At 67.1% G+C, this 57,671-nt stretch carries 49 protein-coding genes (1 of these 49 running past the window's edge); 20 read left to right on the top strand and 29 right to left on the bottom strand.

The features are described from left to right. On the bottom strand, positions 1–464 hold the start of the coding sequence (locus AC1DKD_RS03755; RefSeq protein ID WP_441636145.1) for an AMP-binding protein. The gene continues 1,081 nt to the left of window position 1, outside the view; 464 of the gene's 1,545 nt are visible here — the first part of the coding sequence; the start codon lies at positions 462–464; the stop codon falls past the left edge of the window. Between the two features lie 268 nt (positions 465–732). Here AC1DKD_RS03755 and AC1DKD_RS03750 point away from each other — a divergent pair, with 268 nt between their 5' ends. Together AC1DKD_RS03750 and AC1DKD_RS03745 are read left to right on the top strand one after the other, a co-directional pair. Beyond that, positions 733–1,878, top strand: a complete 1,146-nt coding sequence (locus AC1DKD_RS03750) for an acyl-CoA dehydrogenase family protein (protein ID WP_477142950.1) — start codon at positions 733–735, stop codon at positions 1,876–1,878. Between the two features lie 46 nt (positions 1,879–1,924). Beyond that, positions 1,925–3,160 (top strand): acyl-CoA dehydrogenase family protein, encoded by a 1,236-nt coding sequence (locus AC1DKD_RS03745; RefSeq protein WP_441636141.1) that lies wholly within the window; start codon positions 1,925–1,927, stop codon positions 3,158–3,160. A 385-nt stretch (positions 3,161–3,545) separates the two neighbouring features. Here the strand turns inward: AC1DKD_RS03745 and AC1DKD_RS03740 are convergent, their stop codons facing one another. The 4 genes from AC1DKD_RS03740 to AC1DKD_RS03725 all read right to left on the bottom strand — a co-directional run bounded on the left by AC1DKD_RS03740 (position 3,546) and on the right by AC1DKD_RS03725 (position 6,967). Then, positions 3,546–5,123, bottom strand: coding sequence for a fatty acid--CoA ligase (locus AC1DKD_RS03740; protein WP_441636158.1), 1,578 nt, complete (start codon positions 5,121–5,123; stop codon positions 3,546–3,548). 59 nt (positions 5,124–5,182) lie between these two features. Beyond that, positions 5,183–5,965 carry an SDR family NAD(P)-dependent oxidoreductase gene (locus AC1DKD_RS03735; RefSeq protein WP_045235399.1) on the bottom strand — a complete coding sequence of 261 codons (783 nt, stop codon included), beginning with the start codon at positions 5,963–5,965 and terminating at the stop codon, positions 5,183–5,185. 321 nt (positions 5,966–6,286) lie between these two features. Continuing rightward, complete coding sequence (locus tag AC1DKD_RS03730) at positions 6,287–6,532, bottom strand: GlsB/YeaQ/YmgE family stress response membrane protein (protein ID WP_441636139.1); 246 nt, start codon at positions 6,530–6,532, stop codon at positions 6,287–6,289. Positions 6,533–6,562: 30 nt separating this feature from the next. After that, positions 6,563–6,967 (bottom strand): hypothetical protein, encoded by a 405-nt coding sequence (locus AC1DKD_RS03725; protein ID WP_447431580.1) that lies wholly within the window; start codon positions 6,965–6,967, stop codon positions 6,563–6,565. 325 nt (positions 6,968–7,292) lie between these two features. On the opposite strand from AC1DKD_RS03725, the gene AC1DKD_RS03720 reads away from it, so the two are divergent. Together AC1DKD_RS03720 and AC1DKD_RS03715 are read left to right on the top strand one after the other, a co-directional pair. Then, positions 7,293–9,602, top strand: coding sequence for a mechanosensitive ion channel family protein (locus AC1DKD_RS03720; protein ID WP_477111153.1), 2,310 nt, complete (start codon positions 7,293–7,295; stop codon positions 9,600–9,602). A gap of 327 nt (positions 9,603–9,929) precedes the next feature. After that, positions 9,930–11,090, top strand: a complete 1,161-nt coding sequence (locus AC1DKD_RS03715) for a helix-turn-helix transcriptional regulator (protein WP_441636867.1) — start codon at positions 9,930–9,932, stop codon at positions 11,088–11,090. Between the two features lie 19 nt (positions 11,091–11,109). Here AC1DKD_RS03715 and AC1DKD_RS03710 read toward each other — a convergent pair whose 3' ends face one another. Further along, positions 11,110–12,000, bottom strand: coding sequence for a LysR family transcriptional regulator (locus tag AC1DKD_RS03710; protein WP_441636865.1), 891 nt, complete (start codon positions 11,998–12,000; stop codon positions 11,110–11,112). 146 nt (positions 12,001–12,146) lie between these two features. Between AC1DKD_RS03710 and AC1DKD_RS03705 the strand changes: the two genes are divergently transcribed. The 5 genes from AC1DKD_RS03705 (at position 12,147) to AC1DKD_RS03685 (ending at position 17,192) form a co-directional block, all read left to right on the top strand. Next, positions 12,147–13,355 (top strand): CaiB/BaiF CoA transferase family protein, encoded by a 1,209-nt coding sequence (locus AC1DKD_RS03705; RefSeq protein WP_477142949.1) that lies wholly within the window; start codon positions 12,147–12,149, stop codon positions 13,353–13,355. A 70-nt stretch (positions 13,356–13,425) separates the two neighbouring features. Beyond that, positions 13,426–13,887, top strand: a complete 462-nt coding sequence (locus tag AC1DKD_RS03700) for a MaoC family dehydratase (protein ID WP_035863165.1) — start codon at positions 13,426–13,428, stop codon at positions 13,885–13,887. 53 nt (positions 13,888–13,940) lie between these two features. Next, complete coding sequence (locus tag AC1DKD_RS03695) at positions 13,941–14,978, top strand: Bug family tripartite tricarboxylate transporter substrate binding protein (protein ID WP_441636861.1); 1,038 nt, start codon at positions 13,941–13,943, stop codon at positions 14,976–14,978. A gap of 46 nt (positions 14,979–15,024) precedes the next feature. Beyond that, complete coding sequence (locus tag AC1DKD_RS03690) at positions 15,025–16,185, top strand: acyl-CoA dehydrogenase family protein (protein ID WP_477142948.1); 1,161 nt, start codon at positions 15,025–15,027, stop codon at positions 16,183–16,185. A gap of 14 nt (positions 16,186–16,199) precedes the next feature. Beyond that, positions 16,200–17,192: an acyl-CoA dehydrogenase family protein gene (locus tag AC1DKD_RS03685; RefSeq protein WP_477142947.1), complete on the top strand. Its 993-nt coding sequence runs from the start codon at positions 16,200–16,202 to the stop codon at positions 17,190–17,192. A gap of 23 nt (positions 17,193–17,215) precedes the next feature. On the opposite strand, the gene AC1DKD_RS03680 is transcribed toward AC1DKD_RS03685, so the two are convergent. Continuing rightward, positions 17,216–17,890: a TetR/AcrR family transcriptional regulator gene (locus AC1DKD_RS03680; RefSeq protein WP_441636856.1), complete on the bottom strand. Its 675-nt coding sequence runs from the start codon at positions 17,888–17,890 to the stop codon at positions 17,216–17,218. A gap of 101 nt (positions 17,891–17,991) precedes the next feature. Here AC1DKD_RS03680 and AC1DKD_RS03675 point away from each other — a divergent pair, with 101 nt between their 5' ends. After that, positions 17,992–19,422 carry a protoporphyrinogen/coproporphyrinogen oxidase gene (locus AC1DKD_RS03675; protein WP_477142946.1) on the top strand — a complete coding sequence of 477 codons (1,431 nt, stop codon included), beginning with the start codon at positions 17,992–17,994 and terminating at the stop codon, positions 19,420–19,422. 49 nt (positions 19,423–19,471) lie between these two features. Here the strand turns inward: AC1DKD_RS03675 and AC1DKD_RS03670 are convergent, their stop codons facing one another. The 8 genes from AC1DKD_RS03670 to AC1DKD_RS03635 form a co-directional block, all read right to left on the bottom strand. Then, the gene (locus AC1DKD_RS03670) at positions 19,472–20,998 is read right to left on the bottom strand and encodes a SpoVR family protein (RefSeq protein ID WP_477142945.1); all 1,527 of its coding nucleotides are present in this window, start codon (positions 20,996–20,998) and stop codon (positions 19,472–19,474) included. 187 nt (positions 20,999–21,185) lie between these two features. Continuing rightward, the gene (locus AC1DKD_RS03665) at positions 21,186–22,463 is read right to left on the bottom strand and encodes a YeaH/YhbH family protein (protein WP_441630952.1); all 1,278 of its coding nucleotides are present in this window, start codon (positions 22,461–22,463) and stop codon (positions 21,186–21,188) included. Positions 22,464–22,500: 37 nt separating this feature from the next. After that, a complete protein-coding gene (locus tag AC1DKD_RS03660) occupies positions 22,501–24,423 on the bottom strand; it encodes a PrkA family serine protein kinase (protein WP_477142944.1) in 1,923 nt (640 codons plus the stop codon). 426 nt (positions 24,424–24,849) lie between these two features. Continuing rightward, entirely contained in the window at positions 24,850–26,010 is a 1,161-nt protein-coding gene (locus AC1DKD_RS03655; RefSeq protein ID WP_441630970.1) for an acyl-CoA dehydrogenase family protein, read from the bottom strand. A 194-nt stretch (positions 26,011–26,204) separates the two neighbouring features. Next, on the bottom strand, positions 26,205–27,191 hold the full coding sequence (locus AC1DKD_RS03650; protein ID WP_441630949.1) for a Bug family tripartite tricarboxylate transporter substrate binding protein: 987 nt from the start codon (positions 27,189–27,191) through the stop codon (positions 26,205–26,207). Positions 27,192–27,211: 20 nt separating this feature from the next. Then, positions 27,212–28,966: a long-chain fatty acid--CoA ligase gene (locus tag AC1DKD_RS03645; RefSeq protein ID WP_441630947.1), complete on the bottom strand. Its 1,755-nt coding sequence runs from the start codon at positions 28,964–28,966 to the stop codon at positions 27,212–27,214. Positions 28,967–29,011: 45 nt separating this feature from the next. Then, positions 29,012–30,004: a tripartite tricarboxylate transporter substrate binding protein gene (locus AC1DKD_RS03640; RefSeq protein ID WP_477142943.1), complete on the bottom strand. Its 993-nt coding sequence runs from the start codon at positions 30,002–30,004 to the stop codon at positions 29,012–29,014. A 50-nt stretch (positions 30,005–30,054) separates the two neighbouring features. Continuing rightward, positions 30,055–31,059: a tripartite tricarboxylate transporter substrate binding protein gene (locus AC1DKD_RS03635; RefSeq protein WP_477142942.1), complete on the bottom strand. Its 1,005-nt coding sequence runs from the start codon at positions 31,057–31,059 to the stop codon at positions 30,055–30,057. Between the two features lie 324 nt (positions 31,060–31,383). On the opposite strand from AC1DKD_RS03635, the gene AC1DKD_RS03630 reads away from it, so the two are divergent. Next, a complete protein-coding gene (locus AC1DKD_RS03630) occupies positions 31,384–32,547 on the top strand; it encodes an AraC family transcriptional regulator (protein ID WP_477142954.1) in 1,164 nt (387 codons plus the stop codon). Between the two features lie 185 nt (positions 32,548–32,732). Here AC1DKD_RS03630 and AC1DKD_RS03625 read toward each other — a convergent pair whose 3' ends face one another. The 7 genes from AC1DKD_RS03625 to AC1DKD_RS03595 all read right to left on the bottom strand — a co-directional run bounded on the left by AC1DKD_RS03625 (position 32,733) and on the right by AC1DKD_RS03595 (position 38,704). After that, positions 32,733–33,167 carry a universal stress protein gene (locus tag AC1DKD_RS03625; protein WP_045235416.1) on the bottom strand — a complete coding sequence of 145 codons (435 nt, stop codon included), beginning with the start codon at positions 33,165–33,167 and terminating at the stop codon, positions 32,733–32,735. A 35-nt stretch (positions 33,168–33,202) separates the two neighbouring features. Continuing rightward, positions 33,203–33,421: an HP1242/YdcH family protein gene (locus AC1DKD_RS03620; protein WP_441630966.1), complete on the bottom strand. Its 219-nt coding sequence runs from the start codon at positions 33,419–33,421 to the stop codon at positions 33,203–33,205. Between the two features lie 133 nt (positions 33,422–33,554). Continuing rightward, positions 33,555–34,799, bottom strand: coding sequence for a CaiB/BaiF CoA transferase family protein (locus AC1DKD_RS03615; protein WP_477142941.1), 1,245 nt, complete (start codon positions 34,797–34,799; stop codon positions 33,555–33,557). After that, on the bottom strand, positions 34,796–35,659 hold the full coding sequence (locus tag AC1DKD_RS03610) for a MaoC/PaaZ C-terminal domain-containing protein (protein ID WP_477111150.1): 864 nt from the start codon (positions 35,657–35,659) through the stop codon (positions 34,796–34,798). Before AC1DKD_RS03610 ends, AC1DKD_RS03615 begins: the two co-directional genes overlap by 4 nt. 4 nt (positions 35,660–35,663) lie before the next feature. Then, positions 35,664–36,578 carry an SDR family NAD(P)-dependent oxidoreductase gene (locus AC1DKD_RS03605; RefSeq protein WP_035863195.1) on the bottom strand — a complete coding sequence of 305 codons (915 nt, stop codon included), beginning with the start codon at positions 36,576–36,578 and terminating at the stop codon, positions 35,664–35,666. An 82-nt stretch (positions 36,579–36,660) separates the two neighbouring features. Then, positions 36,661–37,617 carry a tripartite tricarboxylate transporter substrate binding protein gene (locus AC1DKD_RS03600; protein WP_477142940.1) on the bottom strand — a complete coding sequence of 319 codons (957 nt, stop codon included), beginning with the start codon at positions 37,615–37,617 and terminating at the stop codon, positions 36,661–36,663. Between the two features lie 100 nt (positions 37,618–37,717). Beyond that, the gene (locus AC1DKD_RS03595; RefSeq protein ID WP_441630934.1) at positions 37,718–38,704 is read right to left on the bottom strand and encodes a Bug family tripartite tricarboxylate transporter substrate binding protein; all 987 of its coding nucleotides are present in this window, start codon (positions 38,702–38,704) and stop codon (positions 37,718–37,720) included. Between the two features lie 192 nt (positions 38,705–38,896). On the opposite strand from AC1DKD_RS03595, the gene AC1DKD_RS03590 reads away from it, so the two are divergent. Next, positions 38,897–39,799 (top strand): LysR family transcriptional regulator, encoded by a 903-nt coding sequence (locus AC1DKD_RS03590; protein ID WP_035863199.1) that lies wholly within the window; start codon positions 38,897–38,899, stop codon positions 39,797–39,799. Positions 39,800–39,854: 55 nt separating this feature from the next. Here AC1DKD_RS03590 and dinD read toward each other — a convergent pair whose 3' ends face one another. The 4 genes from dinD to AC1DKD_RS03570 all read right to left on the bottom strand — a co-directional run bounded on the left by dinD (position 39,855) and on the right by AC1DKD_RS03570 (position 44,542). Beyond that, on the bottom strand, positions 39,855–40,409 hold the full coding sequence (gene dinD, locus AC1DKD_RS03585; RefSeq protein WP_441630964.1) for a DNA damage-inducible protein D: 555 nt from the start codon (positions 40,407–40,409) through the stop codon (positions 39,855–39,857). Positions 40,410–40,613: 204 nt separating this feature from the next. After that, positions 40,614–41,942, bottom strand: coding sequence for a TldD/PmbA family protein (locus tag AC1DKD_RS03580; RefSeq protein WP_441630962.1), 1,329 nt, complete (start codon positions 41,940–41,942; stop codon positions 40,614–40,616). Continuing rightward, positions 41,942–43,375, bottom strand: a complete 1,434-nt coding sequence (locus AC1DKD_RS03575) for a TldD/PmbA family protein (protein WP_441630932.1) — start codon at positions 43,373–43,375, stop codon at positions 41,942–41,944. The genes AC1DKD_RS03580 and AC1DKD_RS03575 overlap by 1 nt, the downstream gene beginning before the upstream one ends. A gap of 195 nt (positions 43,376–43,570) precedes the next feature. Continuing rightward, on the bottom strand, positions 43,571–44,542 hold the full coding sequence (locus AC1DKD_RS03570) for a tripartite tricarboxylate transporter substrate-binding protein (protein ID WP_477142953.1): 972 nt from the start codon (positions 44,540–44,542) through the stop codon (positions 43,571–43,573). Between the two features lie 534 nt (positions 44,543–45,076). On the opposite strand from AC1DKD_RS03570, the gene AC1DKD_RS03565 reads away from it, so the two are divergent. The 7 genes from AC1DKD_RS03565 to AC1DKD_RS03535 all read left to right on the top strand — a co-directional run bounded on the left by AC1DKD_RS03565 (position 45,077) and on the right by AC1DKD_RS03535 (position 52,382). Next, complete coding sequence (locus AC1DKD_RS03565; protein WP_447432739.1) at positions 45,077–46,246, top strand: acyl-CoA dehydrogenase family protein; 1,170 nt, start codon at positions 45,077–45,079, stop codon at positions 46,244–46,246. A gap of 11 nt (positions 46,247–46,257) precedes the next feature. Next, a complete protein-coding gene (locus AC1DKD_RS03560) occupies positions 46,258–47,457 on the top strand; it encodes a CaiB/BaiF CoA transferase family protein (RefSeq protein ID WP_441630928.1) in 1,200 nt (399 codons plus the stop codon). A gap of 128 nt (positions 47,458–47,585) precedes the next feature. After that, on the top strand, positions 47,586–48,968 hold the full coding sequence (locus tag AC1DKD_RS03555; protein WP_441630926.1) for an MmgE/PrpD family protein: 1,383 nt from the start codon (positions 47,586–47,588) through the stop codon (positions 48,966–48,968). Between the two features lie 26 nt (positions 48,969–48,994). Beyond that, complete coding sequence (locus AC1DKD_RS03550) at positions 48,995–49,843, top strand: HpcH/HpaI aldolase/citrate lyase family protein (protein WP_441630924.1); 849 nt, start codon at positions 48,995–48,997, stop codon at positions 49,841–49,843. Then, positions 49,840–50,694 carry an HTD2 family dehydratase gene (locus AC1DKD_RS03545; RefSeq protein ID WP_441630922.1) on the top strand — a complete coding sequence of 285 codons (855 nt, stop codon included), beginning with the start codon at positions 49,840–49,842 and terminating at the stop codon, positions 50,692–50,694. Before AC1DKD_RS03550 ends, AC1DKD_RS03545 begins: the two co-directional genes overlap by 4 nt. A gap of 76 nt (positions 50,695–50,770) precedes the next feature. Further along, complete coding sequence (locus tag AC1DKD_RS03540; protein ID WP_477142939.1) at positions 50,771–51,778, top strand: tripartite tricarboxylate transporter substrate binding protein; 1,008 nt, start codon at positions 50,771–50,773, stop codon at positions 51,776–51,778. 88 nt (positions 51,779–51,866) lie between these two features. Then, on the top strand, positions 51,867–52,382 hold the full coding sequence (locus AC1DKD_RS03535; RefSeq protein ID WP_441630919.1) for a MaoC family dehydratase: 516 nt from the start codon (positions 51,867–51,869) through the stop codon (positions 52,380–52,382). Positions 52,383–52,464: 82 nt separating this feature from the next. Here the strand turns inward: AC1DKD_RS03535 and AC1DKD_RS03530 are convergent, their stop codons facing one another. The 3 genes from AC1DKD_RS03530 to AC1DKD_RS03520 form a co-directional block, all read right to left on the bottom strand. Continuing rightward, the gene (locus tag AC1DKD_RS03530) at positions 52,465–53,430 is read right to left on the bottom strand and encodes a Bug family tripartite tricarboxylate transporter substrate binding protein (protein WP_477142938.1); all 966 of its coding nucleotides are present in this window, start codon (positions 53,428–53,430) and stop codon (positions 52,465–52,467) included. A gap of 110 nt (positions 53,431–53,540) precedes the next feature. Continuing rightward, complete coding sequence (locus tag AC1DKD_RS03525; protein WP_441630915.1) at positions 53,541–55,085, bottom strand: class I adenylate-forming enzyme family protein; 1,545 nt, start codon at positions 55,083–55,085, stop codon at positions 53,541–53,543. 57 nt (positions 55,086–55,142) lie between these two features. After that, positions 55,143–56,111, bottom strand: a complete 969-nt coding sequence (locus tag AC1DKD_RS03520; protein WP_477111149.1) for a tripartite tricarboxylate transporter substrate binding protein — start codon at positions 56,109–56,111, stop codon at positions 55,143–55,145. A gap of 266 nt (positions 56,112–56,377) precedes the next feature. Here AC1DKD_RS03520 and AC1DKD_RS03515 point away from each other — a divergent pair, with 266 nt between their 5' ends. After that, positions 56,378–57,586 carry an acyl-CoA dehydrogenase family protein gene (locus AC1DKD_RS03515; protein ID WP_477142937.1) on the top strand — a complete coding sequence of 403 codons (1,209 nt, stop codon included), beginning with the start codon at positions 56,378–56,380 and terminating at the stop codon, positions 57,584–57,586. Positions 57,587–57,671: the final 85 nt, after the last annotated feature.

Raw genomic sequence — 57,671 nt, 5'->3', positions numbered from 1 at the left:
TCCGTGCCCGCGCATTCGTCCTCGATGCGCCAGCCGGGGTATTGCGCCAGGGTGGTCTCATAAGCGATGAAGCCGGGCACGGCGCCGTCCATCATCAGGCGCGCGCCCAGGCCCGGCGCTTTGGCCGCCAGCCCCTGCGCCACCGCGGCCTGCGCGTGGGAGGTGACGAGCATCCTGGCGCCGCTGTCGGCCACGATGTGCGCCGCGTCGTCCACATTGAGCCGCGTGCTGATACAGACGTAGATCAGCCCCGAGCGCTGCGCGCCCCAGCACAGCTCGAACAGGCGCGGATGGTTCTCCAGCAGGAAGGCCACGCGGTCGCCGGGCTGCAAGCCGTGATCGCGGAACAAGCGCGCCACCTGGTTGGAGCGCTCGTCAAGCTCGCGGTAGGTGACGACGGTGCCGCCCGCCATGATGATGGCCGGCTTGTCCGGGGTGCGCTGCGCGTGAACATGCGGGTGCATGACTGACCCTCCTGGAAGTGGGTGTGGCAGAACTGGCTGACTGGATGGATGCCGCGGAATCCGGCATGGAATACGACGACCCACATTGTCCGGACACGCGGCCGTCCCGGGCATCGTCCGAAGCGACGAACGCGCCTTGACGCGGTGCCGCAATCGATGCGCAGGCGCGCTTGCGCGCCGGGGACGATTCGTCGCATCGGACGATGCAGCGCCGCAGCCGCTTCGCATAATGGCAGGTGCCCTAAAGCAACCGCGCCGAGGACCCACAGTGGATTTCCAATTCAGCGAAGAACAATCAATGCTGCGCGACACGCTCGCGCGCTACCTGGCCGATCACTACGACTTCGAAACGCGCCAGGCGGCGCTCCGCTCGCCGGCCGGCTGGCGGCCCGCATGCTGGAAGGCGCTGGCGCAGGAACTGGGCCTGCTCGGCGCGGCGTTCCCGGAACGCTTCGGCGGGCTGGGCGGCGGCGCCATCGAACACATGATCGTGATGGAGCAGTTTGGCCGCCACCTGGTGGTAGAGCCCTACCTGTCAACCGTAGTGCTTGGCGGCGGCGCCTTGCTGCATGGCAGCGAAACGCTGGCGGCCAACTGGCTGCCCGCCATCATCGGCGGCGAAGCCACGGTAGCCTGGGCGCACGGCGAACCGCGCAGCCGCTATTGCCTGCACGACGTCGCGACCAGCGCCACGCGTGGCGAAGGCGGCTGGCGCCTGAGCGGGCACAAGGCCGTGGCGGTGGCCGCGCCGTGGGCCACGCACCTGGTGGTCAGCGCGCGCACCGCCGGCCAGCGCCGCGACCGCGCCGGCATCAGCTTGTTCTGGATCGAACGCAACGCGCCGGGCGTGACGCTGCTGGAATACCCCACGGTGGACGGCTCGCGCGCCGCCGACATCCTGCTCGACAACGTCTTCGTGCCGGACAGCGCCCGGCTGGGCGCCGAGGGCGACGCGCTGGCGCTGATCGAGCGCCTGAGCGACGACGCCGCCGTGGCGCTGTGCGCCGAAGCCGGCGGCGCGATGAGCCGGATGCTCGCCGATACGGTCGACTACGCGCGCCAGCGCAAGCAGTTCGGCGTGCCGATCGCCACCTTCCAGGTGCTGCAGCACCGCATGGCCGACATGTATGTGCAGCTCGAACAAACCRTGGCGCTGACCCAGGTCGCCGCCATGCAGGCAGGCGCCGATCCCACACAGCGCGCGCTTGCCGCCAGCGCCGCCAAGGCGCAGGCCGGACAGGCCGGCAAGTTCGTGGGCCAGGCCGCGGTGCAGATCCACGGTGGCATGGGCGTGACCGAAGAGCTTGCCGTCGGGCATTACTTCAAGCGCGTCACCGCCATCGACCTGCAGTTTGGCTCGGCCGAACATCACCTGCGCCGCTACGCCGACCTGCTGTATCCGGCTGCCGCGTGAGCGCACGCATCCCTGCCCGCACCGACGAACATCCCGAGGCCCACCGATGAATCTCGATTTCTCCCCGCAAGAACTGCAGTTCCGCGACGAGGTCCGCGCCTGGATCACCGAGGCCTTCGACCCCGGCCTCAAGGCCCTGATGGCGCGCACCAAGAATGGCTACCTCGACAAGGAAGGCCAGGTGCGCTGGCAGAAGAAACTGTTCGAGCGCGGCTGGGCCGCGCCCAACTGGCCCGAGGAATACGGCGGCCCCGGCTGGACGCCGGCGCAGCGCTACCTGTTCCAGGCCGAGACCGCCGCCGCCGGCTGCCCGACCGTATCGCCGATGGGCCTGAAGATGGTGGCGCCGGTGATCATGAAATACGGCAGCCCCGAGCAGAAGGCGCGTTTCCTGCCGCCCATCCTGCGCTCCGACATCTGGTGGTGCCAGGGCTACTCCGAACCCAACTCCGGCTCCGACCTGGCCTCCCTGCAGATGCGCGCCGAGCGCGGGCGCGATCAGGACGGCGAGCACTATGTCCTCAACGGCTCCAAGATCTGGACCACGCACGCGCAATGGGCCGACTGGATGTTCTGCCTGGTACGCACCAGCCGCGACGCACGCCGCCAGGACGGCATCTCCTTCGTGCTGGTGGACATGCGCACGCCCGGCATCACCGTGGCGCCGCTGCCCACGCTGGACGGCCCGGTCGCGGGCCAGCAGGAAGTCAACCAGGTCTTCTTTGAAAACGTGCGCGTGCCGGTCGAAAACCGCATCGGCGAAGAAGGCCTCGGCTGGACCTACGCCAAGTACCTGCTCGAATTCGAACGCGGCGGCAGCTATGGTCCGATGCTGCGCCAGCAACTGACCAAGGTAGCGCGCATCGCGGCGAACGAACCCGGCGAAGATGGCGGCCGCCTGCTCGACGATCCCGGCTTCCGCCGCAAACTGGCCGAGCTGCATGTACGCGCCGCCGCGCTGGAAGCGAACGAGCTGCGGCTGTTCTCCAGCGTAGCGTCGGGCACCTCGATCGGCGCCGCCTCCAGCATGCTCAAGCTGGCAGGCACCGAAACCATCCAGGCCATCAGCGAACTGGCGGTGGAAGCCGCCGGACCTTACGCGCTGCCCTTCGTGCAGGACGGATGGGCGGAACAGCAGGGACGCCCCGCGGGGCCGCAGATAGGCCCCGACTACGCCGCACCGCTCGCGCCGCGCTACTTCAACTATCGCAAGGCATCGATCTACGCCGGCTCCAACGAAATCCAGCGCAACATCATCGCGAAGCTGGTGCTGGGGCTCTAAGGTTGAGAGCCTCGGCAGCAATCGCATGAACGGCGGACACGAGCCACCGGAAGCAAATCCGGTGGCCTCTCCAGCGCGACGACATAACGAGCGCCCGCCCTCTCCCCCGACCCCTCTCCCGCAGGCGGGAGAGGGGAGCGAACCGGCGGACCGATCGATATCACCACGCGAAAATTCGGTGTAGCCGTGCGGAGCGCCCCCAAGGGCGGGCCGCACCCCAGCGCGATGCGAAGCGAGCCGTGAAGGTGTACCAGGCCGTATGGGGCGCCTTGTTTGCCTACTTTCTTGGCAAGACAAGAAAGTAGGTCGCCCCCCGCAGGGGGGTGAAACCGCCTTTGACTTTAGGCTTTTAGGTTTTCAGGGCTTTTAAAGCTAACCCCCCCCCTCAATTAACCCTCCGCTCAAACCCCTCCCAATAAGGCTCCCTCAACTTCCTCCTCAACAACTTCCCCGACGGATTCCGCGGCAACGCATCCACAAACTCAATACTCTTGGGAATCTTGAACCCAGCCAACCGCTCCCGCGCCCAAGCCACAATGCCATCGCGGTCAGCAACCTGCCCCGCCTTTAGCACGACAATCGCCTTGACCGCCTCGCCCCACTTCTCGTCGGGCACCCCGATCACCGCCACGTCGGCCACCTGCGGGTGGCCATAGATGGCACTCTCCACCTCAGCCGGATAGACGTTCTCCCCCCCGCTGATGATCATGTCCTTGACCCGGTCGTGGATATAAACATAACCCTCGGCGTCGAGATAGCCCGCATCGCCGGTCCGCAACCACCCGTCCGCATCGATCGTCCGCGCAGTCTCATCAGGCTGCTTCCAGTACCCCGCCATATTCTGCGGCGACCGGATCATCAGTTCCCCGACTTCCCCGGGCGGCAACCGCCGGCCCTCCCAGTCCACCACCACTACCTCGACATCGGGCAAAGGCTTGCCCGCGGCCCGCATACGCGGCACATCCTCGGTCGTATGGTCCTCCGGTGGCAACGCCACCACCGTGCCGGTGGTTTCGGTCATCCCGTACTGTTGCGCGAAGCCGCACCCGAATACCTCGATGCCTTCACGCAGCAACGCCGCGGGAATCGGAGCAGCCCCGTACAGCAAGGTCTTCAGGCGGGAGTAATCGATGCTGCGCGCGCGCGGATCGCGCAATACGAACTGCATCGCGGCAGGCACCAGGAACAGCTTGCTGACACGCTCGCGCTCGAAGAAATCCAGCACCGCGGCAGGATCGAAATCGCGCGCGACCACGCCCTTGGCCCCCGCCAGCAAGCTGCGCAACCCCCAGCCGGACCCACCGATATGCGCGACCGGCATCGCCACCAGCGAGACATCGTCATCCGTCCAGCGCGACCAAGGGATATCCTCGCGCTCGCTCGCCTCGGTGCCGGCGGTGAGGTTGCGATGGGTCAGCATGGCGCCCTTGGGGCGGCCCGTGGTGCCGGAGGTGTAAAGCTGCAGCACCACGTCGTGCGCGGCAGGCTGGTGCGCCGGCGGCACGGGTGCATGCGCGTCGCGCCACGCGGCATAGGCGGGCCAGTCCGCCTGGCCGCCTTCCATGGCGATCACGCCGCGCACCAGCGGCAACGCCGGCAGCAGCTTGCGCACCAGTTCCACCGATTCCGGCCCGGCGAACAACAGCGCGGCATCGGAGTGGCCGACGATATAGCCGACCTCCGGGGGCGCCAGGCGCCAGCTTGCCGGCGCCATCACGGCGCCGATCTTGGCGGCGCCCAGCAGCAACTCGAAATAGTGATCGCAGTTCTTGCCGATATAGCCGATACGGTCCCCCGGCCCGATGCCCGCGGCCAGCAGCGCCTGGGCGACGCTGTCGGTGTGGCGGTCGAACTCGCGGTACGTCGTGAGCCTGCCCTCGAAGGCATAGGCCACGGCATCGGGCCGCCGCTGCGCGAAGTGACGCAACGCGTGCGGCAATGTCGTCAGGTAACTGAAATCCATCAGCGCCTCCTTCTCTCGGTCCTGCTGCATGYGCGCGTCCTTTTCCTTGGGGTGAGAGATCAGCGCGGCGCCATGCGGATGGCGCCGTCGAGCCTTACCGATTCGCCGTTGAAATAGCTGTTGCGGCACATCTCCAGCGCGAGCGAGGCAAACTCTTCCGGCGCGCCGAGCCGCTTCGGAAACGGCACCGAGGCGGCCAGCGCTGCCTTGACGTGCTCCTGCGCGCCTTGCAGCAGCGGCGTATTGAAGATGCCGGGCATGATGGTGTTGACGCGAATGCCTTCGCCGGACAGGTCGCGCGCAATGGGCAGGGTCATGCCGACCACGCCGGCCTTGGAGGCGGAGTACGCGGCCTGGCCCATCTGCCCGTCCTGCGCCGCCACCGAGGCGGTGTTGATGATGACGCCGCGATCGCCGTCGCGCGCGTCCAGTGTCAGCATGCCGGCGGCCGAACGCGCGAGGCAGCGGAAGGATCCGATCAGGTTGATCTGGATGATGCGCTCGAACGCATCCGAGGCAAAGAAGCGGATCTGGTCCGGCGCTTCCTTGGCCCGCGATGCGGTCTTGATGGCGTTGCCGGTGCCGGCGCAGTTGACCAGGATACGTTCCTGGCCCAGCGCCGCGCGTGCCTTGGCGAAGCCGGCTTCGACCTCGGCCTCCGAGGTCACGTTGACCTGGCAGAACACGCCGCCCAGTTCGCGTGCCACGGCTTCGCCCTTTTCCGCATTCATGTCGAACAGCGCGACGCGCACGCCGTGCGCCGCCAGCGCGCGCGCGGTGGCTTCGCCCAGGCCCGAGGCGCCACCCGTGATGACTGCCGTTACCGTTGCATCGAGTTCCATCTCTTCTCCACGTTTTCCCGTATCTGCTGAATCATTCCCGTCGGCGCGCGGCGATGCGCGGGCGGTGGAATGCCTGCGTCCGGCAGACCGCGAAGCGGCCCGGCCAGCGTGGTATGGAGATTCGGGGATGGCGGCGCGGCACGCATCGTCGGAAGCGACGAATGCATGAAAACACACCGGACGCCGCATGGCAGCGCCCATGCCGTCGCGCACGGGATGCTCCCGTGCGCAACGGCTTGCTGCGGCCTTGCGAATGGACGAACGGACGAATGGACGAGTTAATGAACTGACGAGCCGACGGACGCGCGTGTGCCCCGGAACCTAGCGCCTCGTCGCCAGGTGATACAGCAGCAACAGGATGACCGCGCCCACCACGGCACCGATAAAGCCGGCCGACTGTCCAGTCCGGTACCAGCCCAGCGCTTGCCCGAGGAACGTCGCGGCCAGCGAGCCGACAACGCCCAGGCCGGCGGTGAGGAAGAAGCCGCTCGGTCCGCGGCCCGGCGTTAGCATGCGCGCAACCAGCCCGGCGAGAAAGCCGATTAGAACGACCCAGATCAAGTGCATGTCATGCCCCCCGGCAGCGATGTTCGTTGCTCACTTGCATGCCTTGCCGTGATCCGCATGGAAGCCTTGCGCGGTAGCATCGGCTTCACTCATGTAGGCGCCGCTCTTGGTCTTGCCATAGTACTTCGTGCCGGGGCAGTGATAGACCTTGGAACTCTTGTTGACCCATACCTGACCGGGCCCGCCACCCGGTGCGGCGGCACCGGACGCGGCGGCAGCGGGCGCGGCCGGCTTGGCCATCGGTGCGGTGGTGGCGGGCGCGGCAGGCTTGGCCATCGGCGGGGCGGCCGCGGGAGCGGCCGGAGCCGCCGGCGCGGCCTGGGCACGCGCCAGGTGCGGGATCGAGACGAAGAGCGCGGCGGCCAGCAGCATGGGCAAGCCGACGCGCCGGCTGAACATGGCGGGCGAGACGGTGACGGCTTTCATAGCATTCATGACAGGCTCCTGCGGTAACAATGCCAATGGGACAAGGAAACGACAGGGCTGCAGACAGCCGCAACCCGACCGACACGCAATACCTCACTCAACGGCCCGCATCGCCACTGCGTTGACCGCGAGCCCGGCACCGCACGCGTGCCCCGGCTTTGGGAGGGATCGGCCACACGTACGATGTGCCTCTGAATGCCCATGACGGCAAAGCGCTGGCCGAACAGGGGTGCGGTATCCGCGATGCGCTACAGTGTCAGGCATTCCCCGGCTAGGACCGGCAGCCCTCTACGTGCATGCGATGACGCTCCTGAACAGGTCCCCGAAAACGCCAATGGCCACCACCCGCGCCAGTGGCGCCGCACTGGTTCCGCTGCTGCTTGGGCTGTGGCTCGCGCTGGCCGGCGCCTTGCTGGCGCGCCCGGCGCTCGCGGCGCCGCCCGGACTGGCCACGCTGGCGGCAGCCGTCAAGGCCGACGCCGCGCCGGCCTCGCACCCCGCCGCCAGCGAGCCGCTTGCCCAGTCGCTTGATCAGGTCATCACCACGTTGCAGAGCGACAAGGATCGCAAGGCCCTGGTGGAGCAGTTGCAGACGCTGCGCCAGGGTGTCGATGCGGCCAGCGCGGCGTCGGCGCCGCAGCCGGGCCTGCTCGGGGCGATTGCCGAGGCGGTGGACCACCTCGACGCGACACTGGGCAAGGACAAGGGGCCATGGCATTACTGGCGCTGGCGGATCGATTTCGCCGGCGAGGAGTGGCAGGCCGCGCTGACCGTCAACGGGACCCGCTCGCCGTGGCAATCGGCGCGGGAGTTCTGCACGGTGCTCTCGGCCTGGTTCCTGGCCGGATGGCTGCTGCTGGAGGTCGTCAGGCGGGTGCGCCACCGGCGCATCCGGCCGGCCGTGCGCCACGAGTTGCCGACAGTACCGTCCTGGATGGACGTCGGGCTGTACATGTTGCGCAGGGTGGCGCCGTGGGTCGCGGCCTTCGCCCTGGCGATGCTGCTCTCCAGCAGCATGTTCGAGCGCTCGCCCGCCAGCGTGGCCGGCATGGTGATCGCTTATTCGGTGGTGGCGGGAGCCGTGATGGGTGCGGTGTGCCAGGTCATCTTCGCGCTGTTCAGGTCCGCGCATCGCTCCCACGCGGTGCATGACCTGCTGCTGCACTCGCGCGGGCTGCTGTTCGCCACCGGCGTCCTGGCGGCACTGGGCGACGTCACCAACGACGCCCGGGTGATCGCCTCGCTCGGCACCAACCTCTCGGCGCTGATCTCCACCGTGGCCAATATCGCCGCGGCGCTGCTGATCGCCTGTTTCACGCTGCGCTTTCGCCGGCAGATCGGCCAGATCATCGGCAACCGGCCGCTCGCCTTCCGCCAGGAACATCCCGCCATCATGGATCTGTTGCGCCTGGTGGGCTCGACCTGGCACCTGCCGGTGCTGGCGGTGGTGGTGGCCTCGGTGGCCGGCACAGTGCTGGCCACCGGCCACGCCGACATCTTCCTGCGGCGCACGGTGGGCTCGGTAGCGTTGTTCGTCGCCGCGCTGCTGCTGACGCTCATCACCGGCCGCTCGCCCAAGGCCGCGCACCGCGCGCCACGCTTTCGCGACCGCCAGCGCTCGGCCTACCTGGCGCGTTTCGGGCGCTTCGCCGTGGCGCTGGTACGGGTGGTGATCTGGTTCGCCTACTTCGAACTGGCCAGCCGCATCTGGGGCATATCGCTGCTCTCGCTGATCGAGTCGACGCCGGTCGGCAAGCGCATCGGCGAGGCGGTGTTCAGCGTGACCAGCACGGTGCTGATGTCCTGGCTGCTGTGGCTGCTGATCGATACGGCCATCACGCAAACGCTGACGCCTGCCTATGGCCGCGGGCAGGCGCCCAGCCTGCGGGCCAAGACCATCCTGCCGCTGGTGCGCAATGCCTTGTTCGTGGCGCTGCTGGTCATCACGCTGATCGTGGTGCTGGCCAACCTCGGCGTCAATGTGACACCGCTGCTGGCCGGCGCCGGCGTGGTCGGCCTGGCGATCGGCTTCGGCGCGCAGAGCCTGGTGCAGGATCTGATCACCGGATTGTTTATCGTGGTGGAAGACTCCATCGCGATCGGCGATTCGGTGGAACTGCCCGACCATGCCGGCACGGTGGAGGCCATGACCATCCGCACCGTGAAGCTGCGCGACGGCAAGGGCGCGCTTCACGTGCTGCCGTACAGCCAGATCAAGGCCATCAAGAACATGTCGCGCGGCTATGCCTATGCCGTGTTCAACATCGGCGTGGCCTATGGCAGCGATCTCGATCGCGCCATCGAACTGATCCGCGAGACCGGCAACGAAGTAGCACGCGATTTCCGTTACGCCCGCAACCTGCTGTCCGGCCTCGATATCCTTGGCCTCGATCGCTTCGACCCCGGCGGGTCGGTGGTGCTGGCCCAGTTCAAGACCCGGCCGCTGACCCAGGCGGAAATCACGCGCGCCTTCAACCTCCGGCTCAAACGCAAGTTTGACCAGCACGGCATCAGCATGGCCACCCAACGGGTGACGGTGCAGGTCGAAGGCGGAACACTCGCCGCTGGCCAGGCAGTTCAGGCCGATGACCTGGCAGCTGGTGCCGCCGCCGCCCGCACGCCAGGCGCGCCCGCCGCCGGCTGAGCCTGCGACGGGATGCACAAGACGCACGCAGAAACGGGTACGCCTTGCCGGCCCGTGTGCCGGGCGGCGGTATTTCAGCGCTGAAATATTTTGAAATAATCGGCAAAACAACAGCTTATACAACACTGCCGTTTGCGAAGTTATGCTCGGATACGCATAATGCCGCCAGCGGTAACGCAGAGAAACGGCGCCCTGTAAAACGGGCGACCCGATCCTGTCCGGTGGCGCACGCCACATCGGAGCCGGCCATCGCGAGCCAGCCGTACCAGCTGGCCAGGAAAAAGCGCAAAGCGGAATCGGGCGAAAGCCACCGGGGAGAAAAACAATATGGGCTACCATCCATCGGCGGACGAAGACTTCCATCGTCTGATCGATTCGATCTATGAGTCGGCGCTTGATGTCACCGCCATGCCTGCCGCGCTCGGCCTCTTCTCCAGCTACACCGACACCGACAGCCCGCATTACCTGGTATGGGACAAGTTGTCCGGGCAGGCACGCCTCGGCGTCACCCCGCACGGCTGCTTCTCGGCGCAAGGCACGCATGTCCCGGAGGGCCTGCACGCGCTGGCGAACCTGCCGGCGCGCACGCTCGCCGTCGCCCACGCGGGCGAAGGCGAGGACGAAGCACCCTGGCGAGCGCCGGCGCATGGCGCCGACCTGGAGCAAGGCATCCGCCTGCTCGATACCGCCGAGGTCTGCGTGCTGATGGGCGGCACCGGCCGCGACGGCCGGCAGGGCGCCGGTTTCGGTGGCACGGACGCCTCGGCCTGCCGCAGCCGGCGTCTGGCGCGCGTGCTGCCGCACTGGGCACGCGCCGCGCGCATGCAGCAGCGCAACTTCGAACTGAGCGGCCTGGCCGCCCTTGGCCTGGCCGGGCTCGATTCGCTCGACTTCGGCGTGATGGTGCTGCAGGCCGACATGCGTGTGCGCTACGCCAATATCTGGGCCGAAGCGCTGGTGCAGGCCGACAGCCAGCTGGCGCTGGAAAGCGGCGTGCTCACCGCCCACGATCCCAACCTGCACGTCACGCTGCACAAGCTGCTGGAGCGCGCCATGCATCCCCGCAGTGGCGAGGCGGCGGCCGGCTCGTGGATGCATATCACTTCGGGCGGCCAGCCCGTGCCCATCATCGTGCTGCCGCTGGTGGCGCGCCAGCCGGTGGAAGGCCCGTGGCAACTGCCGTTCGCCATGGTGCTGATGGGCAATTCGGAATCGCGCTCGGTGCTCGACACCTCGGTGCTGACCTCGCTGTTCGGCCTGTCGCGCAAGGAAAGCATCGTCGCCATCCGCCTTGCGGCCGGCGAAACCCTCAACGAAATCGCCGAACGCGAGTTTGTTTCTCCGCATACGGTACGCGTGCATATCCGCGACATCCTGCGCAAGACCGGCACCCACCGCCAAAGCGAACTGGTGCGCCTGCTACACCTGCTGCCGGGCGTGGCGCTGGAACGCGCCGGCACGCCGCGTGGCGGCCGGGTGTCCATCTGATCCAGGCCACGAGCCCGGCCTAGCCGGCCGCGGCGCGGGCTACCTCCAGCAGGCGCTGCACCTGGCGATCGTCGCTGTCGGTGGGCGTGGCCAGCGCAATGCCGATGCGCGCGGCCGGCCGCGGACTGGTCAGCCGCAGGAAACGCACGCGTCGGTTGGTATAGCGCGCCGCCACGCTGGGCACCAGCGCCACCCCCAGGCCGCTCTCCACCAGGCTGACGATGGTCTGCACCTGCACCGCCTCTTGCGTCACACGCGGCACGAAGCCCGCTTGCTGGCAAAGCATCATGGCCACCGCCTGGAGGTTTGGCACATCCGCGATCGGATGCATGATGAAGGGCTCGCCAGCGAGTGCCTTGAGCGCGATCGCATCGCTCGCGGCAAAGCGGCTGTCGGCCGGCACCGCGGCCACGAATTCGTCGGTCTCCAGCGGCATGAGCGTATAGCCGCCACTGCTCAGGATGGGAAAGCGCACCAGCCCGGCATCGAGCTGATGGCGCTCCAGCCGGTCCAGGATCGCCGCCGAGGTGGATTCATGCAGGATCAGCTCGATGCCAGGGTGGGCCGCGCGGAACGCCGGGATCAGCCTGGGCAGCAAGGCATAGGTAGCCGATCCGACAAAGCCCACGCGCAACGCGCCGCGTTCGCCATGCGCCGCGGCCAGCGCCGCCGCACGCGCCTGGGCCACGTGGAACAGCGCGCGCCGGGCATCGTGCAGCGCGGCCTCGCCGGCCTGGGTCAGCCGCACCCCGCGCGAAGTGCGCACGAACAGCGGCGTGCCGAGCGAATCCTCCAGCTTGCGGATCGAAATGGATAGTGGCGGCTGCGCCATGTGCAGGCGCTCGGCCGCGCGATGGAAGTTCCCGGTCTCGGCCAGGGCAACGAACTGCTGAATTTGACGAAGGTCCACGTTGATATCCGCTGAATATCGGATCCTAAAAATCTAATATTAGACGCAAACCATTGCCCTGTTCTACCCTGTGACCATCGGCATTCGCACGGCCACACCCGGCCGCAAGCGGCAACCGGCACAAGAACAGACAGGAGACCCCAGGCATGTTGCCCCTCTCAGGCATCCGCGTGATCGACCTATCCACGGTCGTGATGGGCCCGTACGCCAGCCAGTGGCTGGCCGACCTCGGCGCCGAAGTGATCAAGGTGGAACCCCCCGAAGGCGATTCCACGCGGCGCACCGGCCCCGCCGCCGAAGACGGCATGTCGGCCATCTTCCTGGGCGTGAACCGCAGCAAGAAGAGCGTGGGGCTCAATCTCAAGCTGCCCGCGGCSCAGGCCGCGCTGGAGCGCCTGCTGGCGAGCGCCGATGTGTTCGTGCACAGCATGCGCCCGCAGAAGCTGGGCGGTCTGGGGCTGGAACCCGCCGCCGTGATGGCGCGCCATCCGCGCCTGGTCTACGTCAGCTTGCTGGGCTTTGCCGAGGAGGGTCCCTATGGCGGCCGCCCGGCCTACGACGACATCATCCAGGGCTTGTCCGGCAACGCCGCGCTGATGGCGGCGCAAACCGGCACTGTGCGCTATTTCCCCACCATCGCGGCCGACAAGACCAGTGGCCTGGTGGCGGCGCTGTCGATCTCGGCCGCCCTTGCCGGGCGCGAGCGCCAGGGCGGCAAGGGCACGCTGGTGGAAGTGCCGATGTTCGAGTCGATGGTGGCCTTCAACCTGGTCGAACATCTGTACGGCCAGCATTTCGAACCGCCGCGCGGGCCTGCCGGCTATCCGCGCGTGCTGGCGCCACTGCGCCGGCCGTACCAGACCGCCGACGGCCACGTCTGCATGATGCCGTACACCGATGCGCACTGGCGTGACTTCTTTACCGCCGCGGGCCGTCCCGACCTGGCGGCCGACGCGCGTTTCACCGGCATCGCCGCGCGCACGCAGCATATCGAAACGCTGTACGAACTGACCGGCGAAATCGTGCGCGCGCGCACCACCGACGCCTGGCTGGCGCTGTGCGAAACGCTGCAGATCCCGGTCGCGCGCGTCAACCAGCTCGCCGAACTGGTGGACGACCCGCACCTGCGCGCCACCGGCTTCTTCGACATGCTGGACGACCCGGCCATGGGCACGCTGCGCTTTCCCGGCGCACCGGTGCGGTTCGACGGTGAACGCGCGGCGCCGGCACTGCCGCCGCGCCTGGGGGAGCACACCCGCGGACTGCTCGGCGAGGCGGGCCTGACCACCCAGCAGATCGACGAGCTGGGACGGGACGGCGCAGCCTATTGCGCGCCCCCGGCCGCCGACGCCTAACCCCTGCCCCATTCCCGCTCCTAACATAAAGGAAGCCGGCCGCCGATGGCGGCCCTCACCAGGAGACGCCGTGCCCCATACCCAACTTCCCCGCCTCGGCCAGGGCTTTTATTGGCAGGACATCAAGGAAGGCCAGGCCTTCCAGACCTTTCGCCGCACCGTGACCGAGACCGACCTGGTCAACTTCATCTCGGTCACCGGCATGCTGGAGGCCATCTTTATCGAAGCGGGCTACGACGGCGGCGCCATTCATGGCCGGCCCGTGCCCGCCGCGCTGACCTACGCGATGATCGAGGGCTTCATCCTGCAGACCATGATCCAGGGCACCGGGCTGGCCATGCTGGAGCTGACCCAGAAAATCCTGGCCCCGGTGGTGGTAGGCGACACGATCTGGGCCACCGTCACCGTGACGGGCATCCGCCCGACCTCGCGCAACGGCCGCGCCGTGGTGGACTCGGACATCGAGGTCTTTAACCAGCGCCATGAACGCGTCATGACCTATTCCGCCCGGCGCCTGCTGGCCGGCCGCTAGCCCGTTGGCCCAGTTAGCCCGCGGCGCGAGCCGCCAACACCGGAGGAGACTGCATGCCAGGACAAGGCAAGAAGAAAAACGACAAGACGGATAAAGGGACCAGCGCGGCGATTCGCCGCCGCAGCCGCAGGCTCGCCCTGCTGGCCCCAGCGATCCTGGTGCTCGGCGCATTCGCAACCCCTGCCCGCGCCGCCGGCTATCCCGCCCACCCCGTCAAGCTGGTGGTGCCGTTTCCGCCGGGCGGGCCCACCGACCTGGTGTCGCGCGTCATCGCCAGGAAGATGTCGGAGGAACTGGGCCAGCAGGTGATCGTGGACAACCGGCCCGGCGCCAATGGCAATATCGCCGCGGAGCTGGTCGCCAAATCGCCGGCGGATGGCTACACGGTGCTCTACAACACCTCGTCGATCGCGCTAAGCCCGGCGTTGTACAAGCATCTGTCCTACGACGTGCGGCGCGACTTCGCCCCGGTGGCGATGACGGCGATGGTGCCGCTGGTGCTGGAGGTCAACGCCCAGGTACCGGCCACCAACCTGGCCGAGTTCATCCAGTACCTGAAAGCCAACCCCGGCAAGCTGACCTACGGCTCGGCCGGCAACGGCAACGTGACCCACCTCGCGGCTTTCCTGTTCCTGCAGGCCAACGGCCTGTCGGCGGTGCACGCGCCCTACAAGGGCAGCGCGCCGGCGCTGACCGACCTGGCCGGCGGCCAGGTGCAGTTCATGACCGACACCATCAACTCCTCGCTGCCGTTTATCCGCGACAAGCGCATGAAGGCGCTCGCGGTGACCAGCATCACGCGCAGCGCGCAACTGCCCGATGTGCCGACCGTGGCCGAGACCGTGATGCCTGGCTTTGAGGTGGGCGCCTGGCAAGGCATGCTGGTGCCGGCCAGGACGCCGCCCGAGATCGTGCAAAAACTCAACGCCGCCACGCTCAAGGCGCTGGCCGCGCCGGACGTGCGCGCCAGCCTGGCCGCGCAGGGCGCCGAGCCGCGCGGCAACAGCCCCGAAGCCTACGGGAAGTACCTGGCGCAGGAAATCACGCGCTGGCAAAAGGTGGTGAAGGACTCCGGCGTGACGCTGGAATGATCCGCCCCTTCCCCATCGCGCGCACCGCCTGTCACGGAGAACCGTCTTGACTTCCCTGCTGAGTACCTTCCAACTCACCGCCCTGCCACCGGCGGCTGCCGCCTTCCGGCGCGAGGTGAAAGCCTTCCTCGCCGAACATCTGCCCGAACTGCCGCCCGAGAAGCGCGCGCGCTCCTGGATGGGCTTCRACGCCGGYTTCAGCCGCGCGCTCGCGGGCCGCGGCTGGGTGGGCATCACCTTGCCCGCGCAATACGGCGGCGCCGGACTCGATCCGTTCTCGCGCTTCGTGCTGGTGGAGGAACTGCTGGCCTGCGGCGCCCCGGTTTCGGCCCACTGGATTGCCGACCGCCAAAGCGGGCCGCTGATCCTGCGCTACGGCAGCGACGAGCAGAAAGCCTTCTACCTGCCCCGCATCTGCAAGGGCGAGGCCTTCTTCTGCATCGGCATGAGCGAGCCCAACTCCGGCTCCGACCTCGCCAGCGTGGCCACCCGCGCCGTGCCCGAGCCGGACGGCGGCTGGCGCCTGAACGGCCGCAAGATCTGGACGACCAATGCCGACCGCTGCCACTACATGCTGGCGCTGGTGCGCACCTCCGGCAATGCCGAGGACCGCCAGCGCGGTTTGTCGCAGGTCATCGTCGACCTGTCCGCGCCAGGCGTCACGGTGCGCCCGATTCATGACCTGGCGGGCGATGCGCACTTCTCCGAAGTCAGCTTCGAGGACGTGATGCTGCCCGCGCAGGCACTGGTCGGCCGCGAAGGCAGCGGCTGGGAACAGGTCAACGCGGAGCTGGCCTTCGAGCGCAGCGGGCCGGAACGGCTGTATTCCAGCGTGGTGCTGCTCGATACCTGGATCCCGGCGCTGCGGCGCGTGCCGGAGGCGCGGCGCGACACCGTCACCATCGGCCGGCTGGCGGCCAGGCTGGCGGTGCTGCGCGCCATGTCGCTGGCGGTCACGGCCCGGCTCGCCGCTGGCGAAAGCCCGGTGGTGGAAGCCGCGCTGGTCAAGGACCTTGGCACGGAGTTCGAACAGTCCATCCCCGCGCTGGCCGAAGCCGCGCTGGGCGCCGACCCGCAACTCGCCGCCGATCCCGGCCTGTACCGCACCCTGGCCTATGTCAGCCAGGTCGCACCATCCTATTCGCTGCGCGGTGGCACGCGCGAGATCCTGCGCGGCATGATCGCCCGGGGCCTTGGCCTGCGCTGAACCGGAGTTCCAACATGCATAACGCTTACTCGGACGCGCTCGATACCGTGCTGCGCGACTGCTGCACGCCCGCCGCAGTCCGCGCCGTGGAACGCGGCGAAGATCACCAGCCGCTATGGCAGGCGCTGCAAGACAGCGGCTTTGCCGACTGCCTGCTGCCGGAGGACGCCGGCGGCGCCGGCCTGCCGCTGGACGACCTGGCGCCGGTGTTGTTTACGCTGGGCCGTCATGCGGTGCCCTTGCCGCTGGGCCAGACGCTGTTCGCCCGCGCGCTGCTGCATGCCGCCGGGCTGGCGGTGCCGCCCGAGCCCATCGCGCTCGCGAGCTTCGACAGCGGCGCGGATACCGCGCTGGTACCCGGGGGCGCGCAGGCGGCGTGGTTCCTGGTGCAGGAAGACACGCACTGCGTGCTGCTGCCGCGCGCCCAGGCACAGGCCAGCGCGACCGGCGTCCATGCGGACCTCGCCGTGAGCCTGCCGCGCCCCCCGCGCGATGGCTTGCCCGCCTTCACGCTGCCGGCCGGTGCCCTGCGCCAGACCGGCGCCTGCCTGCATGCCGCGCAACTGGCTGGCGCGATGTCGCATGTATTCGAGATGACGCTGCAATATGCCAACGACCGCCAGCAGTTCGGCCGCGCCATTGRCAAGTTCCAGGCCATCCAGCACCAGATCAGCATCATGGCCGAGCACGTCACCGCCGCGCGCATGGCCGCGCAGATCGCCTGCGCCGCCGGTGGCTGGCGGCCGGACCCGCTGCGCGCGGCCATCGGCAAGCTCAACGCCAGCGAGGCCGTCACGCCGGTGGCTGCCATCGCGCACGCCGTGCACGGCGCCATCGGCATCACCGAGGAATACGACCTGCAACTCTATACGCGCCGCCTGCATGCCTGGCGGCTGGCAGACGGGTCGGAAACGTACTGGGCGCGGGTGGTGGGTGAACTGGTGTGCGGCCAGGCCGGGCCAGGGGTGGTGGATACGGTGCGTGGCTGGAGTACCGACGCGGCCTGAACCGCAGAGCCGGCCAGGCCGGCCTAGCCGGCTTCCGGCTCGCGCTGCAGCAGGCCCCAGCACTGGCGAACGAGTTCGTCCTCCAGCGCAGGGCTGCCGAGCAGGGGCGAGCGCTCCAGCGAGGCCGCCCGCACCACGCCGAACAAGGCGCGGGTCAGCGCAAACATCTGGGCCGGGGCAGGCACCCGCAGCGCGCCCATGCCGAGCGCCTGCAGTTGCGCGCCAATCCGTTCGCTGGCCATGCGCAGCGCCGCCACGGCGTCTTCGTCGCGGTCGTGGCGCCAGGCCAGGCGGGCCAGCGCGCGGGTGTGGTCATCGTACCCGCCRAAACTGAGCACATAAGCCTGTACATAGGCGCGCAGCGCGGCGCGGGCGGCTTCCTTCCCGGACATGCCCGCCGTGGCCGGCACCGCCGCCATGCGCTCGGCCAGCATCGTTTCCAGCGCGATCATGGCGGCGTCGCGCTGTTGCTCGATCAAGGCCCGGAGGATGGCCGCGCGGTCGGCGAAGTACTGGTAGAGCGAGCCGACCGATACGCCCGCCAGGGCGGCGATCTGCTCGGTGGTAGGTTCGGGCTGGCCACGCATCTCGTGTTCCGCGAACAATTTCGCCGCGGCCTGCAAGATGGCTTGCACGGTATGTTGCGCGCGCTGCTGCGAGGGCTGGCGGCGCTTGGGCGGTTCGGTGGCGGCGGGCATGATGGAATCTGAGCGGAAAGCGAATTGGCCGGCATGCGGTAAGCCGCTAGATTGTCGCACGCTGCCCGTCACGCACGGGCCATCGAGACAGGTCCCAGATCATGCATGCCGCTTCCTCGCCGTCACCCGTTCCACCAACATCGACAGAGCCGGCTTACGCCCCCGGCGTGCACCGCGCGCCTACCGCGATCGTAGCCGGCGCCGGCATTGCCGGCCTGTGCGCGGCGGATGCACTCGCGCGTGCCGGCGTGCAGGTGCGCGTGTTCGAAGCCGCCCAGGAGGCTGGCGGCCGCATGCGCACTGAAACCTTCGGACGGCATGTGATCGAATGCGGCGCGCAGTTCCTGTCCACTGGCTATACGGTGCTAGCGGCACTGGCGCGGCAGCTAGGCCTGGCTGGCGGCCTGCGCGCAGCCAGCCAGGTCAACGCGGTGATACGGCAAGGCCGCCCGTGCCGCGTGCGCGCGCAGAGCATGCTGGACCCGCTGCGCAGCGGCCTGCTGGGACTGCCAGCCTGGCTGCGCCTGGGGCTGGCGCTGGGCCGTGAAGGGCGCGCACTGCGCACGCTGCCGCTCAACGACCTGGGCCAATGGGCTCGCTACGACGAGGAATCCGCCAGCGAGTGGCTTGACCGCCGTGGCTGCGGCGAAGCGCTCGCCTACGTCACGGAGCCGTTGCTGCAAGGCTTCTATTTCCTCACGCCGGAAACATCGTCCGCGGCGCTGATGCTGCTGGCCAGCGGCTTCGGCGCGCGCCGCTGCAGCACCACCTCGCTGGCCGGCGGCATGCAGAGCCTGCCGCGCGCGCTGGCGGGCCCGCTACGTGTGGAAACAGGACGGCGTGTCGATGCCATCCGCCAGCAAGACACCGGCGTGGTAGTGAGCGGTGCGGGCTTCGAAGCCCGCGCCGACTTTGTCGTGTGCGCGTTACCGGCACCATTCGCCCGGCAAGCCTGGCCGGGCGCGGACGCGCTGGAGCGCCGCCTGCTCGCCACCGGCTACAGCCGCACCATCAACCTGTCGCTGCTCGCGCGGCCTGATTTCCGTGTGCCGCGGGCCCTGGCGGGCACCTATGGCGTGCTGGTGCCGCGTGCCGAGCRCCGCCATGTGGCCGCACTGGCACTGGATGCGGGAAAGCACCACCTTGGCGACCCCGCCAACGGACACGGACAGGTGATCCAGGTCATGCTGGAAGACCGCCCCGCCGCCGACCGGCTGGGCGCAAGCGATGCGCAAATCCTCGCCGACGTGCTGCCCGAGGTCGAGCGCCACCTGCCGGGGATTTCACGTCAGATAGAGGACTGCCTGGTCACGCGCTGGGCGCAGGCGATGCCCGCCGTGCCGGTCGGCCGCGCCGCCGATGTGCGGGCGTACCGCAGCCGTCCGCCTGCACCACGGCAACGGGTCTTCCTGGCGGGGGACTATATGAACGCGCCCTTCACGGAGGCTGCCGCGGCGACCGGGCACTGGGCCGCGGAGGCCATCATGCGGACGCTTCAGGCGGCGGCACGGGCCGGCGCGCGGCCGGCGTGACGCCGCGCGCGGACAACCGACAGCAGCCGCCCGCGCGGTAACGAAGCGATCAAGCGGCCTTGCGATGCCGGCGTTCCGGCTTGCATTCGTACTTGGATTCGCGGCGGCCGTCTTCGTAGGCCACCTCCAGCCGCACCGTGAAACCCCACAGCCGCGTGACGTGGCGGATCACCTCATCGAAGTTCTGCGCCAGCGGACGGCGGTCGTTCTGCAGGTGGCGCAGCGTCAGCGAGCGGTCGCCGCCCACATCCACGTTGGTGATCTGGATATTGGGCTCCATGTTCGACAAGTCGTACTGGTTGGCCAGCAACTGCCGGATATTCCGGTAGCCCTCGTCGTCATGGATGGCGGTCACGCGCAGCTTGCCTTCGCGGTCGTCGTCGAGCACGGAGAACAGCTTGAGCTCACGGATCACGCGCGGCGACAGGAACTGCAGCAGGAAGCTCTCGTCCTTGAAGTTGCGCATGGCGAAATCGAGCGTCTTGCGCCAGTCGCTGCCGGCGAATTCCGGAGCCCAGCGATAGTCTTCCTCGGTCGGGTTCTCGCACATGCGGCGCAGGTCCTGGAACATCAGGAAACCCACGGTGTACGGGTTGAGGCCGCTGTAGTACGGGCTGTTGTACGGCGGCTGGTAAATCACGTTGGTGTGCGCCTGCAGCAATTCCATCATGAAGGCGTCGTTGACCAGGCCTTCTTCATATAGCTGGTGCAGGATGGTGTAGTGCCAGAACGTGGCCCAGCCTTCGTTCATGACCTTGGTCTGGSGCTGCGGATAGAAGTACTGCGCGATCTTGCGCACGATGCGCACGATCTCGCGCTGCCAGGGCGCGAGCTTGGGCGCATTCTTCTCGATGAAGTAGAGCAGGTTTTCCTGCGGCTCCGGCGGGAAGGGCACATCGCGCTCCAGCCCTTCATCGTCTTCGAGCGCGTGCGCGCGGTGCTTGGGCAGGGTGCGCCACAGGTCGTTGACCTGCGTCTGCAGGTAATTCTCCCGCTCGGTCTGGCGCGCCTGCTCCTCGGCAATGGATAGCTTCTTGGGGCGCTTGTAGCGATCCACGCCGTAGTTCTGCAGCGCGTGGCAGGAATCCAGCAACTGTTCCACTTCCTGCTCGCCGTAACGCTGCTCGCATTCGGCTACATAGTTCTTGGCGAACAGCAGGTAGTCGATGATGGCGTCCGCATTGGTCCAGGTGCGGAACAGGTAGTTGCCCTTGAAGAAGGAGTTGTGGCCATAGCAGGCGTGCGCGATTGTCAGCGCCTGCATTGGCATGGTGTTCTCCTCCATCAGGTAGGCAATGCAGGGATTCGAGTTGATCACGATCTCGTAGGCCAGCCCCATATGCCCGCGCTGGTAGCTGCGCTCCGACGCCAGGAAATGCTTGCCATACGACCAGTGGTTGTAGCCGACGGGCAGCCCGGACGACGCGTACGCGTCGAGCATCTGCTCGGCGGTAATGATCTCGACCTGATTGGGATAGGTGTCCAGGCCGAAATCGCCGGCAATGCGGGCGATTTCGCGGTCATAGCGCTGGATCAGCTCGAAGGTCCACTCCGAGCCGGTGGAGAGATATGCCATTTACGACCCCCGTTGCGGGTGAAGCCCATGCCCGCGTGTCAGTCTCAAAACGACCTTGGGTTGTTCCCCTCTCCCGCGAGCGGGAGAGGGGCCGGGGAAGAGGGCGGGTGCATCGACGAAGCGTCCGCGCCTGAAAACCATCCCTCTCCCCTACCTCTCCCCAGAGGGGAGAGGGGGAAAACCTGCCTCAGCGGCTCGACGGCCAGGCCGCTTTCTTCTGGAACAGGTCATGCAGCACGGGATAGATCTCGTCCGGCCCGATGATGCGCTGCATGGCGAAGTTCTCGTAGCGCTCCTTCACCGCCAGATACTCTTCCCAGAGATTCTGCGGTTCCTCCGAAGCCACCTCCACATAGGCGTAATACTGCACCAGCGGCAGGATGGACTCGCGCAGCAAGCGCCCGCACAACTCCGAATCGCCCGCCCAGTTGTCGCCGTCCGACGCCTGGGCGCAGTAGATATTCCACTGGCTGGCGGGGTAGCGGTCGTGGATCACCTCGACCATCAGCTTGAGCGCGCTGGATACAACCGTACCACCGGATTCGCGCGAATGGAAGAAATCCTCCTCGTTGACTTCCTTCGCCACCGTGTGATGGCGAATGAACACCACGTCGATGCGATCGTAGTTGCGCTTGAGGAATAGATACAGAAGCATGAAGAAGCGCTTGGCGAGATCCTTGCGGCTCTCGTCCATGGAACCCGAGACGTCCATCAGGCAGAACATCACCGCCTGCGCCTGCGGCCGCTTCTTCAGCACGCGGTTGTTGTACCGCAGGTCGAGCTTCTCGATAAAGGGCACGCGTTCCACGCAGGAGCGCAGGTGGCGCATCTCCTTCATYAGTTCCAGCGCGCGTGCCGAATAAGGGCCGTCCTGCTCCAGCACCTCGCCATATTCCTGCTCCAGCAGCACGAGTTTTTTCTGGTAGGGGCTCGACAAGGCGATGCGCCGCCCGAGCGAGCTTCGCATCGTGCGCAGGATGGACAGATTGGAAGGGGTACCGTCGATGGAGAAGCCAGCCCTGACCTTGCGGACCTCGGCGATCTTGGCGAGGTGGCGCTTGGCCATGTCCGGCAGCGCCATGTCCTCGAAAAAGAAGTTGAGGAAATCCTCGCGCGACAGGGTGAAGACGAAATCATCCTCGCCTTCGCCCGAATCGCTCGCCTTGGAGCCGCCTCCACCGCCGCCTTGCTGCTGGCGGTCGAAGCTATCCCCCCGGACAAATTTCTTGTTGCCCGGATGGATCCACTCCCGCCGGCCGCCCTGGCCGTGGTGGAAGGCAGGTTCGGAGATGTCCTTGACCGGAATGGACACCTGCCCGCTTTGCTCGATGTCCATGATCTTCCGGCCGGACACCGCCTTCGCTACCGCCTGGCGTATCTGCTCGCGGTAGCGTTTGATGAAGCGTTGCTGGTTGACGGCACTCTTGTTGCCGCCGTTCTCGCGCCGATCGATGACCGTGGCCATATGCTTGCCCTCTTGGAGAGGCCTCGTCCAGGCGCCGTTACGATGATTTTCTTACGCGCAAATACCACTCCACAAGTAAGCGGACCTGCTTCGCCGTGTAGCCTTTCTCAACCATGCGGTTGACGAAATTCGCGTGCTTGTCCTGGTCCTCGCGAGAGGACTTGGCGTTGAACGAGATCACGGGCAGCAAGTCTTCGGTGGTGGAGAACATGCGCTTCTCGATCACCATGCGCAACTTCTCGTAGCTGGTCCACGCGGGGTTCTTGCCCGCGTTGTTGGCCCGCGCCCGCAGCACGAAGTTGACGATCTCGTTGCGGAAGTCCTTGGGGTTGGATATCCCCGCGGGTTTTTCCACTTTCTCCAGCTCGTCGTTCAGCGCATTGCGGTCGAGAATCTCGCCGGTGTTCGGGTCGCGATATTCCTGGTCCTGGATCCACAGGTCGGCAAACACCACGTAGCGGTCGAAGATGTTCTGGCCGTATTCGGAGTACGACTCCAGGTAAGCAGTCTGGATCTCCTTGCCGATGAAATCCACGAACGGCGCGGTCAGATACTCCTTGATGTAAGACCGCAGCTTGGCCTCCTGTTCCGGCGGGAACTGCTCGCGCTCGATCTGTTGCTCGAGCACATAGAGCAGGTGCACCGGATTGGCGGCCACCTCGGTGTTGTCGAAATTGAAGACCTTGGACAAGACCTTGAAGGCAAAGCGCGTGGACAAGCCGTTCATGCCTTCGTCGATGCCGGCGTAGTCGCGGTACTCCTGGTACGACTTGGCCTTTGGGTCGACGTCCTTCAGGCTCTCGCCGTCATAGACGCGCATCTTGGAGAAGATGTTCGAATTCTCCGGCTCCTTGATGCGGGTGAGCACGGCGAACTGTCCCATCATCTTCAAGGTGTTGGGCGCGCAGGGCGCGGCCGACAGCGAACTGCTGCGCAGCAGCTTGTCATAGATCTTCACCTCGTCCGACACGCGCAGGCAGTACGGCACCTTGACGATGTAGATCCGGTCGAGGAAAGCCTCGTTGTTCTTGTCCGCCTTGAAGGTCGTCCACTCGGCCTCGTTCGAGTGCGCCAGGATGACGCCGTCGAAGGGGATCGCGCCGAAGCCTTCGGTACCCTTGTAGTTTCCTTCCTGGGTGGCGGTCAGCAACGGGTGCAGGACCTTGATAGGCGCCTTGAACATTTCGACGAACTCGAGCAACCCGCGGTTGGCCAGGCAGAGGCCTCCGGAGTACGAGTAAGCATCTGGATCGTCCTGCGGGAAATCTTCCAGCTTGCGGATATCGACCTTACCGACCAGCGAGGAGATGTCCTGGTTGTTTTCATCGCCGGGCTCCGTCTTCGAGATCGCGATCTGCGAGAGCACCGAGGGACGCAGCTTGACCACACGGAAGCGCGTGATGTCACCGTTGAACTCGTGCAGGCGCTTGACGGCCCATGGCGAGGCGATGGTGTTGAGATAACGCACCGGGATGCCATAGTCCTCYTCCAKRATCTTGCCGTCYTCSTCGGRMGAGAACAGCCCGAGCGGCGATTCATGGATCGGCGAGCCCTTCAATGCGTAGATGGGAACCTGCTCCATCAGCGCCTTGAGTTTTTCCGCCAGCGAGGACTTGCCACCGCCCGGAGGCCCGAGCAGGTAGAGGATCTGCTTGCGTTCCTCGAGACCCTGGGCGGCATGCTTGAAGAACGCGACGATCTGCTCGATCGTGTCTTCCATGCCGTAGAACTCGCGGAAGGCCGGATAGATCCTGATGACCTTGTTGAAGAACAGGCGGGACAGCCGAGGATCGTGGTGGGTGTCCACCAGTTCAGGCTGACCGATGGCGGCGAGCATGCGCTCGGCCGCGGTCGCATAGGCGGAAGGATCCTTCTTGCAGATATCCAGATACTCCTGGATGCTGTATTCCTCTTCCTTGCGAGCTTCGAAGCGYGTGGCGTAGTGGCCRAAAATGTCCATACCTCACTCCCGTCAGAGTCCCGTCCGAGGCGATGGTAGATCTACTACATCTACTACAACTCAAGATTCCGCGGCAGCGCTTGCGGCTCCGCCACCCCGGCTTGGCGGTGCTGCCATGTTGCGAAATCTTTACTTAATCATAGTCAAATAACGGCAGGAACTGAGACTCGGTTGACGAACTTTGCAACTGTGCAACGGATCCGCTCGACTCACCGTACCACCACCCCAGGCCCCGCTCGCGACGGGCATTTGAACCATGTCTTGTGACACACATTACACCTTTCCTGTACTCCCTGCACAGTTGGTTTTGTAACGAGAAGCACGCATCGATACCTCCAACCCTCGCTGCGCCGGGCTTTGCGGGCAGCCTACTTCCAACGTCCTACGGCATTGGCATGAGTGGCTGCCCGCATGGCCCCTCGCGCATCAAAGCGTGCGCGCCACCAGCTCCTTCATGATCTCGTTGGAGCCGCCGTAAATCTTGCTGACCCGCGCGTTCGCATACATGCGGGCGATCGGGTATTCGAGCATATAGCCGTACCCGCCATGCAGCTGCAGGCATTCGTCGATGATTTCGCAGTTCTTCTGCGAGCACCACCACTTCGCCATCGCCGCGGTGGGGGCATCGAGTTCGCCGGCGAGCAACCGCACCATGCAATCATCGACGAAGGTTGCGGCGATGGTTGCCTCGGTCTTGCACTCCGCGAGCTTGAAGCGCGTGTTTTGCATATCGATCAGCGGTTTTCCGAACACCTGCCGCTCGCGTACGTAGTCGGTCGTGAGYTCGATGGCGCGCTGCATGCTCGCCACCGCACCGAGCGCGATGATCATGCGCTCCTGCGGCAGTTGCTGCATCAATTGATAAAAACCCTGCCCCTCCACTTCGCCCAGCAGGTTATCCACCGGCACGCAGACATCGTCGAAGAACAGCTCGGCGGTGTCCTGGCCCTTCTGTCCGATTTTTTCAAGGATACGTCCACGCCTGAAGCCGGGCAGGTCCCGGGTCTCGACCATGATGAGAGAGACGCCGCGCGCGCCGGCTTCGGGATCCGTCTTGGCCACCACGCAGATCAGGTCGGCGTGGTAGCCGTTGGTGATAAAGGTTTTTGCACCGTTGATGCGATAGATGTCTCCGTTCTGGGTCTTTTCACGCACCGCTCGGGTGCGTACCGACTTCAGATCGGAGCCCGCGCCGGGCTCCGACATGGCGATGGCGGCCACCATGGCGCCTGACGCCATCTGGGGCAGCCATTTGCGCTTCTGCGCCTCGGTACCGTAGTTGAGCAAGTAATGGGCCACGATGCCACTGTGCACGCCGTTGCCCAGGCTGGTGGCGATGGCACGCGCCATTTCGATACAGATCACCGCCTCGTGCGCAAAGTTCCCACCGCCGCCGCCGTACTCTTCCGGAATGCTGGCGCACAGCAGGCCGACTTCGCCCGCGCGGTTCCAGACTTCGCGGTCGATGTAGCCGCGTTCGGCCCAGCGGGCTTCGTTCGGCACCAGCTCGCGCTCGACGAAGCGGCGCACGGTGTCCTGGAACATGCCCAGCTCTTCATTCATCCAGGGCACCTTGCGGGCTGCCATCGCCATGTTCTTGTCGGTATTTCCCATGATGTCTCCTTGATGGATATTGCGTTGCGCGGCACGAACGAGGGTCCGCGCTGCCTGTTGCCTTCCTTTCTTCAAGCCGGTACGAGCCGTGTTGCGTTGCAGTTCCGCCTGCCCGGTCTCGCGGTCAATCAGCGCATATGTGTTGAAGGCGGCATAAATCCGCTGCCTCAGTCGAGCTGGATGTGCGCGTCGCGCACGATGCGGGCCCACTTGGGGGTATCCGTCGCGACCAACGCCGCCAGCTCTTCGGAAGAGGACCCGACCGGCTGCAGCCCCATCGCCGAGAGCTTCTGCGAGACTTCGGGCAGGCGCACAATGCGGCCGATCTCGGTCGAGAGCCGATTGACCACGTCGCGCGGCGTATTGGCCGGCAGGAACACCGAGAACCAGCCGCTTGGCTCAAACCCGGCGAAACCGGCCTCCGCGAAGGTCGGCACGGCCGCCAGCGATTTGTAGCGCTGGGTGCCGGTGATGGCGAGAATCCTGAACTTCCCGCTATTCAGATGGCTGTTGGCGGAGGTCACGTCGACGAAGGCCGAATCCACCTGCCCGCCAAGCACGTCGCTCATCAGCGGCGCGGCGCCCTTGTATGGAATGTGCGTCAGCTCCAGCCCCGCCTGCATCTTCAACAGCTCGCCGTGCAGGTGCGAGGAAGTGCCGTTGCCGTAGGAGCCGTAGCTGAGCTTGCCGGATTTGGCCAGGGCGACGAACTCGGCCAATGTATTGGCCGGCACCCGGTTGGGCACCACGAACAGGTCGGAGGACCTGGCAATCAGCGAGACCGGCGCGAAATCGCGCGTCACGTCATAGGGAATGCGCTTGTACAGGCTGGGCGACTGGATCATGGCGGTAATGCCGAGCAGCACCGTGTAGCCGTCTGGTGGCGCCTTGGCCACGATGTCGTTGCCGAGCATGCCGCTGGCGCCGGGCTTGTTGTCGACCACGACCGGCTGGCCCCAGGCCTCGGTCAGGCGCTGGCCGATCATGCGCGCGATAGTGTCGGTGCCGCCGCCGGCGGGATAAGGCACCACCATGCGAATGGGCCGTGCCGGATAGTTGCCCTGCGCCAGTGCCGGCCATTGCCATCCGGCCAGCAGCACGCCGCTGCCCAGTGCTGCCGCCTGGCCCAGCCAGTTGCGTCTCGTTGCTTTCATGCTGTCTCCTCTTGTAGCGTTCAGGCCGCGCGYCCGGCGGCTTCCGGTTGCGGCGGCGGGTCCTGATCTTGTCCCTGCTCCTGCTCCTGCTCCTGCAGCGCCCGCCACTGGATCTTGCCGGTGGCGGACTTGGGCAGGGCATCGACGAAAGTGACGATGCGCGGCACCTTGTAGGCGGCCAGGCGCTCGCGGCACCACGCCATGATCTGCTCGGCGCTGGCCTCGGGCGTGCCGCGCGCGCCCGGCTTGAGCGCCACCACCGCCTTCACGGTCTCGCCCCGGCGCGCATCGCGCGCGGCGATCACGCAGGCTTCGTGGATGGCTGGATGCCCGTAGAGCAGGTTCTCCACCTCGGCCGGCCAGACCTTGAAGCCGGACGCATTGATCATGCGCTTGAGCCGGTCGCGCATGAAGAAGTAGCCTTCGGCATCCATGAAACCCAGGTCACCGGTGCGCAGGAAGCGCTTGCCATCGATCTCGACGAACGATTCGGCATCGGCCTGCGGGTTGCGCCAGTAGCCGCGCATCACCTGCGCGCCGTGGGTCACGATCTCGCCCAGTTCGCCCTGCGGCAACTCGGCCAGCGTGTGTGGGTCGATCACGCGCGCGTCCACGCCGAAGGTGGCGATGCCCAGGCATTCGCGCTTGGGCCGGTGGCGCGGGTTGGACAGCAGGAAGGCGGCGGTTTCGGTCAGGCCGTAAGCCTCCACGTAGGGCAGCCCGAAGCGCTCCTGCAGCATGGTCGCCACGGCGTCGGGCATGGCGGCGCCGCCGCCGCCCAGGTAGGCGAGGCTGGAAAGATCGCGCTCGGCGATGCCGGGCTGCGCGAAGAAGTCCACCAGCATGGCGGGTGGGGCGCCCCACGTGGAAACCTGGTAGCGCTCGATCAGGTCTGCTGCCAGCGCGCGATCCCAGCGCGGCAGCAGCACAATGGTGGCGCCCAGGTAAAGCGGTGCATGGATGCCGTTCTGCATCCCGAGCAGGTGGAACATCGGCGCGACCGACAGTGACACGCCTTCCGGGCTGGCGCCACGCCACAACTGCGAGCCCACCGCAGCGCTCATCAGCGATCCGTGCGTATGCATGCAGCCCTTCGGGTTGCCGGTGGTGCCGGATGTATAGGCCAGCATGCACAGGGTGTCGTAGCCAGCCTGGTGCTCGCGCGGGACATGGCCCGCGGCGTCGGCCTGCGTCCACTGCGCCAGCGTGGCGTTTTCCGGCACGGATGCGGGCAGCGGGGCGCGCTCGTAAAGCCAGGCGGGTATGCCGTCGGTGCCGCAGGCGCTGTCGAGCATGTCGCCGTACTGGTGCACGATCACATGCGGCAGCCTGGCGCCATGCAGCGGCGCGATGCGCGGATACAGCTCGGCCGCGACGAAGGCCGCCACCGCGCCGCTGTCCTCCACCACATGCTCCAGTTCGCCGGTCAGCCACATCGGGTTGGCAGGCACCACCACGGCCTCGGCGCGCAGGATGGCGTAGTACGCCACGATGAACTGGGGGCAGTTCTGGCTGAACAGCACCACCCGGTCGCCCGGCGCCACTCCAACTTGCTGCAGGTAGCCGGCCATGCGTTCGATCTGCGTGTGCAGGCTGGCGTAGGTGATGGGGGTATGGAGGTACTGGATCGCGGTCTTGCCGGGATAGCGCCGGGCGGCGACCTCGACGTTATAAACCAGGCTGGTGCGTGGAACGCGCACCTCGGCCGGCATGCCGGGCGGCCAGAAGGGAGAGCGGTAGGCCGGGGAGGGAGAAGCGCAAGCAACTTGATTCATGGCGAACACAAAGTAAGGAAATCGCCGGCCGCCGCCGGCGCGGCTCTAGTCAAGGCGGATATTCCGGGTGCGGATGACCTTGCCCCAGCGCGCGTAGTCGCTGCGCATGGTGTCGCCGAAGGCGTCCGGCGTGCTGCCCATGAGCACCACGCCCATCTCGCTCATGCGGCCGCGCACGGCGGGCATCGCCAGCACGCGGTTGACGTCGGCGGAGAACTTCTCCACCACCGGGCGCGGCGCGGCGGCCGGCAGCAACAGCCCGAACCAGCCCATCGCATCCATGCCCGCGATGCCGCACTCGCGGAAGGTCGGYACGTCTGGCAATTGCGGTGCGCGCGCCGGCCCGGTCACCGCGAGCGCGCGCAGCCGTCCGGTGGCGGTGTGCGGGCGGGCGCCCATGACGGAGATGAYGGCGGCAGGCACCTGGCCGCCAAGCAGGTCGTTCAGCTCGGGCGCCTCGCCTTTGTAGGACACATGGGTCATGTCGAGCCCGGCGGCGTCGTTGAAGACTTCCCCGAAGAGATGGCCGCTGGAGCCGGTGCCGAAGGAGCCGTAGTTGAATTGCTTCGGCCTGGACTTCACCAGCGCGATGAACTCGGCCAGCGTGGTGGCGGGCACCGAGTTGTGCACCGCGAATACCAGGCTGGTAGTGCCAAGGTTGGACACCGGCGCAAAATCGCGCACCGGGTCGAAAGGCGCCTTGGCGTACAGGCTCGGCGCCTGGACCAGGGTGGTGATGGTCAGCAGCGCGGTATGGCCGTCGGCATYGGCCTTGGCCACCGCGTCGGCACCAATCATGCCGCTGGCGCCGGGGCGGTTTTCCACCACGATGGGACGCTGCCACATCTTGCCGAGCGGCTCGGCAATGGCGCGCGCCAGCACATCGGTGGCACCGCCCGCCGGATAGGGCACGACCAGCCGCACCGGCTTGGCCGGGAAGCTATCTGCGCGGGCCGGGCGCAAGCCTAGCCCGAGGCCACCGGCGGCGAGGGCGCCGGCTCCGATCTGCTGCAATGCCTTGCGGCGCTTGTGCTGCATCGCTGCTCCTGTCAGGTCGGTTCCAGAGGGGACCGGAGAATGCCGCCGGCTCAGTCGAGCCGGATATTGAGTTTGCGGATCACGCCGGCCCAGTAAGCCTGGTCGGCACGCGCCACCTCGGTGAACTCCTGCGGCCGCGACCCTTTCACGATCAAGCCGAGGTCGGTCATGCGCTGCTGGATATCGGGGCTGSCCAGGATGGCGTTCACATCCGCCGAAACCTTGTCCACGATGGGCCGGGGCGTGCCGGCCGGGGCGAACAGGCCGAACCAGCCGGGGCCGTCGAGGCCGCGGTAGCCCAGTTCCTGGAAGGTCGGCACATCCGGCAGCAGGGGCGCGCGAGTGTTGCCCACCACCGCCAGCGCGCGCAGTTTGCCGGTCCGCAAGTGCGGCTTGATTCCCATCACGGAAATCGTGCCCAGCGACACCTGGCCACCCAGCAGATCGTTGAGCAGCGGCGCCTCGCCTTTGTATGGCACATGGACCATGTCCAGGCCGGCCGTGCCGGTGAACACCTCCATATAGAGATGGGCACCGCTGCCGGTGCCGTAGGTGCCGTAGGAATAAGCCTTGGGACGGCTCTTCGCCAACTGCACCATCTCGGCAAGGTTGCCTGGCATGGACGAGTTGGCAGCCACCACGAGGTGCGTGGTCGCCAGTTCCGACACGGCGGTCAGGTCGCGCACGGGGTCGAAGGGCGGCTTGGCGTACTGGCTGGGCAATTGCACCACGCTGGTCAGCGTCAGCAACAGCGTGTAGCCGTCGGGAGCGGCCTTGACCACCGCGTCGGCGCCGATCATGCCGCTGGCGCCGGGGCGGTTCTCCACCACCACCGTGCGTTGCCACTGCTGGCCGAGCGGAGCGGCAATGGCGCGCGCGAGCACATCGGTGGCGCCACCGGCCGGATACGGCACGACCAGACGCACGGGCCGGGCCGGATAGCCGGACGCCCCGGTGCCTTGCGCGAGCGCGCTGGCCAGCCCGGCGAAGCCGCCACCCGCGGCCAGCGAGGCCGCGCCAAACCGCAACAGGGTCCTGCGACGTTCTGACTGCATCCTGCCTCCCATCGTTGAAGCGCCCGCCACGCCCCAATGGCCTGGTGCCGGCAAGAGATGAGATTGCGCGATGCTGCACTGCGTGGACAATGACCATTCGGCCCAAAATGATTGGCCGAATCGCTCAGGAAAAAGCCTGCCTTTGGTAAATCCGGATTGTGCAGGTGCGCCGCTTCGGGCTAACTGGCGAGCATGGCCGGCAGAGAACCGGCACCGAACCGGTACATGACGGGCAACGATCCGTCCGTGCGCCTGGCGCGCTGCGGTGCAGCGAAGGCGCGGATGGCCGGACTGACCGGGGCGTCCAACGAGGACAAGGAGACCATGCATATCGCCGTACTCAGAGCGCCCGCGCCGTCATCGATGCCGGTGCCGCTCGGCTCCCGCCCGGCCGGCGCGATGGCCGCGCGACTGCCGCGCGTGCACGAGGCGCCGCGCGCCGGCCAGSCGCCCGCACGCCATACCATCGCGGTCCTGCAAGTGCACCAGATCATTCAGGGGGCAAGGCGCCTGGGCTGCGACATCGACGCCTTGCTGCGCCGCGCGGCCATCTCGCCGGCCTTGCTGCAATCGCCCAGCGCGCGCGTGACCCAGGGCCAGTTTGCCGCGCTGATGCGATCCATGCGCCGCGTCATGCGCGACGAATTCTGGGGATTGCTCAGCCGACCGGTGGCGCCGGGCGTGTTCGCGCAGGCCTGCCAGGCACTGATCCATTGCGCCACGCTGGAAGACGCCCTGCACGCCGGCCTGCACCAGTACCGCCTGCACCTGGACGATTTCGTCCCGCGGTTGCAGCAGCGCGGCGGCGTCGCCACCCTGCTGCTGCTGCCGCGCGCGCCCGCCACGCCCTGCCGGCACTACGCGGAATCCACGTTTGCCTTCCAGGCCTACGGCGTGGCCAACTGGCTGGCGGCGCAGCGCATCCCGCTCGCCGGCGTGGACATGGCCGCGTCAGCCACGGGCCAGACTGGCGGACAGTCCCGCCTGACGGACACCGAACGGGTCTTCAACACGCGGGTCCGCTACGGCCAGCCGTACACCGCACTGCACTTCGATGCCGGCTGGCTGCGCCTGCCGGTAGTACAGGACGCGGGCAGCCTGCGGGAGTTCCTCCATGACACGCCGCGCAACCTGCTGACCCGCTACCGCGACGACTCCTGCCTGGCCGAGCGTATCCGCCGCCACCTGCGCTGCCACCTGGACGGCGAGTTGCCCTCGCTGGAGCAGATGGCCGAGACGCTGCGCCTGACGCCGCAAACGCTGCGCCGCCGCCTGCGCGACGAAGGCCGCGGCTACCAGAGCATTAAGGACAGCCTGCGCCGCGATGCCGCCATTGCCTTCCTGGAACACACGGACTTGCCGCTGCAGCAGGTGGCGCTGCGCGTAGGATTCTCCGAGCCCAGCACCTTCCACCGGGCATTCAAGAAATGGACCGGCGTGGCGCCGGGGGAATACCGGCAGCGGCAGATGATGGAATGCGCGGCCTGAGCCGCCGGGAGATGGCCTTATGGCGGAGCGCCCGATGGTCCGCGCAGGGGGATAGCGTGAACGAGGGGGAGGTGGTGGCGGTGGTGGGGGGAGTAGCGGCGCCAGGTTGCACAAGGGCGGTCCGCTGGCATTGACCTTCCGATACGCTGCGTCTCACCCGCAAGCGGGCGAGACGCAAGCCGCCCTCAGCGGAACACCACCACCGGGATATCGCTATGTGTCAGCACTTTCTGGGTCTCGCTGCCGAGCAGCAGGCCGCTGATGCCGCGCCGTCCATGCGAGGCCATGAAGATAACGTCGCAACCCAGCTCCGTCGCCGTGGCGATGATGCCCCGATAGGGCGCGGCCGCAATGGAGGTGGCACCTGTACACGGTACGCCCGCCTGCGCCGCGGCGGCTTCGATCTTCGCCAGTTCCTCGCGCGCTGCCGCCTCGATGCGATGCTCGAAAACCGATCTCTTCTCATGGCCCGCGTCGCTGGACTGCAGGAAGGGATATTCCTCCAGGCAAATGTAGGGCGTCAGTTTGGCGCCGGTCGTCCGTGCAAACTCGATGGCCGCCGGGGTTGCCTTTTGCGAGAGTTCCGACCCGTCAACGGGAAGCAGGATGTGTTTGAACATGTGATGGCCTTTGGTTGGCGGAGATGKAATTGGCGTCAGGAAGCCGAAGCTTTGCGCAGTATGACGTAGAGCTGGTCCTTCAAGTGTAGCTTCTCCTTCTTGAGGACTTCGATGGCGACGCCGTCGGCGGGCACCACGCCCGCCTCCATGTTCTTGATCTCCTGGTCCAGCTCGTTGTGGCGGGAAAACAGCCGCGCGAAGTGGGCGTCTTGTGTTTTGAGGATGGATATCTGGTCGCGGAATTCCGGGAACATGGGCCTCACCTTGGGTGGGAGTTGGAAGGCTTGCAATTCAGGAACATTCTGCCGGGAACCGGGCACGCCCGGCTTGATATGGATCATGTCCGGTGGACAAGCAACCGGCGGCAACGCCGGCCCGCGCTGCCCCTCAAACCACGCCTTTCCCCCGCAACGCCTTGATCCTCTCGGCCGACATCCCGAGAATCTCGCCTAGCACCGCCTCGGTATGCTCTCCCAGCCGCGGCGGCGCCGAGTCGTACCGCACCGGGGTAGCCGACAGCCGTAGCGGGCTCTTCACCGTGGGGCACACACCGCCGTCGCTGCGCAGCATATCCACCTGCAGTTCGCGATACCGGACCTGCGGATCTTCAAGCACCTGCGCATAGTCGTTGATCGGCCCGCAAGGAATCCCCTCGCGCTCCAGTGCTTCCACCCATTGCGCGGTAGTGCCCGTGCGCATATGGGCCTCCAGCAGCGGCACCAGCATGTCGCGATTGACGATGCGGCCCGTACCGGTGGTGAAGCGTTCGTCCTGGGCCAGGTCCGGGCGCCGCACACCGCGGCAATATCCCTGCCACTGCCCGTCGTTGCCGGCCGCCACGATCATGTACCCGTCGGCAGTGGCAAACACGTGATACGGCACCATGTTGGCGTGCGCGTTGCCGAAGCGCTGCGGCGTCTTGCCGGTGATCTTCTGCGCAAGGATGGGCGTGGCGCCGACCGCGACCACCGCATCGAGCAGCGCCATGTCGATACGCTGGCCTTCGCCGGTACGCTCCGCATGGCGCAGTGCGGCCAGCACGGCCACGGTGGCATACATGCCGGTGAGCATATCCACCACCGCCACGCCAACCTTCTGCGGCCCGCCGCCGGGCAGGTCGTCGCGTTCGCCGGTAATGCTCATCAGCCCGCCGATGCCCTGGAAGATGAAGTCGTAGCCCGGCTTGTGCGCGCTCGGGCCTTCCTGCCCGTAGCCGGTGATGGAGCAATAGACCAGCGACGGGTTGATGGCCTTGAGGCTGTCGTAGTCGAGCCCGTAGCGCTTCAGGTCGCCGACCTTGTAGTTCTCCAGCACGATCTGCGATTTCGCCGCCAGCTCGCGCACGATGGCCTGCCCTTCGGCGCTGGCGATATCGAGCGTGACCGAGCGCTTGCCGCGGTTGGCGCYGGCGTAATAGCTCGCATCGCGCGAGGGTTTTCCCTCCCCATCCGGCAGCCAGGGCGGGCCCCAGGAACGGGTGTCGTCGCCCACGCCGGGGCGCTCCACCTTGATCACCTCGGCGCCGAGATCCGCCAGGTTCTGCGCGCACCACGGGCCGGCCAGGATGCGGGAGAGGTCCAGCACGCGCACGCCGTCAAGCGCGCTCTTCATTGTTGTTGTCGTTGTCGTCATGCACGGAACTCCGCTACGCCGTTGCTGAGCACGGTGACGTCGCGCGCGGGCACCCGAGCGTCGAACAGCACGCGGCCGGCGCCTTCGCGCCACATGCGCACTTCGAGGGTTTCGCCGGGGAATACCGGCCGGGAGAAGCGCACGTTGAGCTCGAGCAGGCGGTCGCCATCGCCATCGGCAAGGGTATCGACCAGCGCACGGGCGGCAACGCCATAGGTGCACAGCCCATGCAGGATGGGCTTGTCGAAGCCGGCGGCGCGCGCCACTTCGGGATCGGCGTGCAGCGGGTTGGGATCGGCATTGAGGCGGTAGAGCAGCGCGGCTTGCGGCAGGATCGCCAGGCTGCGCTGCGCGTCCGGTGCGCGTGCCGGCGCCGCAGGAAGCGCCTCGGGCGCGGTATCGCCCTGGCCGAAGCCGCCATCGGCGCGGCAGAACGTGGTGTGGTTCACGGTAGCCAGTTCGGCACCGGTGGCGTCGTCCACCAGCGTGCGTTCCACGATCACCAGCGCGCCCTTGTCGGCGCCCTTGTCGATCACATGCGTCACCCGTGCGCGGGCGCGCACGGTACCGGCCGCCGGCAGCGGACGATGCAGGCGCAGGCGCTGTTCGCCGTGCACGATGCGGACCCAGTCGATGCCGCTCTTCGGGTCCTGCATCCAGAAGCCAGGGTAGGCCAGCACCACGGCCTGCGTGGGAAACGCCTTGAGCCGCGCCTCGTAGACGTAGCGCAACTGGCGCGGATCGGTGGGTTGTTCGCCCAGGCCAAGGCCCAGCGCGTAGAGGATGGAATCCTTCTCGCCGTAGGTCTGCCTGACCTCCGGAAAGTCCCAGTTCTTGATGCGTTCGTAGTCGAGCGGCATGGCGTCAGATCGGRTCCCAGTTGATCACGTCGGGCGAGCGTTCGAGCTTGAAAAAGCTGTTGCGCATGGCGGGGATGGCGATCTCGGCGATGGATTCCGGGGTCCAGCCTTCGCTCATATGCACCGAGCGCACCGGACGCGGCTGGCTCATCAGCATGATCTCGTTGGCGCGCACGGCAAAGATCTGCGCATTGACTTCATGCGCGGCATCGCTGGCGAGAAAGGCGGCCATCGGCGCGACCTTGTTGGCTTCCATCTTTTGCAGCTTGAGCACGCGGGCTTTCTCTTCCGGGGTCTCGGAAGGAATCGAGCTGGTCATGCGGCTCCACGCAAACGGCGCGATGCAGTTCGAGCGCACGTTGAAGCGGGCCATATCCAGCGCGATCGACTTGGACAGCGCGGCAATGCCAAGCTTGGCGGCCGAATAATTGGCCTGGCCCAGGTTGCCGATCAGGCCGGAGGTGGAGGTCATGTGCACGTAGGCGCCACTTTCCTGGTCCTTGAAGTGGTTGGCGGCGGCGCGGCTGACAAAGAAAGTGCCGTTGAGGTGGACGTCGATCACCGAGCGCCATTCCTCTTCGTTCATCTTGAAGAACATGCGGTCGCGCAGGTTGCCGGCGTTGTTGACCACGGCGTCGATGCGGCCGAAGTTGTCGATCGCGCATTGCACGATGGCGTTGGCGCCCTGCCAGCTCGACACGCTGTCGGTATTGGCCACCGCGATGCCGCCGGCGGCAACGATCTCGTCGACCACGCGCTGCGCGGGTCCGGCATCGCCGCCTTCGCCGGTGAGCGATACGCCGATGTCGTTGACCACCACCTTGGCGCCCGCCTTGGCCAGTTCCAGCGCGACGCCGCGCCCGATGCCACCGCCCGCGCCGGTCACCAGCGCTACCTTGCCTGCCATCATTCCACTCATGCTTTGACTCCTGTCTACAGATTTGTACGGATTTGCTCGGCGGCCTGGCGCTCGCCAGGCCGGGTATTCAGTAGCTCACGTTTCACTCCAGCCGCGCGCCGGACTCCTTCACCACCTTGCTCCAGCGCGCGATCTCGGCATCGATATGCGCGCCCAGCGCGGCCGGCGTGGAGCCCACCGGCTCGTAGCCGTTGGCCGCCAGGTTGGCGCGCAGTTCGGGCTGGGCCAGCACCGCCGCGATCTCCTGGCTGAGCCGGTCGATAATCGCTGGCGGCGTGCCGGCCGGCGCCAGCACTGCGTACCAGCCGTTGATGTCGAAGCCCGGCACGCCGGCCTCCGCCAGCGTGGGCACCTCGGGCGCCAGCGTGGCGCGCCTGGCGCTGGTCACGGCCAGCGCTTTCAGGCGCCCGCTGCGGATATGCGGCATCGAGGTGGAGATGCTGTCGAAAGTCAGCTGCACCTCGCCCGCCAGCATGGCGTTGACCACCTGGGCGCTGCCCTTGTACGGCACATGGGTCATCTTGACGCCGGCCAGGCTGTCGAACAGTTCGCCGGCCAGGTGGCCGGTGTTGCCGTTGCCGGCGGAAGCAAAGGTGAGCTGTCCCGGCGCCGCCCTGGCCGCGGCGATCAGCTCCGGTACCGTCCTGGCTTTCAAGGAGGGGCTGCCGGCCAKGATCAGCGGCAGGTTGGCCACCAGCGACACCGGCGCGAAATCCTTGCGCGTGTCGTACGGCAGCTTGGGATAGAGGCTGGCGTTGATGGCATGCGCGGCCAGCACCAGGATCAGCGTATTGCCATCCGGCCTGGCGCGCGCGAGTTGCTGGCTGGCGATGGTGCCGCCGGCGCCCGGCCGGTAGTCGAGCACCACCGGCTGCCCGAGGCGCTCCTGCAGCTTGGCCGCCACCGGGCGCGCCAGCAGGTCGGCGCTGCCGCCCGGCGGATAGGGGATCAGCAGCTGGATCGGCTTGCTGGGCCAGGTGTCGGCGAGGGCAGCCGCGCTGGCGCCCAGCAGGGCCGCCGCGAAGGGGGCGATCAGCATGCCCCGGAGCCATGACCTGCGGTGGCGCGCTTTCGATGTTTCCATCATGCCTTGTCCCCTTGTTGTGTCGTGATCATGCGCGCCGTTCCGCGGCACGCCTTCATTGCTGCGGAATGCCCGTATCCTTGACCACCTTGGCCCAGCGCACCCGCTCCGCGTCGATAAACTTGCCGAAATGCTCGGGTGTGTCGCCGCCCGGCACACCGCCCAGTTCGGCCAGGCGGGTCTTGACTTCGGGCTCGGCCAGGATGCCGGCCACCATCTTCTGCAAGCGCGTGACAACTGCCGGCGGCGTGCCGGCCGGCGCCACCAGCCCGAACCATGCGGTCACCTGGAAATCGTCCAGCCCGGCCTCCTTCATGGTCGGCACGTCGGGCAACTCGGCCACGCGGGTGGCGCTGGTTACGGCCAGCGCGCGCAGCTTGCCGGACTGGATATGCGGCAGGGAGCTGGGCAGGTTGTCCACCATCATGGTCACCTGGCCGGCGATCAGGTCGGCCACGGCCGGAGCGGCACCCTTGTACGGCACATGGATGATGTCGATGCCGGTGCGTTTCTTGAACAGCTCGCCGGACAGATGCACCGACTGGCCGGTGCCCGAAGAGGCGAACGACAACTTGCCCGGCTGGGACTTCGCCAGCGCCACCAGCTCGGCCACGTTGCGGGCGGGCACCTTGGCGTTGACCACCAGCACATTGGGCACCGATACCACCATGGTGACCGGCGTGAAGTCCTCGGCACGGTAGGGAAGTTGCTTGTACAGGCCGTAGTTGATGGCATTGGGGCCGATATTGCCCATCATCAGGGTGTAGCCGTCCGGCGCGGCCTGGCGCAGCGCCTGCACGCCGACGATGCCGGCGGCGCCGGCCCGGTTCTCCACCACCACGGGCTGGCCCAGGATCTCGCCCAGCCGCTTGCCGACGAGGCGCGAGGCGATATCGGTGGTGCCGCCCGCCGCCGCGGGCACGATCAGGCGCACGGGCTTGTCGGGATACTCGGCGGCGGCAACGCCGGCGCTCATGAATGCCAGGCCCAGCATGGCGGCCAGGGCCGCCCGCCTGCGTGCGCTGTAGCGCCGAACTGTCATTTGTCGTCCTCCTGGGCGGCTTGCGGCGGCGCGGGAATTCCGCCCCGCTCGTACGGGCCTATCCGGTATTCGCCCGCGCAATACGGACGAAGCGGCCTTTCTGGTTCTATTGCCACCGCGAATACGATAAATTGATGGCGGGGACATTGCTATTCACGATTCACAATAGAGGCCTTTGGCCCAGCGAAACACATGCATTACGACCTGACCGACCTGCGCCTCTTCCTCAACGTCGGCGAAACCGAAAACCTGACCCGCGCCGCCGAGCGCAGCTTCCTTTCCCTGCCCGCCGCCAGCACCCGCATCAAGCAGCTGGAAGAAGCCTTTCAGACCCAGTTGCTGATCCGCCAGGTCAAGGGCGTGCGGCTGACGCCCGCCGGCGACGCGTTGCTGCGCCATGCGCGGGAAGTGTTCCGCGAACTGGAATGCCTGCACTCGGACCTGCGCCCCTACGCCAAGGGCGTCAAGGGCCGCGTGCGCCTGCTGGCCAACACCACCGCCACCAACTCCTTCCTCGCCACCGCGCTGTCGCGCTTCCTGGCCGAGAACCCGGACGTGGACATCGAACTGGAAGAGCAGCTTTCCCAGGCCATCGTCTCGTCCATCAGCGCCGGTGCGGCGGACCTTGGCATCGTCGCCGGCGAGGTAGCCACCAATGACCTCGAAGTCATGCAGCTATGCAGCGACGAGCTGATCGTGATCGCGCCGGTCAACCACCCGCTGCCGCAATTCACCAGCCTGCATTTCGCCGACCTGCTGGATACCTGCCGCTTTGTCGGCCTCAACCAGTTCAGCGCGATCCAGTCTTTCCTGGACCGGATCGCCAGCGGCATGGGCAAGCGCATCAGCCTGCGGATCCAGTTGGGCAGCTTCGACGCGGTGTGCCGGATGGTGGAAGCGGGCGCTGGGATCGCCATCGTGCCCAACAGCTGCGCGCGACGCTATGCAAGCCGCAAGGTGCTGCGGTTTATCCCGCTGGAAGATGAATGGGCGAAGCGCGACCTGCGCCTGGTGCGGCGGCCGGGAAGGGAACTGCCGCAGTTTGCGGAGACGCTGATCCAGTATTTGACGGAGGCGGCGCGGGAGCCGGTTTGACAAAGGAGCGGCCAGCCTGGGACGGTCCCGTCATATCGGGCATCGATACCTCAGATCATTCTTTGACCTTCTTCTTCCTGTCGCGCTCTAGCTGCTTGATGCTTTCCTTGGGTGTCGGCAGGGCTTCCGGCATGGTGCCACCCAACTCGGCAATGGTCTGGCGCACTTTCTTGCCAACCTCGAAATGCGTCTGCTTGGCCTGTTGCTTGCCACGCACCAGGTCTCGCCGCAGCTTGTCATCAGTCTGCGTGGCGCGGAATAGATTCGCCGCAAGTTCGGTGCTACCCATGTGGTCGAGAATCTTCTGGCTCTTCTTCAAGCCCTTGATGGCGTGAATGTCCTTGGCCGCTTTGCCACCATACAGCCCCTTGTGGCCATGATCCTGAAAGATCGCGTAGTCCAGGGGCGTCTCGACACCCGCGTCCCTGGCCGCCGCCGCCAAGTGCTTGTTGTGAGCGGCTAGCTCGTTACGGATCGCCAGCCGCTTCTCATCTTCAGTCAGCCGCGCGAAGGCCTCGTCGTCGCGAAGTTCCTGGCGACGGGTCTGCAAGGCAAAATAGGTCTGGCCATTCGCGATGACCGGCTTGCCGGGGTCACCGTTCTGGACGATCAGGTAGCAGGCATAGCGCGAGAGGCGGATGTCGGCGATCTGTCGCCTGGCCCCCAGCCGATCCCGACCATTTCGAGGACATCCTCGAAATGGTTCGCCACCGGCTGGCCGCTGTTGCGGCAGGCCTCTGTGTCAGCGACTTACCACGCCATGGTGAATCGGCCCTTCTAACGCTGAGCAGCCAGCACGCCGGCTCCCACTCGCTCAGAGCGTCAACGTTAGTTTTCCAGTCAGTGCGCCAGGGAGCAGGGCGGAGTCGGTTTGCCGCTCACCATACGTACTGCTCGACACCCGCAACTGCCGCTCGCTCGTCAGCGCCTCCAGATGCTCGCCCAGGAAGCTGTAGATGCTGTCGTCGAACCGCATCGTGCCCAGCGGCGCCTGGATGCGGCCATCCTCCACCCAGAACGTCGCGAAGCGTGTCATGCCGGTCATGCGGCCCGCCGGCGCATCGGACCAGTTCAGGTACCAGAGATTGCCGATATAAAGACCCGTGCCCAGGGCCGCCAGCACGTCGGCCTGGGCCAGTTCGCCAGCGTCCATCGCAAGGGATAGCGGCGTTTCGCGGGCACTGGCGCAATTGGCAGCCAGATCGTACTCGCGCGCGCTGCGCGGATAGACCAGCCGGCCGGCAGGTTGTCCCGCGCGTACCAGCGTGACATCGCTGCGCGGAATGCCTTCTGGCCCGAAGGCGGGCGCCAGCATGCCACTCGCCCGCTCGTCCAGATCCAGCAGCCGGCTAAGTTGGGCGCCGCCGTCGTACAGGCGTTGCAGCGGACTTTCCTTCTGCGCCAGCGCGCGGGCCGAGAAGCCGCCCCAGGAGAGCATGCCCACCACCTCCTCGAGCGCGGCGGGGGCCAGATAAGCGCGGTAGTCGCCCGGCGACAGGACGCGCCGCGGCTTGCCCAGGTGTTCCAGTTGCCGGCGCGCATCCGCAAAGCGGCTGGCAAACTCCGCCGCGTCCCAGCGCGCGCCCGCGTAGTCGGCCTTTACCGCCTGACCGTTGGCATGGAACAGGCTCCAGTCGAAATGGAAGCCCTGCGCGGCATGCCAGCCGAAGGCGCCGAAGCTGTTGGCAAAGCCCCGGTACAGCGGGCCGGCGGCATAGATGCCCACCAGGTCGAGCCCATGCGCGGCTGCCTCGATCTGCGCCAGTACCTCCGAACTGTCTGGCGGCGCTGCCGCATTGGCCAGCACGCGCTGCCACGGGTCGCGCTCCAGCAGCAGGTAGGGGTCGGGCTGCAACTGGGCAATTGCCTCGCGCAGTTGCAGCAGCCCATCGGCAAGGCGCTGGCGATCGGTCGCCGGCTCGCCGGACAGCGCGATGCCGATGTCGGCATGACGGCCATCGCGAACCAGCTTGAGGCTCGCCGTGGCTTGCCGCACCTGCCCGGCCTGGCGCACCCGCGCCCGGTTGAAGCGAATGAACTCGGACGCCTCGGCGCTGTACCACAGGGTGAAGGCTTCACCCTCGCCCAGCGCGGCGCGCACATCTTCGGCAAGCGCCGCGAACAACGATTCCGCATCCGCCATCACGCGGCCCCTCCAAAGACTTCCACTTGCCGGAACACGCAGGCCGGCGATGCATGACCGACGCGCACCACCTGGTTGGGCTCGCCCTTGCCGCAGTAAGGCGTGCCATGCACCTCGAAGGTACTGGCGTCGCCCACGGCGGCCAGGCTGCGCCAGAAGTTGGCGGAAACGCCACGATAGTTCGGGTTCTTGACCACGCCCTTGAGCTCGCCGTCTTCGATCAGGCGCCCCCATTCGCAGCCGAACTGGAACTTGTTGCGCGCATCGTCGATGGACCATGAGCGGTTGGACGACATCAGGATGCCGCGCTCGATGCCGCCGACCAGTTGCGCCATGGTGCGGTCGCCCGGCTCCAGGTTGAGGTTGGCCATGCGGTCGATGGGCGGCCGGTTCCAGTTGCAGGCCCGGCTGTTGGCCACGCCCGGCAACCCGCTGCGCCACTGCGACAGCGCGCCGCCGAGCGGACGCAGCAGCAAGCCATCGCGGATCAGGAATTCCTTTTGCGCGGGCTGGCCCTCGTCGTCGTGGCCGTAGCTGGCCAGTTCCTCGGGGATGCCGGGGTCGAAGCTGATATTGAGCAGGGGCGAGCCATATTGATAACGGCCGAAGTCCTCCAGCCCGATAAAGCTGGCGCCGGCATAGTTGCGCTCGTCCCCGAGGATGCGGTCCAGTTCCAGCGGATGGCCGATGGATTCGTGGATCTGCAGCATCATCTGGTCCGGCATCAGCAACAGGTCGGTGGCGCCGCTGGGGGCGTTGGGTGCCAGCAGCAACTGCAGCGCCTCGTCCGCTACACGAGATGCGGCGCCGGCAAAGCCGAGACGCGCCATGACCTCGGCGCCGCCCTGCTGGCCGCTGCCGAAGCCGCCGAAGCTGCGGGTCTGGCTGTCGCCGCCGTCGAAAGCGGTCACGCTGATACCGGGATAGACAAAGCGCAGCGCCTGCCATTGCTCGGCGCCCGCGCTATTGAGGTAAAGCTGCTCGTGGCGCTGGTGATCGAGATAAACGATCCAGTTCACCAGGCGCGAATCGGCGGGCACGGTAGCGGAGACCTCCGCCAGCAGCGCGAAGCGCTCGGCGAGACCGGGGAATTGGCCGTGCAGGCCGGGGGATTCGTAGCGGGCGTGGCCTGTCGGCGGTTCCAGTCCGCGCAGGTCGACCAGGCCGTGCGCGGCGATTCGCCGGGCGAGCGCTTCGGCGCTGTCGAGCGCGCCCTGCAGCCCGGCCAGGCTGAGATCGCTGGTGGCGGCGTAGGCTTCCACGCCATCCAGGCGCACGCTGAGCATGGCGCCCATGTCCTGCGTCAAGGAGGGCGGTTCGGCGATCCCGCGCCGCAGCATGCAATGCTCGCCGGTCTGCCTGACAAGGCGCAGCGAGTGAAACCCGGCGCGGGTGGTCAGCGCGGCGAAGTTCTGTCTGGCGCGTTCGAACAAAGAGGGCTCCGGGAACGGTTGCGGGCGAGCCAGTACTGGCCTGATCTGCTTCCAGACCGCAGCAAACGCTGACTCAGGGATCGGGAAATATTACTACCTTTGCACCGATCCGCCCCCCCCCCGCCTGCACTCGGCAACCCCATCACGATGCACGCGCCCAGCGCGATGGTCGGTCGCGCACACCGCCTCGTCTTGTCAATCCGCCTTCACCCCCGCCGCCTTGATAATCGGCGACCATTTCTCGATCTCCGACTTCAGCCACGTACGCAGCCCTTCCGGCGTTTGCTTATCCTCCGGCACGATCTCGGCCCCCAGATCGGCGAGCCGCGCGGCCACCGCCGGGTCCTTCAACGCGGTGCGCAGCGCCCCGTTGAGCCGGTCGATGACCGCCGGCGGCGTGCCGCGCGGCGCGTAGATGCCGTGCCAGACCTTGACCTCGAAGCCCTTGATCCCGCTTTCCGCCAGCRTCGCGGTGTCAGGCAATGCCTTGATGCGCGAGGTGGTGGTGACGCCGTAGAGCCTGACCTTGTCGGCCTTGATTTGCGGCAGCGTCTGGGTGGTCTGGTCGCACAGGATATCGACCTGGCTGCCCAGCAGGGCCGTCATCGCTGGCGCGGTGCCCTGGTAGGGAATCGCGGTGAGCTCAACCCCGATGGCTTTCTGGAACAGCATGCCGCAAAGCTGCGAGACGGCGCCAAGCCCGGCATTGGCCAGGTTGACCTTGCCCTGGTTCTGGCGGATGTACGTGATCAGTTCCGGCAGCGTCCTGGCCGGCAGGTCATGACGGCCAAGCAGGGTCATGGGCACGTCGGCCACCTGGCCGACGAAGCTGAAATCCGTCAACGGCTTGTAGGATAGCTTGCTGTACAGCGCCGGCGCGGTGGCCATGCCATTGTGGTGGATCAGGATGGTGTAGCCGTCCGGCGCGGCCTTGGCCACGTAGGCGGCGGACACGGTGCCGCCCGCGCCAAGGCGGTTCTCCACCACCACGCTCTGGCCCAGGGTCTTCGACATGGCCGCGGCCATGGTGCGCGCCACCACGTCGGTGGGGCCGCCCGCCGCAAAGGGCACCACCATGGTAATTGGCTTGGCGGGATAGGCATCGGTGGCGCGCGCCGGGGAAGGCAGCGTGAGCGTGACCGCCGCGCCCAGCGCGGCCAGCGCCATCCAGCGCCAGGGCGCCACTTTTGCGCGGGTCCGCAATGCATTCCCGCCACCAGCCTGCCACGCTTGACCCTGTTTCTTGCTACCTGCCATGGTTTTTGTCTCCTTGGACTAAGTTGGCCGGCTGATGCCGGCTCGCGCTCGCCTGCGTCGGCCCGAGGGCGGGCACGCGCGGCGTTGTGTTTGCAGGCAAGCGTGGCGACAAAGCGATGCGCACGCAATACGGATTTGCCTAAGGGTGGGCAAGGCAGGCCGGAAGGCGCCGGCGCCGTGGCGCCGCCGGGCAAGCGCGGGTGCCAGAAAGCGCACACAGCGGCTTATCCCCGCGCCCTCCTGTCGCTGTCCTGCCCCTTTATGACCCCCTGGCCATCCGCTTCCGGGGGCGCTAAGCCGCTCTTTCGCAAATCCGAATTACCGCGCGGCAGGCCCTCGGGAATAATGGCCGCAAGCTGAATCCAGTATCGTCCGTCGTCCGTCGCGTCCGTCGCGTCCGTCATTCCGCTGACTTCCATCATTTCCACAACGGGGCCCCATTTCATGTTCGCAGAACAATCGCACGACCAGCCGTATCCCGACATCCGCGAGGCCGTGCGCGCACTGTGCGCCGGCTTCGACTCCGCCTACTGGCAACGCGTGGAGGAGCAGAATGCCTTCCCTGAAGAATTCGTCATCGCGCTGACCAAGGCCGGCTGGCTGTCGGCGCTGATCCCCGAGGAATTCGGCGGCTCGGGCCTGCCGCTGACCGCGGCGTCCGTCATCATGGAAGAAATCAACCGCAACGGCGGCAATTCCGGCGCCTGCCACGGCCAGATGTATGTGATGGGTTGCCTGCTGCGCCACGGCTCAGAGGCGCAGAAGCAGCGCTGGCTGCCCGGCATCGCTTCGGGCGAGCTGCGCATGCAGTCGATGGCGGTGACCGAGCCCACCACCGGCACCGACACCACCAAGCTCAAGACCACCGCTGTCAAGAAAGGCGACCGCTACGTCATCAACGGCCAGAAGGTGTGGATCTCGCGGGTGCAACATTCSGACYTGATGCTACTGYTGGCGCGGACGACGCCGCTGGACCAGGTCAAGCGCAAGTCGGAAGGGCTGTCGGTGTTCGTGGTGGACCTGCGTGAAGCCATCGGCAAGGGCCTGACCGTGCGGCCCATCCGCAATATGGTCAACCACGAGACCAACGAACTGTTCTTCGACAACCTGGAGATCCCCGCCGAGAACCTGATCGGCGAGGAAGGCAAGGGGCTCAAGTACATCCTTGACGGCCTGAACGCCGAGCGCATCCTGATCGCTTCCGAATGCGTGGGCGACGGCTACTGGTTTATCGAGCGCGCCAGCGGCTATGCGCGCGAGCGCATCGTGTTCGACCGCCCCATCGGCCAGAACCAGGGCATCCAGTTCCCCATCGCGCGTGCCTATGTCAACGTGGAGGCCGCCAGCCTGATGCGCTACAAGGCCGCCGCGCTGTTCGACGCCGGCAAGGCCTGCGGCAAGGAGGCCAATATCTCCAAGCTGCTGGCGGCCGATGCCTCGTGGGAAGCGGCCAACGTCTGCCTGCAGACGCACGGCGGCTTCGGCTTCGCCGCCGAATACGATATCGAGCGCAAGTTCCGCGAGACGCGCCTGTACCAGGTGGCGCCGATCTCCACCAACCTGATCCTGTCGTATGTGGCCGAGCACGTGCTCGACCTGCCGCGTTCGTTCTGAGGCCCACGCATATGCTCGCTTCGCACCAGGGCATCCGCCCGCTGGACGGCATTCGCGTCGTCTCCCTCGAACATGCCGTGGCCGCGCCCTTTGCCACGCGCCAGCTGGCCGATCTCGGCGCGCGCGTGGTCAAGGTGGAGCGCCCCGGCGTGGGTGATTTCGCGCGCGGCTACGACGAGACCGTCAATGGCCAGGCTTCGCACTTCGTCTGGCTCAACCGCGGCAAGGAGAGCCTGACGCTCGACCTCAAGCAGGACGAGGCGCAATCCGTGCTGCACCGCCTGCTGGCCGATGCCGACGTGCTGGTGCAGAACCTGGCTCCCGGCGCGGCAGCGCGCATGGGACTGGATTTCGATACGCTGCACCCGCGCTACGGCAAGCTGATCGTCTGCGATATCTCGGGCTACGGCGATGCCGGGCCCTATCGCGACAAGAAGGCGTACGACCTGCTGATCCAGGCCGCCGCCGGGCTGATCGGCATCACGGGCAGCGCGGACGAACCATCGCGCGCGGGCATTTCGATTGCCGACATCGCGGCCGGCATGTACGCCTACAGCGGCATCCTCTCCGCGCTGCTGCAGCGCGGGCGCACGGGCCAGGGCCTGCGCGTGGAAGTAACCATGCTGGAGGCGCTGACCGAGTGGATGAACTACGCGCTGTACTTCGGCCACTACGGCGGCAACGCTCCGGCGCGCTTCGGCGCCTCGCATCCGGCCATCGCGCCTTACGGCGTGCACCGCACCGGCGACGGCGGCAGCGTGATCTTCGGGCTGCAGAACGAGCGCGAATGGCAGGCCTTCTGCAACAAGGTGCTGGCGCAGCCCGAATTGCTAAAGGACGAGCGTTTCTCCTCCAACTCGGGGCGCGTGAAGAATCGCGGCGAACTGACCGCGCTGATCGAGGCACGCTTCGCGCCAATGACGGTGACGCAGGTGGAAGCGCTGCTCGACGAAGCGCAGATCGCCAACGCGCCGATGAACGACATCGAGGCCGTGTGGAACCACCCGCAACTGGCGGCACGCGGGCGCTGGCGCGAAGTGGCCAGCCCCGGCGGCCCCATCGGCGCGCTGCTGCCGCCGGCCAACCTGTCGGGTGTGGAACCGGTGATGGGCGACGTGCCGGCGCTCGGCGCGCATAGCGCGGTCATCCTGGCGGAGCTGGGCTACGGCGCGGACGAAATCGCCAGGATGGCGGACAGCAAGACGATTTGAGCCTCGGAACCAGGCCATGACGTCTGCGCACAATTTCGCGCAGGCGTGGCTCCCCTCTCCCGCTGGTGTGGGAAAGGGGAGGAAAACAGAAAGACGAACAACCACCCCGAACACCGTCCGGAGCCGGCATGAGCCAAGCCACTGACCACCCCTACCCTACCCGCCAGCTGTGCGAGTTCCTGGCCCGCTTCACGCTGGCCGACGTGCCCGCCGAAGTGGTGGAGCGCACCAAGGACCTCTTCCTCGACTGGATTGCCTCGGCCATCGCCGGCAAGGACGCTCCCGCCGTGCGCAAGCTGCAGGAGTTCGTCGCCGCCATGGGCCCGCAGCAGGGCCCGGCCGAAGTGCTGGTGGACCGCCGCCGCACTTCGCCCTACTTCGCCGCGCTGATCAACGGCGCGTCCTCGCACGTGGTGGAGCAGGACGACGTGCACAACAGCTCGGTGCTGCATCCCGCCGCCGTGGTGTTCCCCGCRGTGATCGCCGCCGCCCAGACTGAAGGCAAGAGCGGCGCGGACGTGCTGCTGGCCTCCATCGCCGGCTACGAAGCGGGCATCCGCATCGGCGAATTCATGGGCCGTTCGCACTATCGCGTGTTCCACACCACCGGCACCGTCGGCACGCTGGCGGCGGCCGCGGCCGTGGCCAAGCTCTACGGCATGGATGCCGAGGGCATCAACCAGGCGCTCGGCTCGGCCGGCACCCAGGCCGCCGGCCTGTGGGAATTCCTGCGCGACGCCGCGGACTCAAAGCAACTGCACACCGCCAAGGCCGCCGCCGACGGCCTGATGTCCGCGTGGATCGCGCGCGCGGGCTTCACCGGCGCCAGGCGTATCCTGGAAGGCCCGCAGGGCATGGCCGCCGGGATGTCCAGCGACGCCAACCCGGCCGCGCTGACCGACGGCCTGGGCAAGCGCTGGGCCACCGCCGAAACCTCCTTCAAGTTCTTCGCCTCGTGCCGCCACACGCACCCGGCGGCCGATGCCCTCAAGGACCTGATGCTGCGCGAGGCACTCCGCGCGGACCAGATCGCCGGCGTGACCGCGCACGTGCACCAGGGCGCCATCGACGTGCTTGGCCCGGTGACCGATCCCAAGACCATCCACCAGGCCAAGTTCTCCATGGGTACGGTACTGGGACTGGTGGCGGTGCACGCGCACGCCGGCCTGGGCGAATTCGAGGACCATGCGCTGCAGGACGCAAAGGTAGCCGCCTTCCGCGACAAGGTGGAGATGGTGCTGGACGACGAGATCAATGCCGCTTACCCGCGCCAGTGGATCGGCCGCGTTACGGTGAAGACCACCGACGGCCGCACGCTGGCGGGCCGCGTGGATGTGCCGAAGGGCGATCCGGGCAATACGCTGTCGCGCCCGGAACTCGAAGCCAAGGCGCTGCAGCTGGGCGCCTTCCGCCACGGCGCGGGCGAGGCCGAGATGCGTGCGATCATTGCCCGCGTGTGGGCGCTGGAAAAACAGGCGAACGTCAACGACTGGCTGCCCGTCACCAAGTAACGCCCCATCCTGACGAGACCCGCTTCATGTCCACCGCCATCACCTACCTGTTCGTGCCGGGCGACCGGCCCGAACGCTTCGACAAAGCGGCCGCCGCCGCGCCAGACGCGCTGATCCTCGATCTCGAGGATGCCGTGCATCCGGACGCCAAGCCAGCCGCGCGCACGGCCATTACCTCGTGGTTGCTTGAACGTGGCGCACAGGCGCAGGCCTATGTGCGCATCAACGACACCAGCTCCGCCGCCTTCGCCGCCGATATGGACTGGCTGCGCGCGCTGCCGTCCGACGCGCCGCTGGCGGGCCTGCTGGTGCCCAAGGCCGAAGACCCGGCCGCGCTTGGCGAGATCGCCCGGGCGCTGGCGCAGGTCAACCCGCAAGGCCGCATCGTGGCGATCATCGAAAGCGCGCGCGGGCTGCACGGCATCGACGCGGTCGCCACCGCGCGCGGCGTGTCGCGGCTGGCTTTCGGCTCCCTGGACTTCGCCGTGGACCTCGGCTGCGCCCATACGCGTGAAGCCTTGCTGATGGCGCGCTCGCGCATCGTGCTGGCCTCGCGCGTGGCGGCACTGCCGCCGCCCGTGGACGGCGTCACCACCGCGCTCAAGGACGAAGCCGTGCTGGCCGACGACGTGGCGCACGCGCGCGCGCTCGGCTTTGCCGCCAAGCTGTGCATCCACCCCGCCCAGCTTGCCGCGGTGCGCGCTGGCTTCCTGCCCACGGCGGAGCAACTGGACTGGGCGCAGCGCGTGCTGGCCGCCACCGCCAGTGGCAGCCACGCGGTACAGGTCGACGGCAAGATGGTCGACCGCCCCGTCATCGAACAGGCCCGGCGCATCCTCGCGCTGGCAAACCACCCCGCAGCGAACCAGCCATGACCCAACTCGAAACCCTGCGCGCCTGGATCGGCCGCAGTGAAAGCCGCACCGAGACCCTTGCCCCCGAGCCCGTGATCGGCCTCGCGGCCACCCTGGACCTCGATGGCGAAGCGCTGGTACGCGGCCCGTTGTCGCCGCTGTGGCACTGGCTCTACTTCCTGCCGCGCGCGCCGCAGCGCGAGCTCGGGCGGGACGGCCACCCGGCGCTGGGCGGCTTTATGCCGCCGGTGCCGCTGCCGCGCCGCATGTGGGCCGGCGGCGAGCTGGATTTCCACAAGCCGCTGCGGGTGGGCGATACCGTCACCCGCACGTCCACTGTGCGCAATGTCGAGCACAAGAGCGGGCGCAGCGGCGAGCTGTGGTTCGTCACCGTGGAACATGCGCTGACGGTCGACGGCGAGACCGCGCTGAGCGAGCGTCACGACCTGGTCTACCGCGCCATGCCGGAACCGGGACAGCCGCTGCCGCCGCGCCCGCGCCTGGCGCATCAGGCCCAGTGGCAGCGCCAGTTGCGCGCCGACCCGGTCATGCTGTTCCGCTTCTCGGCGCTCACCTTCAACGGCCACCGCATCCACTACGACCACGACTATGTGCGCGACGTGGAAGGCTACCCCGGCCTGGTCGTGCACGGCCCGCTGCAGGCCATGCTCACGCTGGACCTGCTGGCGCGCGAGATGCCCGGCGCCACGGTGCGCCGCTTCGGCTTCCGCGGGCTGGCGCCGATGTTCGATCACGACCTGGTGACCGTAGGCGGCACGCTCGATGCCGCCACACCTGGCAAGGTCACGCTGTGGACCGGCGACGATGCCGGCGGCCAGTCGATGGAGGCATGGGCCGTGGTGGAGAACTGACCGGCACGCAGGCGAAGGACAGCAGGACATCTACAACATCGGGGTAACGGGGAACCACATCAACAGGAGAATTCCGATGCATGCAGTCCGCAACACCCGGTCCCACATCCGGCGCAGAATCCGGCACATCGCCAGCGCCGCCCTCGTCCTGTGCGGCGCCACGCCTGCGCTCGCGCAGCCAGCGCAGCAAGCCCAGTCCTACCCCACCCGCCCGGTGACGCTGATCGTGCCCTACGCGCCCGGCGGCACCACCGACGTGGTGGTGCGCCAGTTCGCCGTGGCCTTGCAAAAGGCGCTGGGCCAGACCGTGGTGGTCGACAACAAGCCCGGCGTGGCCGGCACCATGGGCGCGCTCGCGCTCAGGCAGGCGAAGCCCGACGGCTATACGCTCTCGATGATGCCGGTGACCGTATTCCGCCAGCCCTTCATCCAGAAGACCGCCTTCGATCCGGCACACGATTTCACCTACCTCTCGCGCATCACCGGCTACACCTTCGGCGTGGTGGTGCGGGCCGATTCACCGTGGAAGAACTGGAGCGATTTCCTGCGCGACGCGCGCGCCCGGCCGGGCACCGTCAGCTACGGCTCGCCGGGCCAGTTCAGCTCGCCGCATATCACCATGATCGAGCTGGTCACCAAGGAGAAGCTGACGGTCAACCACGTCCCGTTCAAGGGCGATGCCGATTGCCTGAACTCTCTGATGGGCAACCATGTGCAGCTTTGCGCAGCCGGCAGTTCCGCCGGCACGCTGGTCGATGCGGGCAAGCTGCGCTGGATCAACCTGTGGACGGCGCAACGCTCGCCGCGCTGGCCCGACGCCCCTACGCTGCRCGAGCTGGGCTACGACATCGTCTCCAACTCGCCCTACGGCGTGGCCGGCCCGAAAGGCATGGACCCGAAAGTGGTCGGCATCCTGCAGGATGCGCTGCGGCGGGCTGCCGAAGACCCGCAGCACCTTGCCGCGCTAAAGCGGCAGGATCAGGACCTGATGTACCTGGACAGCGCCGGCTACACCCGCTTTGCCATGCAGCAGATCGCACAGGAGAAAGCGCTGGTGGAACGGCTGGGCATCAAGCCCGATTGATCCATCGCCCTCGCCGCGCCAGGCCGTGGCGCAGCGCGGGTTCTTCTGCTTGCGCGCTTCTTCGCGCCACCAACCCCGACACCAACCGATGACCATCAAGCCCTCCGCAGCGAACCCCGAAGCTGCCAGCTTCGACCCGCGCAGCCACCGCATGTGCGAACAACGCTATTTCGAAGATTTCGTGCCCGGCGAACGCTTTGTGCTTCCCTCGCGCACCATGACCGAGGCGCTGTTCGCCGCCTTCCAGCTGGCTAGCGGCGACAACCATCCCGTGCATTACGACGCGGAGTACTGCCGCGCCCACGGCATGCCGCACATGCTGGCGCACGGCTACCAGGTACTGATCCAGACCGCGGCGGGCGCCGGGCTGTTCCCGCACATGGTGGAAGAGTCGTTGAAGGGCTTTCTCGACCAGAGCAGCCGCTTCCTGCATCCGGTCTACGCGGGAGACACGCTGTACAGCACGCTGGAAGTCAGCGAACTCGCGCCGAACCGCTCCACTGGCGTGCTGACCTTGCGCTCGACGGTACACAACCAGCACGGCGTGCTGGTGCTCGACGGCGTGCAGCGCTACCTGCTGCGCAAGCGCGCACCGGCCGCCTGAACGGCGCCGGGAAAAAAAGGGTTCATTCGACCGCTGCCGTAGCTCCCCTCTCCCACAATTCGGGGAGGGGAACCATCCGGCCTCAATCCACCTGGATATTCGCCGTCTTCACCACCCCGCCCCACAGCTTCAGTTCGCGCTGGATACGATCGGCCAGCGGCTTCGGCCCGGTGATATTGAGGTCATAGCCGCCCTGCGTCATGCGCTGCTGAAAGGCAGGATCATCGCCGATGGCCTTTTGCGCCTTGACCAGCTTGTCCACCACGTCGGCGGGCATTTTCTGCGGGCCGATCAGCGCGTACCAGCCGGTCAGGTCGTAATTCTTCATGCCGGACTCGACCATCGTCGGCACCGTCGGCAGCGCCGCGTTGCGCGTCTTCGACGTCACCGCCAGCGCGCGCACCTTGCCGCCCTGGATATAGCCGATGGCGGTGCCCGTGATATCGAACATGAACGTGACCTTGCCGCCGATCACATCGGCCATCGCAGGCGAATTGCCCTTGTACGGCACATGCAGCATCTTGACCCCGCTCATCTGCGCCAGCCACTCGGCCGACAAGTGGTTCGAGGCGCCGACACCGGCCGAGCCGAAGCTCACGCCCTCGGGATGCTTGCGCGCGTACTCGACCAGCTCGCCTACGTCCTTCGCCGGGAAGTCCTTGTTGATCAGCAATACGTTGGTGTAATCGGTGATCAGGCCGATGTAGGTGAAATCCTTGTTCGGGTTGAAGTTCACCGACTTCTGGATCAGCGGCGTCATGGTCATGGTCGGGCTGRCCACGAAGTAGAGCGTGTAGCCGTCCGGCGTCGCGCGCGCGGTCAGGTCCGCGGCGATGGCGCCGCTGGCGCCGGCGCGGTTGTCCACCACCACCGGCTGCTTGAGCGCGCGGCCCAGGTAATCGGCATAGATGCGCGCGGCGGTATCGACCGGACCGCCAGGGGCGTAGCCCACGATCAGCTTCACGGGCCGCGTGGGATAGCTGTCCGCCATTGCCGTGCCTTGCACCAGCGCCAGCAGCGCGCCAGCCATCATCATCCATCGTTTCATCTGTCTCCTCCTTGTTGTGTGTTCTGCCAGCCCCCGGTTTGCCGGGGCGCTGGCGGCTAGTACGCTTCGACCCGCGGCGAAGCGGTGGCGGCGGCACCGGCCGCCGCAGGTCATGCCGCTACGGCGCCGCCGTCCAGCATGGCGCGCAGCGGCTGCTTCAGGAGCTTGCCGCTGGCGGTGGTGGGAATGGTCTCGATCACGCGGATCTGCGCGGGCCGCTTGTACGGCGCCAGGCTTTCCCGCAGGTAGGCTTCCAGGGCGGCGAGGTCCAGTTTCACGCCCGGTTGCGTTTCAACAAAGGCCACGACTTCTTCGTTGCCGTCGGCTGCCGCGCGCCCGACCACGGCGGACTGGCGCACGCCGGGGAAGGCATTGATGACGGACTCCACCTCGATCGGGTAGACGTTGAAGCCCGAGCGGATGATCAGGTCCTTGGAGCGGCCCACGATAAACAACGCGCCGTCTTCACCGAGGAAACCGAGATCTCCGGTGTTGAGCCAGCCGCCCGGCAGCAGCGCCTCGGCGGTCTGCTCCGCGTTGCGGAAATAGCCGCGCATCACGCCGGGGCCGCGCACGCGGATCTGGCCGCGTTCGCCGGCGGGCATCGGCTCGCCCTGCTCGTTGGTGATGTTGATCTCCACGCCTTCGACGATGTAGCCGGCCGAGCAATCGGCGCGCGGCGCATCCATGCGGGTGATGAACAGCGAACCGGCGTATTCGGTGATGCCGTAGCCGTGATGCAGCGGCTGGCCGAACCATGCCTCGGTGTCGCGCTTGAGGGTCGGGTCCAGCGGCGCGCCGCCGGTATAGAGATAGCGCAGGCGGGGAAACGCCGCGGCGCCGCTCTCCAGCGACGACTCCCGCGCCACCGCCATGATGCGCGTGAACATGGTCGGCACGCCTTGCAGCATGGTGACACCGGGCGATGCCAGCGCGGCGAAGACATCGGCGGCATCGAAGCGGGGGCGCATCACCAGGCTGGCGCCGGCGTACAGCGTGGCCATCAGCACGGTGGCGATGCCGAAGATGTGCGACAGCGGCAGCGCGCAGTAGGCGATATCGTCCGGCCCCAGGTTGCGCGAGGTTGCCGAGATCCGCGCGAAGACCGTCAGGCCGGCGTGCGGCACCATCACGCCCTTGGGCGCGCCGGTAGTGCCGGAGGTGTAGATCAGCGTGGCAACGTCGCGCGCCTGGGCGGCATCCACGCGCGCGGGCACCTGTTCGGCGCGCAGGCTGGCGAAGTCCGGATCGAGCGCGGCGCAACCGGTGGGCTGCGCCCCAAGCCGCCTGCCGTGGGCGGCGGCCACATCGGAGACATGGTTGGTAAAGAACGTCAGCAGCGGCTCGGCATGAGCGCGGATGCCGTCGATCTCGCGCGGCGAAAGCCGCGCGTTGACCTGGATCGGCCAGGCGTGCAGTGCGCTGCAGGCGAACAGCATCACCACCATCTCGGCGCAGTTCTCGCCCACCACCATCACGCGGTCGCCCTGCCCTACGCCTTGCGCGGCGAGCCAGTCGCGCGTGGCCGTGATGCGCTCCCACAGCGCGCCGTAGCTGAGCACGCCGCCGGTCTCGTACAGGCAGGGAGCCTGGGGCGATTGCTCGGCCCAGTGCCGGGGGATGTCATGGATGAACTCGGGACGGAAGGAGGACATGATGCGAGTGATGATGAGGTTGGAACCGGACGGACCCGGAAGAGACGCAGAGCAAGCTCACTGATCCAGGTGGATGTGAGCCGACTTGATCAGGCCGTCCCACTTCTGGTACTGGGTGCGCATATACGTACCGAACTGCGCCGGCGTGGAAGGAAAGGGCACGGTGCCCTGGCTTGCCAGCCGCGCCGCCAGCTCGGGCTGCGCGAGCGCAGCCACGATCTCGGCGTTGAGGCGGTCGACCACGGCCGCCGGCGTATTGGCGGGCGCCACCACACCGAACCACGCGGTCAGCTCGTAGCCGGGCACGCCGGCCGCCGCCAGCGTCGGCACGCCGGGCAACTGCCCGGACGGCGTGGCGGCGGTGACCGCCAGCGCCCGCACGCGGCCATCGCGCACATAGGGCAAGGCGGTGGAAATGCTGTCGAACATCATGGTGAGGCGCCCGCCGATGAGGTCGGTCATGGCCGGTGCGCTGCCCTTGTACGGCACATGCTCGATGCGCACGCCCGCCAGGTGGGTGAACAGTTCACCGGCGAGGTGCGAGGACGAACCGTTGCCGAAGGAGCCGTAGCTCAGCTTGCCGGGCTCGCGCCGCGCCAGCGCCAGCAGTTCGGCCACATTGCGCGCGGGCACCGCGGGGTGCACCACCAGTACGTTGGGCAGGTAGGCCACCGAGGCCACCGGCGCGAAATCCTTGAGCGGGTCGTAGCCGGGCTTGTCGTAGAGGCTCTTGTTCACGGCCAGCGAGCCGAAGGTGCCGAACAGCAGGGTGTAGCCGTCGGCCGGCGCGCGCGCCACCGCCACGGCGGCGATATTGCCGCCCGCGCCAGGCCGGTTCTCGATGACCACCGGCTGGCCCAGCCGTACTGAAAGTGCGTGGCTGACCTCGCGAGCCAGCAGGTCCGTGGCGCCACCCGGCGGGAAGGGCACGACCAGCCGCACCGGTTTGTCCGGATAGGCCGCAAACGCGCTCGCGGTGGCGGCAAGCCATCCGCAGAGCACGAACCATTTTGTCCAGCGTGACATCGCCCGTCTCCTCGGCGTTGATTGTGTTTTTGCTGCGATGGAACTGCGCCAGTGTGAGCCAGGCGCCGGTGGCGTGCTATTTGGATTTGGCTAAGGCCGTGTTCTGCCCGGCACGTGCGCCTGCGCAGGGCCGGCATCGGTTAGGAAGCGCAAAAGGACGGCTTTGTCATTCCGGAAGAAGCGAACGTCCGCCCCCCCATAGAATCGCAGCATCGTATCGAAGTGGCGGCCGGCGGCCAGCCTTTCCCAACCGAGGGGACAAGCAGATGGATTTGCGTTTCAACGCGGCGGAACAAGCGTTCCGCGAAGAGGTTCGGGGTTTTGTGCAGGGCAGCCTGCCCGCGGATATCCGGGACAAGGTGCTGGCCCACCAGCGCGTCGAGAAGGACGACTACGTGCGCTGGCACCGCATCCTGCACGCGCAGGGCTGGGGCGCGCCGACCTGGCCCACGGAATGGGGCGGCACGGGCTGGAACGCGCTGCAGCGTCTGATCTTCGAGATTGAGGCCTTCCGCGCGGGGGCGCCGCGCCTGCTGCCCTTCGGCCTGACCATGATCGGGCCGGTGCTGATGAAATATGCCAGCCAGGAACATAAGGAACGCTTCCTGCCGCGCATCCCCACGGTCGAGGATTTCTGGTGCCAGGGCTACTCCGAGCCCGGCTCCGGTTCCGACCTGGCCTCGCTCAAGACCCGCGCCGTGCGCCAGGGCGACCGCTACATCGTCAACGGCCAGAAAACCTGGACCACGATGGCGCACTTTGCCGACTGGATCTTCTGCCTGGTACGCACCGACACCGAAGCCAAGCCGCAGGAAGGCATCTCGATGCTGCTGATCGACATGAAGACGCCGGGCGTGACGGTGCGCCCGATCGTCACGCTCGACGGCGGCCACGACGTCAACGAAGTCTGGTTCGAGGACGTGGAAGTGCCCGTGGGCAACCTGCTGGGCGAGGAAAACCGCGGCTGGACCTACGCCAAATACCTGCTGGGCCACGAGCGCACCGGCATTGCCGGCATCGGCCACTGCAACCGCGAACTGCGCCAGCTCAAGCATTACGCCGCGCAAGCCACCGATGGCGCCGGCCGCCCGCTGATCGACGATGTACGCATGCGCGACAAGATCGCCCGCATCGAGATGGACATCATGGCGCTGGAAATGCTGCTGGTGCGCGTCGCCACGCAAGACGCGGGCCGCGGCCCCGGCCCGGAAGCCTCCATCGTCAAGATCCGCGGCTCCGAGATCCAGCAGGACCTGGCCATGCTGCAGATGGAAGTAGCCGGCCCCAATGCCTGGCCGTATTCGCCGCGCTGGCTCGAAGCCGGCGAAGCGCCGCCGGCCGATGCGCCGCTGCACGCCCCGGCGTGGGCCGCGCCCGCCGCCTCGACGTACTTCGACATGCGCAAGACATCGATCTACGGCGGCACCACGGAAGTACAAAAGAACATCATCTCCAAGATGATCCTGGGCTTCTGAAGCCACGGAAGACGTCAGAGACTCCGCAAAACCCGGGATTCAAGGAACAGGCACAGCCATGGACTTTGGCACAGCCATGGACTTT

The organism is Cupriavidus sp. 05T313 (genome assembly GCF_056396665.1).
The sequence above is the reverse complement of the archived record's forward strand: the minus strand, read 5'-3'. Positions and strand labels throughout refer to the sequence as shown.

What these genes read in the sequence shown, in the direction of transcription:
- AC1DKD_RS03735 (WP_045235399.1), bottom strand. Translation starts at nt 5,965, where the DNA reads ATGGAACTCGATGCAACGGTAACGGCAGTCATCACGGGTGGCGCCTCG.
- AC1DKD_RS03730 (WP_441636139.1), bottom strand. Translation starts at nt 6,532, where the DNA reads ATGCACTTGATCTGGGTCGTTCTAATCGGCTTTCTCGCCGGGCTGGTT.
- AC1DKD_RS03595 (WP_441630934.1), bottom strand. Translation starts at nt 38,704, where the DNA reads ATGACAGTTCGGCGCTACAGCGCACGCAGGCGGGCGGCCCTGGCCGCC.
- AC1DKD_RS03745 (WP_441636141.1), top strand. Translation starts at nt 1,925, where the DNA reads ATGAATCTCGATTTCTCCCCGCAAGAACTGCAGTTCCGCGACGAGGTC.
- AC1DKD_RS03545 (WP_441630922.1), top strand. Translation starts at nt 49,840, where the DNA reads ATGACCCAACTCGAAACCCTGCGCGCCTGGATCGGCCGCAGTGAAAGC.
- AC1DKD_RS03520 (WP_477111149.1), bottom strand. Translation starts at nt 56,111, where the DNA reads ATGTCACGCTGGACAAAATGGTTCGTGCTCTGCGGATGGCTTGCCGCC.
- AC1DKD_RS03650 (WP_441630949.1), bottom strand. Translation starts at nt 27,191, where the DNA reads ATGAAAGCAACGAGACGCAACTGGCTGGGCCAGGCGGCAGCACTGGGC.
- AC1DKD_RS03725 (WP_447431580.1), bottom strand. Translation starts at nt 6,967, where the DNA reads ATGAATGCTATGAAAGCCGTCACCGTCTCGCCCGCCATGTTCAGCCGG.
- AC1DKD_RS03740 (WP_441636158.1), bottom strand. Translation starts at nt 5,123, where the DNA reads ATGGATTTCAGTTACCTGACGACATTGCCGCACGCGTTGCGTCACTTC.
- AC1DKD_RS03590 (WP_035863199.1), top strand. Translation starts at nt 38,897, where the DNA reads ATGCATTACGACCTGACCGACCTGCGCCTCTTCCTCAACGTCGGCGAA.
- AC1DKD_RS03580 (WP_441630962.1), bottom strand. Translation starts at nt 41,942, where the DNA reads ATGGCGGATGCGGAATCGTTGTTCGCGGCGCTTGCCGAAGATGTGCGC.
- AC1DKD_RS03620 (WP_441630966.1), bottom strand. Translation starts at nt 33,421, where the DNA reads ATGTTCCCGGAATTCCGCGACCAGATATCCATCCTCAAAACACAAGAC.
- AC1DKD_RS03715 (WP_441636867.1), top strand. Translation starts at nt 9,930, where the DNA reads ATGGGCTACCATCCATCGGCGGACGAAGACTTCCATCGTCTGATCGAT.
- AC1DKD_RS03515 (WP_477142937.1), top strand. Translation starts at nt 56,378, where the DNA reads ATGGATTTGCGTTTCAACGCGGCGGAACAAGCGTTCCGCGAAGAGGTT.
- AC1DKD_RS03550 (WP_441630924.1), top strand. Translation starts at nt 48,995, where the DNA reads ATGTCCACCGCCATCACCTACCTGTTCGTGCCGGGCGACCGGCCCGAA.
- AC1DKD_RS03610 (WP_477111150.1), bottom strand. Translation starts at nt 35,659, where the DNA reads ATGCCGCTCGACTACGAACGCATCAAGAACTGGGACTTTCCGGAGGTC.
- AC1DKD_RS03535 (WP_441630919.1), top strand. Translation starts at nt 51,867, where the DNA reads ATGACCATCAAGCCCTCCGCAGCGAACCCCGAAGCTGCCAGCTTCGAC.
- AC1DKD_RS03695 (WP_441636861.1), top strand. Translation starts at nt 13,941, where the DNA reads ATGCCAGGACAAGGCAAGAAGAAAAACGACAAGACGGATAAAGGGACC.
- AC1DKD_RS03625 (WP_045235416.1), bottom strand. Translation starts at nt 33,167, where the DNA reads ATGTTCAAACACATCCTGCTTCCCGTTGACGGGTCGGAACTCTCGCAA.
- AC1DKD_RS03525 (WP_441630915.1), bottom strand. Translation starts at nt 55,085, where the DNA reads ATGTCCTCCTTCCGTCCCGAGTTCATCCATGACATCCCCCGGCACTGG.
- AC1DKD_RS03720 (WP_477111153.1), top strand. Translation starts at nt 7,293, where the DNA reads ATGGCCACCACCCGCGCCAGTGGCGCCGCACTGGTTCCGCTGCTGCTT.
- AC1DKD_RS03560 (WP_441630928.1), top strand. Translation starts at nt 46,258, where the DNA reads ATGCTCGCTTCGCACCAGGGCATCCGCCCGCTGGACGGCATTCGCGTC.